This window comes from Novosphingobium mathurense (assembly GCF_900168325.1).
Classification (GTDB): Bacteria; Pseudomonadota; Alphaproteobacteria; order Sphingomonadales; family Sphingomonadaceae; genus Novosphingobium; species Novosphingobium mathurense.
On the sequence record NZ_FVZE01000009.1, the window covers coordinates 1 to 57,265 of the forward strand.

A 57,265-nucleotide genomic window follows, 5' to 3' on the forward strand; every position below is an offset into this window, starting at 1 on the left:
GGCCGACATCAAATCGGAATCCCTGGCCGGCTTCGCGTCGGAAAACATGGCCGACTTCGTATCGGAATGTCTGGCCGACTTCATCGGAATACGCAGTCGGGCAAGAGTGGTCGTTGGCAGCTACGGTCGCCATGACTTTGAAGCATCGGTTTCAATTCCGTTGGTTCAGGATCTGCTGGCTGTGAAGTTCGCCGGCTTTTCGCTGAATGATCACGGCACGTTCTACAACAAGACATTGGATCGCCGGGTCAGCCGCAAGGACTACCAGGCATTCTCTGGCGCGGTTCGGCTTACCCCGGGCGATCTTGATCTCCAGGTCACTTACGATCACGTAGTCGACAAGAGCGATCTTCCCGCGCTGATAAGCGTCTATTCTTCGCAGACGCGTACGACCAACTCCCCGGGCTTGTTGGATGGTGCTGATCGGGTCTGCAGCAACGTAAATCTGAGCGGCATCTGCGATCGCCCCGATCCGGAAGGCGTCACCACCCAGAACATTGTACCCACTGCCTACTACAAGCTCGATGCGATCACGATCAATGCAAAGGCGGACCTTGGTCCTTTGACCTTTGCCGCGGTAACTGGCTATCGCAAGAGTACAGAATGGGCCAACCAGGATCCCGATGGAACCGAGTACGACCTGTTTCGTACCTACAGGCCGCAGAAGTTCCATCAGTTCTCACAAGAGATGCGCCTGGAATCGAACTTCGACGGACCCTTCAGCTTTGTCGCCGGCATCTATTATTTCAATTCTGCTTACAGCATGCGGCAGACGAGTAAGGTGGCAATGGCCGCGGTAAATCCGGCACAGCCACTGAGCGCGGGTTTCCTCTATCCATCGTATGGCGTCCATCAGGACTATGACTCTTTGGCGCTGTTTTTGCAGGGTGACCTGAAGATTACCGATGCTCTGACGCTCACCGTGGGCGGACGGCAGACCTGGGACGACAAGCGTTTCCGCTTTGATCAATTCGCCAATGGAACGAGCATCCCTTCGACTTCAGCCCTTACAAACCAGACCTACGGGCAAGCCAAGTTCAACGAGTTCACTCCGCGTGTTGCCCTGCGTTATGAAATCACACCTGACGTCAATGTCTACGCCAGCTTCTCAAAGGGTTACAACACCGGCGGTTTCAATGGCCGTGCGGCAGACCCGGCCCTGATTGGACCTTACCAGCCTGAAACTCTCAAGGCTTACGAGGCTGGCTTCAAAGCGGAGCTGTTCGATCGCAAACTGCGGATCAATGGCGCTATTTTCCAGAATGACTTCAGCGACAAGCAGGAAGAAGTCATCACTGCCATCCCCAATCCGCCATTCACCGGTACAGCTGTAGAAAACGCGGCAAGTGCCCGTTATCGCGGCGCTGAACTCGAATTCTCAGCAATCCCGATGACTGGGCTGACGCTCAATGGATCTGTGGGTTACCTCGATGCCAAGTATCGTAACTTCATGGCTTCGCTGCGTTCAGGTACGCCCGTTGTCGACAACAGCGGCCTTAACCTCAGGCGCGCGCCGAAGTGGACGCTTTCTGGCGGGGCCGATTACGTAGTGCCCGTCGGCGCAGGCGACCTGGGCTTCAACGTCTCTGCCCGATACATCAGCAAGACTGAACAGCACATCCTCAACGATCCCTATGGCACCGTACCTGGCTACGAGAATGTCGATGCGGCAATCCGCTATGCTTTCCCAATTGGCACGATCGACACAACACTGACGGGCTTCGTCAAGAACATCACCGACAAGCGGGTGCAGACAGTATACACAACCGGCGGTCTCGGCAGCTTCATCAGCTACATCGGCCAGGGCGTTGGACGTACCTGGGGCTTGGAACTTAGCGCGCGGTTCTAATCGTGCGCAGGCGGGCCGCGCCACAGATGTTTACCTCCCTAACTGCGGCCCGCCGATTTTTATCTTCATTAACGAGCAAAGCGAATGGCACCCAGCAAACTGATTCTAGCGGCTTGTGTGGCCGCTACCGCAAGCGGAGTTCACGCTGAGCCTCGCAGTTACGATGCTTCAAGGGCAGACCAGTTCCTAAACGCTCAGGCTGAGGACATTGTCCCTGAGGAGCGAGAGTCACGGGCAGTGTACGCGCGTCATGCAGCTTATGACGCAGCCATGTTTGGGCAAGTTGCGGTTCTCACCTACAATCAGATATACGCTCAGGCCGTGGATCGCCAATCGGGTGAATTTGTCGGGTTCAATCGATTTGCGCATGACCGTAACCTTGCCACGCCAGGTTATGCGCCATTCAAGACGCCCAATGCCGATACGCTCTATTCCAATGCCTATCTGGATTTAAGCCAAGGGCCGGTGCTGCTCACCGTGCCGCCGACCAAAGGACGCTATTACACAGTCAATTTCCTCGATCTATATGGCAATGCCTCGAACATCAGTGCGCGAACTCACGGGACAAGAGGTGGACGCTTTCTGATCGCCACCACAGATTGGGGAGGCAGTGTGCCGGCTGGCGTCACACTGTTTCGCGTGACGCAGCCCTACATGTGGATCCTCATGCGTATCGAAGCGGAGAGCCCAAAGGCGGTTCCCGAGGTTCGCAAGTTGCAGGATCAATTCATCCTGGAGCCGACAACCGAGCCTTCAGGCAAAGTTTCATATCCTGCTCCTGCGACCCTGGATGATCCGGCTGGGTTTCTCAAAATCTTGAACTGGGTTGTCGAAAACGGCGGGGTACGGAACGAAGAACTGGGACACATCCATCCTTGGCGGGGGATTGGCGTTGGTGGCCCTGTGAGCGTAGATGAAGCCATGTCCGATGAGGCTGTGCAGGAGGGAGTTCGCGCCGGTTTTGGCGACGCAAAGCTCGTGATCATGCGCAATCTCGCGCAGAACGGCACTCCTACTAATGGATGGCGTGAACCGTTCGACATTGGCCGCTACGGTTTTAATTACGAATACAGGGCAACTGTGAACACGCTAGGTACCGGCGCAAACGTGCGCCTGGAAAACTTTGCCTTCACTACTTTTGAGGATGCGCAAGGCGAACCGCTTGACGGGGCAAAGCATGACTATGTTTTGCGCCTCAAGTCTGCGCCGCCCGCCGACTTCTTCTGGTCGATCACAGTGTACGACGGCCAGACCCAGGAACTGGTACCAAACGCGAAAAGCAAGTACCTCGTGGGCGGAAATACCCCAGATCTCATCACCAACAAAGATGGATCGGTGACGCTCACCTTCTCAATGTCCGCCAAGGGACCCAACGCTGTCCCGGTACCCCATGGCCTATTTTACCTGGCCTTGAGGGCGCAGGGTCCGCGGCGCGAGATGCTTGACGGCACTTGGCGCCCCAGCCCTCTGAAAAAGCTAGCCAAATGAAGGGTCCCGTTCTTCACGCTATGTCGGCAGCGCTGCTGGCTGCAGGGCTCGCACCAGGAGCATATGCTAAAGAAAGCGGCTGCGCGAAGTCTGCGGAAACTGCCCCTGAAGCGCTCGCGCAAACTGCTGAAGAACTCTATATCTGGGGATACCCGCTCGTTCAGGCGGCGCGTATCCGTCTTGTCTCGACCCAGGGATCAGTTGCCGATTCCGCCAAGCTCACGGCCCCAATCCATCACTTTGCACATGGACGGGTATTGGCGAACCCCTCCACGCACATTGGTGTAGGACCGAACAATGACACGCTCTACAGCTTGATATGGATGGACTTGAAAAAAGGGCCATTTGTTTTCGAGGCGCCTGACTTTGGGGAACGCTATTACACGTTCTCTCTCAATGCCGCGGATTCAACTTCGAGCGATTCCCTGGGACAGCGGACCCATGGAGGCAAGCTCCCCCCTTTGTTCATCCACGGGCCTGATTTTGCCGGTAGCACTCCTGCAGGCATGGTGGATGTCACCTCGCCGACCCGCTATTTCGAGCTCGCTGGACGAACGCTAACGACGGGGACCGATGCGGATTATGCCAAGGTCCATGCTCTGCAGAACGCCATGAAGCTACGCACGTATGCCGATTGGCGGCATGGTGTAAATCGAGCGCCCACGACGGCCCCACAAAGACCTCTGCACGATGGCGCACACAACATTCCTCCTGATCTGATGTTCCTGGAGGAGCTTGGACAAGTGTTACGCGACTGGTGGGCCCAACCTGACGATGTCGGGTATCTAAACGATGCAAAGAAGCTTGGGATTGATCCGGACGGCTTCAATCCTGGACGGCTCAATGGTGAAGAACGCGCGCGCATTGCAGAGGGTCTAGTCCAAGGACAAAAACTCGTTGAATGCCAGTCACGCCGGCTCGGCGTTCAAAGCCATGGCTGGACGACAAACTACCAGGGCGCGCGTTTCGGCCAGGACTATTTGCTTCGAGCAGCTGTCGCCAAGGACCAGATTTACGTCGCGGTCCCCGAAGAGGCGATCTATCCGATTGGCCGAGTTGACAGCGAGGGGCAACTACTCAACGGCAATTTCGATTATCGCATTAGGATGAGCGCAGATTCCCTGCCACCGGTCGGTGCATTCTGGTCGATCACGCTTTACGATGACAACGGCTTCATGGTCGAGAACCCGATTGATCGTTATTCGATCGGGGATCGAACGCAAGATCTCATGCACACTCAGGATGGATCCGTGGAAATTGCAATCGGGCATACTCGACCATCTGGCGCGGATCTCAACTGGCTGCCAGCGCCACAAGGACCTTTCTACCTGATGATGCGCCTCTATGTGCCTGGCAAGGCAATCCTCGATGGCACATGGACCCCGCCTCCCATAGTACGCGTTTCGAGCGCAGGAGACTAATCATGAAACGTCAATTATCTCTGCTTGCAGCGGTCGTTCTCGCCGCTGTGCCGGTCATTTCGAGTTCTGCCGACGCAAAGACGGCGCAGGCGCCCGCGCGGCCCAACGTGATTGTCATCCTCGCGGACGATTTGTCCTATTCAGATCTCGGGACATATGGCGGCGAAATTTCAACGCCAAATCTCGACGCGCTTGCCAAGCGCGGCCTTGCCTTTACCGCCTTCCATACAACGCCGATGTGCTCGCCTTCGCGCGCTGAGCTTCTCACCGGCGAGGACCAGCATCGTACGGGCTTTGGCACGATGGCCGAGTTTCTTACCGACAATCAGCGGGGGCAACCCGGATATGAGCTTCTTCTCAATGAGCGCGTCTCGACCATACCTGAACGCCTCAAGCCCTTTGGCTACAATTCCTTCATGTCGGGTAAGTGGCATCTTGGGCGTGGAGCATTGCCACCTCAGCGCGGCTTCGACAGGTCCTTCTATCTTATTCAGGGTGCCGCCAACCACTTCATAAACAAGGGCTACGCCAAGCACATGGCTACGGTCCAATACGAAGAAGATGGCAAGCCGTTTACCTTGCCGTCGGGGTTCTATTCCAGCGACTTTTATACCAGCAGGATGATTGACTACATCGAGGAAGGGCGAAAATTGGGCAAGCCTTTCTTTGGTTACCTTGCTTATACCGCGCCTCATTTCCCATTACAGGCGCCAGAGGCGCTCATTGCAAAATATGAGCCTGTCTATGCCGCAGGATGGGACGCGCTGCGCAGCAAGCGCTTCGAACGCCAGAAAGAGCTCGGCCTCGTTCCTTCGGATGCAAGCGCTCCGCCGGCCCGCGAACGGGTGCCGGCCTGGTCATCGCTTTCGCTTGAACAGCAGCGCTATCAGACAAAGATCATGGCCACTTATGCAGCCATGATCGAGGATCTCGACACCAACGTTGGACGTCTCGTCGCCTACCTGAAGAAGACGGGGCAATACGACAATACGCTCATCCTTTTTACCTCCGACAATGGCCCTGAAGCCCTCGACCTCAATCATGACTATTTTCTGCCCAATGTAACCGACTGGCTCGAGGAAAATTACGACAACTCATACGAGAGTGTCGGCAGCGCCAACTCATTCGTTTTCTTGGGAGAAGGTTGGGCCAGCGCTGTGGCTTCTGCCCACCGTTTGTTCAAGGATTACGTTACGGAGGGCGGCATTCGCGGGCCTCTCATTGTCTCGTGGCCCGCTGCGCAAAAGCGGGTCGGGTTCACAGATATGCCATCGACCTTGCTCGATATCCTACCAACTGCGGTCGATGCGGCGGACGGCGAGGCGTTAGAACAACACGCGGCCAGTCCGGCCCGGCCCGATAGTCAGGGAATTTCGCTGCTTCCTTACATCACGGGCCGAAGTGAAGTGATTGCTCGGCCTTTCGATGGCACCGGCTTTGAACTTTTCGGGAACGAGGCATTCGTGTCAGGAGACTGGAAGATCCTGAAACTGAGGGCGCCCGAAGGCGATGGCACCTGGAAGCTATACAATGTCGCCTGGGATCCCGCCGAGTCTCACGATCTCGCGGCAGAATACCCAGTGCGGTTCGCTGCTCTGAAAGCTGCATATCAAGCCTATGCCACGCACAATGGAGTTGTGTCTCCACCAGATGATTTCAGGATTGTCCCGACAGGAGGCAAGCGAGCGGAGACCTCTAACCCTACCGCAAAACCTTAAGCGCGCAGCTTAGCCTTTCATGTTAACGAAGAGGCAGTGGAGGGGACGATGGCTGTAGAATTACCCATTTGATCTGTGCCGCTAAATCCTCTCGGATGCGCATTGTTCTGAGTATCGAAAGCGTACAAGCCAAGGCTTCGGCCCGTAGCTTTGCGCAATCATAACCACGAATGGAAGACAGGATGAACCGTTTCAAAGACAAGGTTGTGGTTATTACCGGCGGCGCATCGGGCTTGGGGTTGGCAACGGCGGAACGTCTCGCGGCAGAAGGCGCCAAACTCGTTCTTGTCGACATGAACGAGGAGGCCTTGCTCAAGGCTACCACGAGCCTACCCGAAGACAGCGATGTAACTTATTTTGTTGCAGACGTTTCGCGTGAGGGCGACGTCAAGGCATACGTGCACAAGGCCATCGGAAGTTATGGTCGCATTGATGGCTTTTTCAATAACGCTGGTATTGAAGGTCGACAGAACCCAACCGAGAACTTCGGGGCCGACGAGTTTCATCGCGTTTTATCAATCAACCTTGACGGCGTGTTCTACGGGATGTCCGAGGTGCTCGCCGTGATGCGTGAGCAGGGCTACGGAGCTATTGTTAACACTGCCTCTGTTGCCGGCATTCGCGGCGTTGGCAATCAGAGCGCTTATGCAGCAAGCAAGCACGGCGTGGTTGGACTGACCCGCAACAGCGCAGTCGAGTACGGTCATTGCGGAATCCAGATCAACGCCATCGCACCCGGGGCGATCATGACAGCGATGGTTGAAGGGTCCTTGCGCCAGATGGCGGGGGACGACTGGGAGGCTGCCGGAGCACAGTTTGTTGCAAACAATCCTATGCAGCGCTTCGGTCGACCAGAAGAAGTGGCTGCGCTTGTCGCATTCTTGCTTTCAGGCGAAGCCAATTTCATCAATGGAGCCGTGATCACGATCGATGGCGGTCAGTCCTACAAGTATTGAATTCCGAGATATCTGACGGTTCGTGATAAGCGATCATTCGAACCCGCAGGAAGAGCGAGTCCCCTGGCTGTTGGTTTTTGGAGCAACTGAGCGTGCGTTGGAGAGTGTGGCATTATGAATGACCTGCAAGGCGCAATTGTCCTGGTAACCGGTTCGAATGGTGACATTGGCAAGGCCATTGTGCACCTGTTCGAGGAGCGCGGCGCAAAAGTCATTCGCTCAGATCTTGAGGCTCCATCCAGATCCAGTCCCGGCGTTGATTTCATCGCACTGGATGTGACGAACGAGGCGAGCTGGTCAAAGGCTATTTCGTCCATCGAAGAGCGGCACGGAGCACTTGATGTGCTGGTCAACAATGCCGGCATCGCCCCGATGACCCGGATGGAGGATGCCTCACTGGAACAATGGCGCCTTTGCCAGCAAGTCAATGTCGAAGGCAGCTTCCTTGGACTCAAGACTGCTGCTCCTTTGCTGGCACGCAGCGGAACGCGGCGCGACGGTGGCGCGGCAGTCGTCAACTTGTGTTCCGGTGCTTCCGACAAGCCGACGGCCTTCAGCGCGGCATATTGCGTGAGCAAGGCTGCCGCACGCATGCTGACACGCGTGGCGGCCGTTGAATTTTCTGCTCTGGCCTATCTCATTCGGGTAAATTCTGTCCATCCAGGCGTAGTCGAGTCCCGGATGATGGATGATATCCTCGCAAAGTTCTCGCAAATCAGCGGCGGAGCACCTATTGATGACCTTCGCAAGGCCGTCGCTGCAGGCAACCCAATGGGGCGCTTTGTAGATCCAGCAGAAGTTGCTGAAGCCGTAGTGTTTTTATCGTCGTCTGCAGCCAGGTTCATCCACGGCGACGCAATTCACGTCGATGGCGGGTATGCGGCCAGTTGATCAATATCAGAGAAGGCTCTGTTGCAAAGATTGACAGCAGCTGAAGGAGGTTGCTGCCTCTCGGCGAGCAATCGGCTGCAACGAAATGCTGGTTGAGCAGGTCCATGGTTTCGGCCAGGGCGGAGGGCTGAAGCGTCCCGGGTTTTCCGGAGGCTATCCGGTTTGACTCAGGCAGCCATATCGAGGGTCTAGTTGCGTTTGCAGGGATGCAGTTATGACGAGCTGAGGGCATTTTCGCTACGAACCGCAGCCGAACGTCTACTATCAGACAGGGAGGTGACAATTGCCTCTGTCGCCCATCGTCTCAGCTTTTCCGACGACCGCGCATTCCTCCGCGCTTTCAAAGGATGGACTGGTATGGCCCCGTCCACTTTCTTGAGCCGGAACAAAGTTCCGCCGATGGACTGACAAATGGCACGAGAAGCCTCACAATATGGGCAATCATCAATTGCACGCCGATATAGAGGCACGGCCTTTGGAATAGCGAACGGACCGCACCTGAGCATGGAATTTTCCTGGCTGAGTGGCAAGGATGGGTCGGACCTAGAAACTGCAGTCACACACTCATTTCGAGTGCACGAGGACCGGGAGCGGGGCGACTTGCGGCGATTGCCGTCGTATACCTCACAAGTTGTGAAGAACTGGCGCCAGGCCGCGCCATACGCATGGCGCAGGCAATATGCTTCGCCGCATGATCGTACAAAGTTGAGCTTAGCAGTCGGATTGGCATTAGCGCCTCTGGGGTTCTGAACCTGCCAATTGAAGGTCACCCGCAAGGGCTGCCATAGTGACAGTTTGCCAAGAGAAGTCGACGGGCTTTTCTGGAAAGTGACTCATTACCAGAGGGTTACAAGACATGCAGAACATGGCCGGTACAAGATGCGAACATGAGCTCGCTGGCATTGTGCTTCAGGCAAACTGTCGAAACGACAGATATAGGCCGTAAGGCAATGGAATCATTGTATCTTTGTGCGATGGCTCTAGCCAGAATCGCAGGAATCTGGCATAGACAGAGCAAGAACGAACATGGATCAAATGGAGCCTTTGTTGATGGGCAAGACCGCAACCAATGTCGGGCAGATCCTTGATCGCCTGTCCGAAGTGTCCAGCCGTCCACGCTATGCGTTTGCCGTTCTCAACCTCTTGGCAGAGCAGGCTGGCCCCGGTTCGAAGGTCGGGCCTTTCATCCAGGACGAGAATGAAGTGCTGCCGCTGCGCGCCTGGGTCGGTAAACGCCTCTCCAGGCTTTCGGGCCGCAGTCAGCGCAGGAAGAAGATCGAACAGCGTGTGCGCGAGGAACTGGCGGACAAGCTCCCCGACGATCTGTTCGAAGCGCAAAGGGTCATCGATGCCGCGGTCGAGGAACATGTGCGCGCGACCGGCGCTGACAACTTCAGTCGCGTGGTGACCGAACTTGAGCGGGCAGGGTACGTGGCGCGCTACTATGAGGGCTACCGCACCAATCATGCGAACAGAGGGGGCTTGCGCAACCTTGTTTGCGTTCTCGATGCCGATGTTTCCGCCGCGCTGCGCCGGCGAGACATGTTGGTTTGATGGGGGATCGGCAGGGCAGGGGCCTCAAGCAGACTTCCCAAAGTAGCGTGCTGTCATCTTGAATCCGATTGTCCGTGATCTCTCGCTTGCCGAGCGATACCGTCCTCGCCACTTTACTGACATAAGCTGCACGATTGCAGGCAAGCGCCAAGCTGCCGGTTTTCACGTTGATGGCTGGCGGCAAAGATGTCGGAAAATGAGCAATGCGCTCCCGTACTACTGAGCGATATCATCGAAGCCGTCGAATTTGTCAGCGCCTCATCGTTCGACGAGCATCATGCCTATATCTGTCCCCGGACCGGGCGAACCCACCTTGTTTCCGAGTCCCTGGATCTTGATGATGCAGAGGACCTGCCCGAGGACCCAGACGGTTGCGGATATATTGCGGTGCCCCATCGCCGCGATCTCGATCTCGGCAAACCCCTGGCATTGGCATTCGTCGCTGAAGAACTCCCGGAGCTGCTTGAGCGAGCCCAGGAGATTTTCCGCCGCAAGGGTGCCTTTCGGCGCTTCAAGGATCTGATCGGAGCACAAGGCAAACTGGATAGCTGGTATGCTTATGAAGAGCGCGCGATGCAGCAGGCGGTCAGAAATTGGTGCGAAGATCTCGACATACCGCTTGCCGGCGAGACGCAAGCTGCAATGCATGGTGAAACGGCCGAACCGTCCCTTCATGTGATGCCTTGTGATGCGTGCGGGGGTTGTGTGCCCACTCTCGAGATGACGCATTTTGGAAGCCGGGAGACCGGATATCGAGACCTCTGCAGCCGTTGCTACAACGAGGAAGTAGCGCGGCTGGGTGGCTTGACGTTCGAGCATGTCGCTTTCGAGCCGGTCGATCTTTTCGATGGACGCGGCAGGAGGCATCGGTTTCATTTTGTGCTGCGCCATCTCGGATCAATGCTGATGCTGGGGGCCTACGAGGTCAGGGCCAATGAGCGCATGGGATACGAGTTCGAGGTCCATGGCGGGCCTGAAGCAGACCCATTCGAACTCATGCAACGGCTCCATAAACGGATGCGCCGAGAGCTTGCGATCACTTACCTGGCCGAGACCGAGTTCGGCCTTGGCATCGCTGAAACCAAGGTCGGAGGGCAAATCACCTGCGATCCGGAAGCCGCAGATCGTCTGCCTGTTCTCGTAATCGATGGGCAAGAGGTCGATTGGGATCAATTCGGCCGCATGCTGATGACTTTCGAGGGGTGGCGGTTCCACCTTGAAATCCAGGAGCCAAGCGAAGAGGTTTGAGCGAGGGGGAAGGGGGGCAGGGCTGATGAGTCGGCAAAAGCATCAAAATCATCGAGCTGCCACTACCCCATGGCCCAGCATCGCAAGATCGATCGCAGTTCTCTGCCAATCGGTCGCCTGCGCAAGTGGCGTTATCCGTGATGCCTCCCGCCGGATCGAGCAATCGGCGTCATGATCGAGAGCGAGTTTTCCATGTTTGATCAGGACGTGCTCAGGTCCTTCGCTGGCGACAAGGCTTTCGCGCGTGGCCAGGCCTATTTCCGAGAAGGATTGGTCGAACTGCTCTCAATTGAGCCAAACAGGGTTGTGGCCCGGGTTGCCAGGACAAAGGACTATGCTGCCATCGTCCTGTGGCAAGACAGCTCATTCGACGGCGAATGTACGTGCCCGGCCTTTGCGCGCGATGGCTTCTGCAAACACATGGTGGCCGCGGTGCTGGCCGCGAACGCCGCGATCGCTTGTGGAACTGCAGACAGCGTCGGTGTGCAGACACGGATCCGCACCTATCTCAGAGGCAAGGATGTTGACGTCCTGGTCGCCATGATCACGGATGCGGCTGAACGTGATCCGGTGCTGTTTCGAAGGCTTGCCATTGCCGCCGCCGCTGAGAGCGCCCACGGCGAGAACCTGGAAGTGAGCCTGCGCGAGGCGGTGGAGGAGGCATGCGCTGCCCGCGGCTTTATCGATTATGCGCGGGCTGGAGAATGGGCCGCTGGCGTAGACGCCGTGCTCGATGCGATGACCGACCTGGCCTCCGGAGATCACGCCGCTCTGGTTGTGGACCTGGCGGATTACACCATCACCCGGATCGAGAGGGCGATCGAGAATATCGACGATTCTGACGGGTATTGCAGTGATCTGTTCGAGCGCGCGCAGCAGCTTCACTTCGAGGCCTGCCAGACCGCCCGGCCGGACCCGGTCGCGTTGGCCGGCAAGCTGTACGTGCGCGAGACCCGCGGTGCCTATGGCACCTTCCTGGGTGCAGCCGAGCAGTATGCGGATATCCTGGGTGAACAAGGGCTCGATGAGTATCGGCGCCTTGCTCGTGAAGCTTGGGACAAGCTGCCTCCCAGCATTGGACCTGTAAGGGGCAGCAGCGCTCATCGATACGAATTGTCCAGATTGGCCTCGATCCTGGATTTCTTCGCAGAGCGCGATGATGATCTGCATGCCCGGATCGCACTGCGTTCGAAGGACTTGTCGTCTCAATGGGACTATTTTCGCCTTGCCGAGTTTTGCCTGGAGCAGGGACTGGCAGACGAAGCCTTGCGCCACGCCGAAGAGGGCCTGTGGCTGTTCGAGGACGAAAGACCCGACGAGCGTCTTGTGAATCTGGCGGTCGACCTGCTACTCAAGAAAGGCAGGAGCGCAGATGCTCAGGATCAGCTTTGGCGGGCATTCAGGAAAGCACCAAATCTTGATCTCTATCGGCGCATGCGGTCGCTTGGCGGTGAAGAGGCTACGAGGCAAATCCTGGACCACTTGCGGGATGGACTGGCTAATGCCTCCGCGAATCGCTGGTATTCGCCCGCCGATCTCCTGGTTCGCATCATGATCGAGGAGGGCATGTTCGAGGCAGCCAGGACGATCGTGCGCGGCCATGGAGCATCACGAGGCGTCAAGGAAGCCCTCGCCTTGGTGAGTGAGGGGACGCACCCGCAGCAGGCACTTGCCGTCTATGCAGAGCGTGTCGAGGAACTCGTGAGCGCAGGTAACAAGCATGCGTACCAACAGGCCGCGACCATGATTGGGCGGATGAGCACGCTGCAAAGCAGTGCCGAACATGGCGAATATGTCATTGCCGTCAGGCAGCGCCATGGCCGCAAACGCAATTTCATGAAGTTGCTCGCATGAGCCCGGGCGGCATTGCGTAATCACGCAGTCCGACCGGGCATTGCCGAGCCATCCGAAAAGACATTCACCGAACTGGCTTGGCCAGTGGTCACGGGCTTGTCGCAATTGCACAAGCGCGCACACTCCTATGTGTGCGCTACGCAAATCGGTTGAGCCGTAGGCTAAGACCTGCCATGGCACAGGTCATGCCACAACTCAGCGAAACAATTCTGGGCGTTGTCGAACGTGCGCCCGAGTGGATCCGTAGGGACCTTGCAGGCAGCGATGCATTGGCGCGGGAACGAGCCGAAGAAGCACTGGCAGCGATGATTGCAGATGCGATTGCGAAGAGCAGATCGCGATAGCCAGCTCGGTTCACCGTAGCATTTCGGATAAGGTCAAAGCGGGAAGGGCAATGGATCCGGCGTTGCGCCCGCTCTCTCTCCTGGCATAGGCTGCACCGGGATCACTGATCGGGATTGCTTTGTGCGTCCCTCGAAATCAGAGGAGGTAATATGCAAAACATGGGTGGAGAGGGGGAAGCTTGTCCCTTTGAATTCAATTTCGAGGCAACGACCTTCAAGGTCGGCGATACTGTCAGTTACCGGGTAAGCGGGAGTCTTGAAGGTTTCCCTTTTGTGGGTACGCTGGTCGAAGTGCATGACGACTTCGTATTGATTGCCGGCGATTCCAACGATCCTGACACGCTTTATCGCGGTACCCGCGAGAACCGGCCGTTGGTGGACGAAGCGCAAGTCTAATCACGTATCTGGAATTTGATCATGACGACTACTCCGCAAGCATGATGTGCTGGCGGATAATGGTCCGAATCGTGATGTTGCGGTATCCATGACCGTGACCCAGAAGCCGCACACATCCGCGCTTCCGAGCAGGTCTGGAAGCGACTGTCTCCCTGCAGCGCGACAGGCCTGGCAAGGACCGTGTGAGGCCGGTCAAAGGGCTGCTTCATCTTCGGCTGGAGCAGCCCTTTTGCACGATTGGGAACGATGTTTGCGCCCATGACCAATCGTGTCGCTCGCGCAGCTTCCCTGGTGGTAGGCAGGTGAACAAAGCGTACTATCGAGCTGCGATCGGAACTCCTGCCATGCCGGCTCGGGAATTGCAGTGTGGATTCCGAAGGAAGCCGACCTGGGATGCCGATTTGATGTCGGCCAGGGATTCCGAAGAATTCCCGGTGGTTCGTTCATGCGGGCACTACCGGATAGCCTCCGCAATTTCCGGTACCATGTCAGACGTGCGCTTGGCCGTCCTCGGCGGCAACCTGGTGTCGCCGCGCATGCCTTTGTGCTCGATATCTTCAACCAGCAGTTTCATCTCGGCGATTTCCTTCACTTGCGCGCGAATAATGCCATCGGCAAGTTTACGTACGCGCGGGTCGCGTATATCGGCTTTGCGTGCATTGTTAATCGCGATCGAGTGGTGCGGGATCATCGACTTCATGAAGTCCACATCACCGATCAAAGTCTGCTGACGGTTGATCGCCAGTGTCGCAAGGCCAAGCAAGATTGCCCCGATCAGAACGACCAGCTTCGTGCCCTGACCCTCGTACATCTTCCACATGAATGCGAGCATGATGACCGCCATCACGCAGCCCATCACGACCGATGAGACGAGGCGGGTGAGGCTAAAAGTCGCATGATCTGCGTCATAGACCAACTGATACATGAGAGGGAACATGATGAGGGTCGAGACCGCGATCATGGAAAAAAAGCGTCCCCAGCCCATTTGCATCATCTGATGTTGCGACTGCTGATGATCCATGGCGGCTTCTCCCTTCGATTTTTGCTCAGCGCCATCATGGTAATGTCAGCCGACGCTTTGCGTGTGATCGGCGAATTCATGGGTTGCCAATCCGGCAATTCCAGCAGGCGTGATGGAGCCGGTCATTTGGTGTCGAGCCCAGTTCAACACCTGAAAACGCCCTGTGTAACCCAAGCAACTAATAGGCAGCCTACCAGTTCCAACGAGTTCGGGTTGAAGGAACATCACCAAAAGCGTCTAATACCAACCTGCGCATTGTCTGACTCACGGAGGATTCCCAAGGCGGTGAAAATCTGAATCAATGGGGCGGCGACTTTGGAGTGTGGCACCATGGGTTCAGCGATCGGCTTGCGGGAAGATTTTGACGGGGCGGCGTTGCGACGATTGTCGCGGACGACGAAGAGCGCGAACCAGGCGCGGCGGTTGTTGGCCTTGGCCGAGATTTACGACGGTGGCAGCCGGAGTACTGCGGCTCGGATCGGCGGAGTTGGCCTTCAGATTGTGCGCGACTGGGTGATCCGGTTCAATGCCCGTGGCCCCGACGGATTGCTGGATGGCAAAGCGCCTGGCCCGCGTTCGCGGCTGAATGATACGCAGCGCCAAGCACTGATCGATGTCGTCGAGAGCGGCCCGATCCCGGCAATCCACGGAGTGGTGCGTTGGAGGCTGATTGATCTGGCCCAGTGGCTCCATGACGAGTTTGCCGTCTCGCTCGACGAGACCACCATCAGCCGCGAGTTGAAGAAGCTGGGTTACGTCAAACTCACGGCGCGGCCTCGCCACCATGCCCAGAACGAACATGCTATGGAGGCCTTCAAAAAAGGGGCTTCGCTGCCGAGCTGGCAAAGGTCAAAGCGATCCTCCCGAAGGGAACGCCCATAGAGGTATGGTTCCAGGACGAGGCGCGTGTCGGCCAGAAGAACACAATCACACGGCGCTGGGCCAGACGCGGAACGCGGCCATCGGCACCGAAAGATCAGCGAACGAAATCAGCCTATATCTTTGGTGCGATCTGCCCGGAACTGGGCAAGGGCGCTGGGCTCATCCTGCCCTTTTGCAATACCGATACCATGTCACTGCATCTGGCCGAAATATCCCTTGCCGTCGCGCCGGGTGCTCACGCGGTTGTGCTGATGGACCAAGCTGGTTGGCACCTGACCGGCAAGCTCGATGTCCCCCACAACATCAGCATCGTCGCGCTCCCGGCCAAATGCCCCGAACTAAACCCGGTCGAGAACATCTGGCAGTTCATGCGCGACAACTGGCTCTCCAATCGCGTCTTCACATCCTACGACAACATTGTCGACCTCTGCTGTGAAGCTTGGAACAAGCTCGTCGACCAGCCTTGGCGCATCATGACCATCGGGCGCCGCAAATGGGCGCGTGGGTCATGATCAATGCAGGTTGGTATAACGCGTCGCAGGTGCTCCCTGAGGCTGCAGGGCATCAAGATGCAATCTATACATCGACGGAAACCGAACTCCTCAGCACACAGGTAGAAGCCGTGGTGGAGGCCATGTTCGATGGGATCAGCATCGCGCCCGGAGCCCTGTGCCCGATCATCGATCGTGAGATAGCGGCAGGGCGCATGAAGAGTGCAGAACGGCTTTTGACTTTGAACGCTGCTGCGTGCGCTTTGTCATCTCGTCAATTGGCGGCGGGCCGCATGTCAGCGAATTTGAATTCGTCGATGCACTGACACTGATCGGCCCGGCCGCACTTGCGTAAGTTATACGGCGTGGAGCCGTTCGACGTTCGCTCGGTCGGCGACCATCTCGATCAACTGATCATGCTCGGCAAGGATACGTTCGATTTCCTGGCGCTTTTCAAAGACGAGCTTGGCAACGCCGGCGGTCATGCCGCCTTCGTCACCGACACGGCCAAGGACCGCAGCCAGGTCTTTGAGGGTCGCCTCTTCAAGACTGGCATGAAGACCGCCTTTGGAATCGCGAAATGCAACGCACTGACTGGCCATGTAATGCCTCCTTCATGACACTGGCTACTCTGGTAGCCAGCGCAGGCACGGGGCGGATGGTATGCAAAGTCGATGCCCCGCAATCTGCAGATTGCGCCGTTCATGGCACGTCGACAATCGCAAAAGCTGCAAGTGCATGTCCTGTATCGAGGCGGTACGGGAACGAAGGCAGGAATTGACCGACTCGCGATGCTTCTACCTGCACCTACCCTCAGCCCGTGTGATGTGCGGCTGCGCGGCCTCGACCTGTAAATCGGCGGTGTGTTCTGCTAAGGTGAACTCCCACGAAGGCGAAGATGGAGACATCATCATGAAACCAACCGACGCCTATCTCCTCAGGTTCGCGGATGATGGGATCGGGCCGGGCAAGACGGTCGAGTTTTGTGCCGAGGATGCCAGCGAGGCCTTGATCATTGCGAGAGGCGAGGCTGCCAATCGCGACGTGGAGTTATGGAAGGGCGAGCGGTTCCTTTGTCATCTCAAGCATAACTCCTACGATGTCTGGGAAATCAGCTGATCCCGGGTCCTTGGGACGGGTAGGGCGGATGATTTAACCTGCGCTAGCCTTCAGCGTTGCCTTGTGGCGTCGCTGACCCGTATGACTGCATGACAGATGCGCTTCAGTTCCGTGCTGTTGCCATGCTACAGGACGGATGCATTGGTGACGGAGGTTGGCATGCGGATTCACATCGCTTTTGCTGTCGTCCTGGCCTTGCTCGGCACGCCGGTTCTGGCCCAGTCGACATTATCGACCAAGGATCGCAGTGCAGCGTTTCGCGCCGCCGGTTTTACCTTCAAGGACGGTAAATGGTCGGCTTGCGGTGATCCGGGAACGCCCAGCTATTCTCCAGGTCAGATTGAAACGGTCCGCGATCTCAATGGTGATGGCCGTCCCGAAGCTGTGATCACTGAAGGAGGCACCTATTGCTTCGGCATGACAGGCACCGGGTACACGCTTGTCAGCAAGCAGGCTGACGGCACCTGGAAGAGCGTGACCGGCGGCATCGGAATTCCCAATTTCCTTGCCACCAGGGGCGTTGGCGGTTGGCCCGATATCGAGATCGGCGGACCCGGTTTCTGCTTTCCGGTCGAGCGTTGGAACGGCAAGGCCTATGTCCTGCATCGACATCAGTATGAAGGAAAGCCGTGTCGGCCACAGATGTAGGTCAAGGATGCCCCGTTTCGGGGATCGTTTTTTCGCGAGGAGAAAAGCCTTCCCGGGAGCGGGGGGGTCGGTCTGGGTGCTACCGGAAAGACTCGGCTCGGCCTATGACCATTGAATCCGATTGGCGCCAGATGAAAATGGCGGGTCTGGCACATGTTTGTCGGGCGGCGGCGAATAAGAGCATGGCTTGTCGCAATTGCGCCGTCTTGGCACGGCTGTGGAGCTCTCCCATCAATTCGGAGGTTCAAGGAGAATAACCACATTTCTCAGGTGGCGTTGGACAATGTCGCCAATCCATGTTCCAGACCTGAGATCAGGTCGGCTTCGGCCTCCAGGCCGATCGACAATCGTAGAAGGCTGTCATTGATTCCGGCGATCGATCTGGCATCAGCTCCCATATCCGCGTGGGTCATTGTGGCCGGATGCGCGACGAGACTTTCAACACCGCCCAATGATTCCGCGAGCGTGAAGCACTGCACGTTGGCAATAAAGCGACGGACTGCCTCGACACCGCCTGTCAGTTCAAAACTCATCATCGCTCCAAAGCCGCGTTGCTGGCGTGCGGCAATTGCATGCCCGAGATGTGAAGAAAGGCCAGGGTAATGGACTGCTGTCACTGCGGGATGTTCTGCAAGGTAGGTCGCAACGGCCATGGCGTTCGCCTGCTGTGTCTGCAAGCGCGGAAATAGCGTGCGCAACCCGCGCAAGGTCAGCCAGGAATCGAATGGTGCGCCAGCGGTTCCCACCACATTGGCCCAGTGACGCAATTCCTGCGCCTCACCTGGATCGGCAGCCACGACAGCACCGCCAATGACGTCGGAGTGACCGTTGAGATATTTCGTGGTCGAGTGAACGACATAGTCGGCGCCCAAGGCAAGCGGTTGCTGGAGCGCTGGCGACAGAAAGGTATTGTCGACGGCGATGGCGGCCCCGACCTCCTTTGCCTTCGTGACGATGGCGGCGATGTCGACTATGCGCATCAGAGGGTTGCTGGGTGTTTCGATCAAGACGAGGGCCGGCGCATCATCGAGAGCTTCGCTGATTTCAGTCTCATTGGATTGGTCGACGAAGCGGACTGAACAGTGTCCCTGCCATGCGCGCGCTTTCAGCAAGCGCATGGTGCCCCCATAACAATCGTGCGGCGCGAGCACGAGATCATTTGGTCGGAGCCTTCCGATCAGCAGATCCAGCGCCGCCATGCCGCTCGATGTGATAACCGCGCCTGCGCCTCCTTCGAGAGCTGTTAGTGCTTCGGCGAGAAGATCCCTGTTGGGATTGCCCGCCCGACCGTAGTCGTACTGCCGCGCCTGATCGTATCGCGCGAACTCATAAGTGCTGGTGAGATAGAGTGGGGGCGCGACTGCGCCAAACGCCGTATCAGCCGCCACGCCTATGGAAGCGGCCAAGGTCTCAGGGCGTAGTGAAATTTTGGCTCGATCAGTCATGGGTGCAGCATCCTTTGTACAGCATCCTGGCAATACCGGTGGGCATGGTCATTGCCCCGATTTTCGGTGGCAGGGGTGTTGCAGTTTGCGCCAGCTCCACATCAGCCAAGCATCTCGAAAATATCGGTCAGCATGGGGCGCAGGCGGCGAATCTCATCGCGGTGAGCCGTTGACAAGGCATGCAGGAGATCGCGTGCCTTGTCCGTGAGCAGGAGCAGCGAGCGCCTTCGATCATCCTGTGCGACCTGGCGCATGATCAAGCCGAGCATCTCGAGGCGGTCGAGCAATCCCGATGCGCTATGCGGTTTCAGGATCAGACGATCGGCCACGTATCCCACGGTCGCCTGTTCGGGCTGGGCGGCGCGGATGGCAAGCAGGGCCTGATGCTGCTGGGGGGTCAATCCGACGTCGCCAGCCCTTGCTTCACTGAATGCGAGGAACTTTCGGATCTCGTGACGAAACGACGCCAATGCGACATAGTCGGCGTCATTGAGGGAACTGCTGCTGCTCTTGCTCATTGCCTTCCCGGGATTGAAATATATCGTAGTGCGATATAATGGCGGTTCGCAAACTGCAAGAGGCCAGATCTAGCGATGTCGCTCGCATCCCAAACTCTCGTCGACCGCCATCGGTTGGCAGATCACACTGCCGACAGGCGTATGCTGCTCCTGGCCGGGATGGCCTTGGTCGTGGGGACAGGAGGTGCACTGGGCGCATGGATGCTGATCAAACTGATCGCTCTGGCGACCAATCTTTTCTGGTTTGGCCGTTTGTCTGCCGAAGATGCCGTGATTACCGATGCTTCCGTTGGTGTCCTGGTCGTCGCCATTCCGATCATCGGTAGTGTCATTGTTGGCCTCATGGCCCGCTTTGGATCCGAAAAGATCCGCGGGCACGGTATCCCTGAGGCAATCGAAACGATCTTGTTCGGAGAGAGTCGCCTTTCCTTGAAAGTCGCTATTCTCAAACCTTTGTCGTCCGCGATTTCTATCGGCAGTGGCGGACCGTTCGGCGCCGAAGGGCCCATCATCATGACGGGTGGTGCCATCGGCTCGCTCTTTGCCCAATGCTGTCATCTGAGCGCAGCGGAACGAAAGACATTGCTCGTCGCAGGCGCGGCTGCCGGCATGACCGGCATCTTCGGTACACCGCTCGCCGCCATTCTGCTGGCTATCGAGGTGCTTCTGTTTGAATGGAAGCCACGCAGCTTCGTACCGGTCGTCGTCGCAACCATGATGTCGTATGCCTTACGGCCCTATCTTGTCGATTCCGGCCCGATGTTTGCCACGTTCATCCCATTGCCCCAATCGCCCTGGGCGCTGCCAACGTCTGGTTTGATAGGATTGATCGTGGGTCTTGAAGCCATGGTGCTGTCGACCTCGCTCTATCGGATCGAAGACCTGTTCCACAAATTGCCGGTGCACTGGATGTGGTGGCCGGCGATTGGCGCAATCACAGTTGGTCTGGGCGGCATGATCGATGCGCATGTCCTTGGCGCAGGCTATGCAAGCATCGCGGCGTTGCTTGATGGTTCGCTGTCGCTCAAAGTCGCGCTGGCGCTCCTGGTCGTGAAGGCGATCGTTTGGCTGGTCGCATTGGGCTCGGGCACGTCCGGAGGTGTATTGGCGCCGCTACTCATCCTGGGCGGGGCTGCAGGTTTTCTCGTTGGCCAATTGCTTGGAGCCGATGCCGGTTTCTGGGCTATGATTGGTATGGCAGGTATCATGAGCGGGGCGATGCGTGCCCCTCTCACAGGAGCCATTTTCGCCGCCGAACTGACGGGTCAATTCGATGCATTACCTCATACTATAATCGCTGCGGGTTCGGCTTACGCCGTTAGTGTCCTGCTTATGCGCCGTTCGATCCTTACGGAAAAGATTGCCCGGCGAGGCAGACACATCTTGCAGGAATATACGATTGATACCCTTGAACTTGGCCAGGCGGATCAATTGATGACCCGCGCCCCCCAGACCTTGCCGGGTTCTCTCACGATCGCGGAAGCTGTAGCCTTCTTTGTGAGCGAGGCTCGGTACCGCAGCTATCCGGTCATCGATGCGCACGGGCGATTGCTTGGCATGGTGTCGCGGGCCGATGCGCTTCGCTGGCAAAGCGAGGGGACGCTGGCACCAGCAACGCTTGCCGATACGGTTTCCGATGCGGCGCAGCCTGTGGCCTACCCGGACACCACCGGCGGTATCGTCGCCGACCTCATCATCGAGACTGGAATCGGGCGGATTCCTGTAGTGGAGCGACAGACTCATAAGGTGATGGGAATCGTGTCGCGCCAGGATCTGCTCAAGGCGAGGAATGCCAATCGGCTTGCCGAAATCGAACGCGAACGGTTCATCGGCGGGGCATCGAAGGCGTGAGGTTTTGTCGGAGGCAAAGGGTTCCACAAGTCTCCGCTACATCGCAGAGGGGGCATTCTTTCTGGCCTCATGCAGATATTCATTTGACCATTCGATATCGGCTCGCTTCTTGTCGGTTAACGCCTTGAGGTCGCCGTGCAGGACATCATCACGGATCCGGGGCAGCAAGTGTTCTAGCCTGCGCACCATCTGAGTTTGCTCGAGGTTAAAAAAAGTCAAGCGTTCCAAGGGCTCGGACAGGGCCATGGTCTCTTTGAAGAAGGTATCCGTTTTTTGGGAAGGATAGCCTCCCAGACTCTGGATATGCCGTCCAAGCAAGCCGCACCAACGGGCCGCGTGGTCGTGAATGCCGACCATCAAGTGGTGATATCCCGCCGTTTCCTGCAACTGGCTGCTGGCGAGCGCAATGCGTGAACACGCTCGTTCCACTTCCAGCAATCCATTGAGCACATCGAGGATTTCGTATCTTTGCGCGTACCCCATGTAGGCGTCGCTCGCCTCATCGGCGTAGCAGACGGGAGAGGCAGGCTTCTCGGTCATGGTCCTATTCAACCAGACTTGGTTATGTCCGCCAAGGATTGTTCGTTAAGGACTGCAAGAAACGCGTCTAGCGCCCGATCGAGATGGCGAGGAAGAATGCATCTGCGCGAGAGACGGCATTCACTACACCTGACCATTTCGCAGTGAGGTTCCATCGCTGCCACCACATCGCCGATGCGGATGTCATGAGCCTCGCGTGCAAGGCGAATACCTCCACCCCGGCCGCGTGTGGCATCAATGAAGCCTGCATGAGCGAGATCGTTGGCGATCTTCATCAGATGGGTGCGCGGAATATCCTGGTCACGGGCCACGTCGGCTATCGTAGCGCGCTGATCGCCTATGTCCGCAAGTCGGATCAGCAGACGTAGGGCCAAATCGGTGTGCCGGGTCAATTGCATCGCGCAACCTTCCTACATCCGAAATTGTTTGGGCCGTTTGATGCAGATCAAATGCATCTTCAGAGCCGGCGCCTAAGTGGAGTTTGAAAGTCAGCTTCTGAGGTGATCCATGTATTGCGTGCAATGTGAGCAATCGAACAAGGGGGGATGCGCGACCAAAGTCGGATCCTGTGGCAAGACCGCCGACGTCGCGGACATGCAGGATATTCTCCTGCGATTGATGCTCGGTGTCTCGGTCTACGCTGATCGCGCCGCCCGCCTTGGTGCTCGCGATCCCGAAGTGGACGCCTTCACGCCATATGCCTGGTTCACGACCCTCACCAATGTCAATTTTGATCAAAGCCGGTTCACAGTGTTGATCGCTCGCGCGCTGGACATGCGGGAAAAAGCGAAGGCTTGCGCGCAAGCAGTGGATGCTGATCTGTCAGAACTTCCCGAACCCGCCACCTGGAATCCCGGCTTGACGCAAAGCGAACTGGTGGCTGCCGCACCGTTCGCTGCAATTCAGCGTTTCATGGATCGCGATGGCCCTTCAATCGTCGGTCTGCGCAACCTTATCCTTTATGGCCTGAAAGGTACGGCAGCCTATAGCGAACATGCTCGCGTCCTTGGCAAGGAAGAGGCTACAATCCATGCCGAGTTCCATCGAATTTGCGCCTTCCTGGGCGGAGACCCGACCGACACTGAGGCCCTTCTCGCTGAAGCCTTGGCGATCGGTGCACTCAATCTCAAGGTCATGGAACTGCTGGATGGCGCGAACACCACCCGCTTTGGTCACCCCGAAGTCACCATGGTGCGCATGACCCCGATTGCCGGTAAGGCCATCCTGGTATCGGGACACGACATGGGGGACCTTGAAGCGATCCTGCAGCAGAGCGAGGGACAAGGCATCAATGTCTACACGCACGGAGAACTCCTGCCGGCAAATGCCTATCCGGTGCTCAAGAAGTACAAACACCTCGTCGGCAATTACGGCGGTGCCTGGCAGGACCAGCAAAAGGACTTCGCGGCCTTTCCGGGGGCCATCGTGATGACATCCAATTGCCTGATCAATCCAGAGATCAGAGGGTATCAGGATCGTATCTTTACGGCCGGCCCGGTAGGCTGGAATGGCCTGCCTCACATCGAGAACCACGCCTTTGCGCCAGCGATCGCGTGTGCACTGGCCCTGCCAGGTTTTGCGGAAGACGCGCCCGAAAAGCGGATTCCCGCTGGTTTTGCCCGCAACACCGTGATGGGCGTGGCCGAAACGCTGCTCGACATGATCAAGCAAGGCGACGTCAAGAACCTCTTCCTGATCGGCGGCTGCGATGGCGCACGACCGGGACGCAATTACTTCCATGACCTGGCTGTTGCCACTCCGCAGGACAGTCTAATCCTGACCTTGGGCTGCGGGAAATTCCGATTCAACAGGGAAGAGCTCGGCACCATCAATGGCATTCCACGCGTTCTGGACATGGGCCAATGCAACGATGCTTACTCGGCGATCCAGGTTGCGGTGGCCGTGGCTGGTGCCTTGGGATGCGATGTGAACGACTTGCCGCTGCATTACGGCATTAGCTGGTTCGAGCAAAAGGCGACTGCCGTCTTGTTGACCATGCTGCACCTCGGACTGAAGAAGATCCATCTCGGGCCGACACTGCCTCAGTTTCTCACTCCAGAGGTGCTGGGCATTCTGGTGGATAATTTTGACATACGCCCGACCGGCGATGTCAGGGAAGATCTTGCAAGGATGCTTGAAGCAGCCTGACACCATGTTGCTTTCCAATGGATAACGAGCTTGCGCATAGGTTCGTGAATGCAATTGGAGCGCTTCCCTCCGCGCGGCCCCTATTTCCGCGCGGAGGGACTTTTTGTTTTCCAAGTCTGTCAGAAGCTTAGGATATCCTGTTCGTCTACGTCTTGGCGTGAAGCCTATTCGGGTCGCGGCCTGGCTCTGAACTTGGCCACCATGTCGCGGATCGTGAGCGAGGTATCCACCGCCGTATAGACCCGCATCGGTCTCCCGCCCGGGTTATCTTCATAGTGCCCGTCCACGGTCAGACGCGGCGTGGGCATGAGCCTGTAGTGGCTCGACGCGGGATCGGGCTGGATCGGTGTCATCAGCGCGGTCAGCGTCACCAGCGGGCTGTCGCCAAGCACATATACCTCGCTGGACGGCCTTGAGGGGAACCCCGGAATTTTCGCCAGCGCCGCTTCCATATTATCGAGATCCCGCTTGAGATAGCGGGCCAGCGGGCTCGTCATCGCCAGTTCGTTGAGCTCGGCCATGGAGTACAGCACCTGGCGATAGACGTCGCGCGGTACCTGCCAGATCTCGATATCGGACTCGTTGAAGATGATCTGGGCGGCCGGGGCATCGACGGCGAAGTTGAATTCGGCTTCGTCGGGACCGGGAGGCGGATAGGCAAGCCCGGGATGTTCGCGTCCGCCGATCCAGACGAGTTTCAGGCGGCGGCCGATCTTCGGTTCGGCAAGCCAGGCGAGGGCGAGCTCGGTGAGGCTGGCCCCTGCTGCGAAGAACAGCGGCACCTCGGTGTCCTCGCGCATCGCTTCGTGCACGATGGCAGCGCTGGCCGGGCTGGGCTTCCAGTCGGACCGCGATGCGATCGGCAGTTCCGCCCCCGCAACGACCGGGGGCTTCAGCGCAAGCTGAATGACCTCCATCAGCTCCTGCGCCTTGGCGGCACCGGCTGCGGCCGAAGCTGGTCCGCCGAATTTGACGGGCAAGGGCGAGGAGACGACCAGCGGGATAATGGCCAACTCGCGTTCAGGGCTGACCGATGCAGGCATCGAAGCGATCGTCGAAGGACCAGAGCCAGGCTATTCGGCGCTCGGTAACGTCAGGCAGGCCGAGCATGTCGCCGTCGAGCCAGAGCTGGTTCCTCTACTCGTACAAACCTTCAATCAGGTCCCTGACCCTCGGGATAGGAGAATATGTTGCTGCCTGGCAGTAAACGGTCGCGAAAGGTTCACCAGAGTTGGGAACCGGCAGCCTGGATGGACGGCATCCTATTTCGTGATACCGTCCATCTGGGATATTCCTCAGGCAGCAAACAGTTCGTCGGCCGGACCAAAGAACTCATAATGAATGCGGTCAGATGGGACACCAGCAAGTGACAGCGTCGAGACCGCATGGCGCAGAAACGGGCGCGGTCCGCAAATATAGTAATCGGCATCGCGCACCGGTGTACTGGCAACGAGCCATTCATCTGTGATGATCCCGGCCTCGTCATAGTCGAGACCTTTGACTTCATCGTTCAATGGCGTCTGGTGAAAATCAATGACCTGAACGGCCTTGGCCTTGCCAGCCAAGGCGCGAGTGTGATCGCGCATCGCGTGTGTGTCGCGATCGTGTGTCCCATGGATATACTGCACTGGGATGTCGGCTCCGCGTTCCACAAGGGTTTCAAGCATGGCCACCATCGGGGTCAGGCCCACGCCGCCGGACAGCAGTACAATTGGACGATCAAAATGATCCCCGAGGAAAAACTCCCCAGCAGGTGCGGCCACTTTCAGGGTTGTTCCCTCCTTGGCTTCGTCATGCAACCATCCCGAGGCCAGCCCGTGTGGCTCACGTTTGACCGAAATGCGGTAGGTCTCACCATTGGGCGCAGCTGAAATCGAATAGTTGCGCTTGACCGGCGGGTGTCCGGGAATCTCGAGCCAGAATGTCAGATATTGTCCGGATTTGTGATGCATGACAGGTCCGCCATCGACTGGGCGCAGAATGAAAGAGTTGATGACACTACTTTCGCGTACGATCTCCTCGACACGAAAATCGCGCCAGCCGTTCCATCCACCGGTCGTGTCCTTCTGCTCCGTGTAGATCCGATCTTCCCTTGCGATCAGAATGTTGGCGAGGAACCAATAGGCTTCCCCCCATGCCGCGAGAATTTCGTCGGTAGCGGCATCCCCAAGAACGGCCTTGATCGCACCGAGGAGAGCCTCGGCAACATGCGGATAGTGTTCCGGCAAGATCTGCAGGCCGACGTGCTTCTGCGCGATCCGCTCCACGGCCGGTGCAAGAGCGCCAAGGTTTTCGATATTGCTGGCATAGGCGAGGATGGCGCCCGTAAGTGCGCGCGGCTGCGAACCGGCATCGCCATGATGGGACTGGTTGAAAAGATCTCGAATGTCCGGATTCTGGAACATCCTGGAATACATTTCATGCACGATATCAAGACCGTGAGCTTCCAATGCGGGGACTGTCGCCTTGACGAGGGCAACGGTTTGTTCGCTGAGCGGCTGTGACATCAATATCTCCTGCACTTGATGGGTGAAATTGTGGCTGGTGTTTTCGCAAATTAGATCGCAGGTAGCTGATTGTAGAAATCAACTTGCATCCTCATGATCCCGAGGGGGGTCACGAAATGCGGTTGCCCGGGGAGGATCAAGCCTGGTCTTTCAGGGGCGAGAACTATTTCCGACAATGGGTCGAGATAGGTCAGCTTAAGTTCGCCTTCGAGAACCCGGATGACCCCCCAAACACCCACCTTGGTGTCGTGCTTGGTGCGCAAGGCTGCGGGCAGTGTATCCTGGTCGAAGATCGGTGTGGAACGATAGGGAGAGATATCGCCCATGGTCAGGCGGCCGCGCGCGTATCGGCGGCATGCTCGGGATAGCGGGCCGGCAAGCCGACAGGTTCTAGACCTGCCAGTTGACTTGCAAAACCATGATTGATGTCGCGGTGATGGGCTTCATCAGCGCGCACCACGAGCACAACATCGCGTAGAGTCGCACTGTCCGGCAGTTTCCAGTAGCGCCGGGCGATCTCTGGGGCCGGCAAGTTCGGACTGCGCCCTTCATCGATTTCCTTGAGGTAAAGGGTATAGCTTATGACGGCTTCTTCTTCGAAGTAGCCGACGAGGCGGTGGGCGGTCCGGGCGCTCACCAGATAGAGTGCAAAGAAGCTCAGGTAGAATACCCACTGCACGGCCAGGATGACGAGGCGCTCGAACAGCGTTGGTTGAGCGACCTCGATGAAGGTCATGAGGTGCATGCGCTCGTTTTCCGCTTCTTCCATAAGGGTGCGGATCCAGCCCGCGTCATCGCACATCCGCCTGAGGCATTTGAGATGATTGATGGTAGCTCCGACCATACCGGGCACCGCGGCTACGGTTTCGAGCACGATCGCTCGGTGTCCATAACGCTTGGCGAAGAAGGTATCCGCGCAAAAGCGCAAAGCTTTTGTAAAGCCGAGAGCAAACTTGTCGCGCAGGTCGCGGGGCGAGTGATGGACCGCAAGATCGACGAAGGGGGTTTCATTCATGGAAAGGCATTCCTTTGGCGAAGGTTCGTCAAATGAGTGGGGCGCGGGGCAGGCTCGCTGTCCAGTCTGAAGAACATGGCGAGTTGCAGGCTTTCTGCGATGCGAGCCGCCTTGGCCTGCAGGGCATGAGCCGCATCTGGCTCCATCAGTTCTTGGGTGGTCTGGTTCCAAAGGCCGAGCCAGCGCTCGAATTGCTGCGGCGAGATCCGATCCCTGTGTTTCATGTGCGCTGGAACCGGCTGCCCCTTGTAGCGGCCGCTCGTCAGCATCACTGACGACCAGAAGGCAGTCAACTTATTGAGATGCTCGGACCAGTCATTGATGGCATCGTTGAAAATGGGCCCAAGTTCGGCGTCAGCGCGCACCCGGGCGTAGAATGCATCAACGAGCCGCGAGAGGCTTGTTTCGTCGAGTTTTGCGGTGCTGTCCACGACTCACTCCAATCATGCATTGAAGATGCATCTATATCTGGGATTTGAAACATGCAAGAAAAATGCATATATCGTCGCACAGACAATCGCGCGTGGCGGAGGCCCACTTGAAGCTCACTCGATTCACTGACTATGCGATGCGAACGCTCATGCATCTTGCCGCCCATCGCGAGCGCCTGTGTTCGATCGCCGAAGTGGCGCAAGCCTACGGGATTTCACAGAACCACCTCATGAAAGTGGTGAATGACCTCGTGAGAGAAGGTTACATTGAAGGTATCCGAGGGCGCGGCGGCGGGATAAGGCTCGGTATGCCTGCATCGCAGATCAACCTTGGTATCCTGGTGCGTCATACCGAAGGAGGGTTTGACCTTGTCGACTGTGGGAGTTGCATCATATCGCCGGCCTGTCGCTTGACCGGCATCCTCAAGGATGCGCTCGCCGCATTTCTCGCAGTTCTGGATCGATATACGTTGGCCGACTTGATGGCCAAACCTGAGGATTTCGATGCAATATTCGGCATCGACAGGGCGGCTCCCGCTGAGACCAGTTCTTCGCCGGATTAGGCTGAGCTTTCCAGAAGCGGGGTTCGATGTAAGGCTTTAGGGACCCCCCAAATACACGAAGGCGGTCATCGACCCAATTCGGTCCCTCAGTCGCGGAATTCCACACCCCCGGTCCAGATGTTCCGCTTTTCACTCCCACTTGGGTGAACGGAATGGCCGGTGATGGAATGGCAGCGTCAGCTTCTCAGCAGTCGAGCAAGCCACGCATCTCGGGTATCAAGGCAAGCCCGGGCAATGTCGCTTTGCGGAGCGATGTCATAAAAGCCATGGAATGCTCCGCCCCAGACATGGAGTTCGCAGTTGCCGCCCGCTGCCCAGATAGCTTGCGCGAAGGCGACGGCTTCATCCCGGAACACCTCTTCGGCGCCGACGTCGATGAAGGTCGGCGGCAAGTTTGAAAGGTCGGTTGCACGCGCGGGCGCCATGGCGGCATCGACGTCGTTCCCGCCGCGGCGCTCGCCCAGAATGGCATCCCATGCTGTCCGGTTGCTCACGCGGTCCCAAACGCCCACGCCGTCCTGCCTCAAGGTCGAAGCGGTGACATCCCTGTCGTCGAGCATGGGACATTGTAGTAATTGTCCGCGCAGGCGCGGGCCGTCACGGTCCCGTGCGAGCAATGCGACTCCGGCCGCGAGCCCACCGCCGCCACTTCCGCCGAAAATCACCGGCGGCGACGTATCCATTCCGATCTTCCCGGCAGCGGAACTCATCCAGCACAATGCCTCGTAACAATCCTCCACGCCGATCGGCGCGGGATGCTCCGGGGCCAGGCGATATTCAACTGTCACGCACACCGCGTCGTGCTGCAGCGCCCAGTCCACGGCAGGTCGCATACCGGCAAAGCGGTTGCCCATGATCATTCCGCCGCCATGGATGCAGAGGATACCAGGGCCGGGCCTGTTGGCCCCACGTCGACGGATCACGGACACCTCGATCTCGCCGCCTTGATGGCCCGGGATCACGTGGTCGCTACAATCGACGGGCGCATCCCCGATCAGGTCCTCGGGGGCTACTGTGCTCATCAGACGAAAGCGGCCGAGATCCTCAACTGTCAATCCGCGAGGAACGTAACCCTCCAGTGCAGGAAGGAGGGCGGCAAGCTGGCTGTCGAATTCCGGTTCATACGTCATGGGACGCAATTATAACTGCGCGCAATCGAAGGGAACCGGCAAGTGGCGATCTTGATCCGGATTTCAGCCCAGTTGCGGCCAGTCATGATATGGTTCGCGAGGGGGCGAGCATATCAGGAGCCTGTTCCAGCCCTGCGAATTGCTTCTCGGTAGCCGACAGCGATCGACCCGACCCGGTCGTTCCCATCAACCATCATGAAGGACCGTTCACGCCAAAACCTGCCGTTGGTGTGGCTCTCAGCACCCGGACAGAAGCCGCGAACATCTCGGCCATACACTCGCTCAAATGAAGCCGCCGGAGCTGCCGTTTATTCATTGCTGAGCCAAAGACGATAGCCATCTCGACATTCCTCCTATTTACCGACTGGTTTGGGCAAAGCTTCGTCAAGCGGGGCAGGTGCGATTGCACCCACCCCGCCGAGGATTTGCCCGATGATTGAGCTTAGGCCACCTTGTCTTCGGTCAGCTGCGGCGTGTCGTCATTGACGTGTTCGCGGCTTCCGATGGCGATCTTGCGCGGCTTGAGCGATTCCGGGACGATCCGCTGGAGCGAGATCGTCAACATGCCGTGCTCATAGTCCGCACCGCGCACTTCGACATAGTCGGCCAGCTGGAACCGGCGCTCGAACGCGCGGGCAGCGATACCCCGATGAACGAAATCCACACCGTCTTCGTCCCTCTCAGTCTTCTGACCGGAGATGATGAGCTGGTTCTGCTGTGCAGTGATGTCGATTTCGTCCGGACGGAAGCCAGCAACCGCCAGAGTGATCCGGTAGCTGTCCTCGCCAGTGCGAACGATGTCGAAGGGTGGGTAGCTATCCTGCGTCTCGGCGCGGAAGCTGTTCTCGAGCGCATCGAAGAGCCGATCGAAGCCGACCGTCGAGCGGCGATAGGGGGTCAAATCAAATGCAGTTCTCATTTCCAAATCCTCCTTGTTGAGCAATCTGGGCATGAGAGGCGCCGTGAACCAAGAGCCGACGCCCTCTGTCCAACCGGACCCGTTATGGCATCCGGTACTGATTAAGTTGGGAAACGCGCAATTGGTTTCAAGACTGGCCAAAAATTTTTTGTTTGTTTGTTTTCAATGTTTTGAAAAAGAAAACCAGGCGCACCGAGAGAGGTGTGCCTGGCCTTCTTCCAGGAGAGACTTTGATAGGATGCAATCCGTTTACGCGGTCAGCCGATCGCTGTTCGCGTGATCGGAAGCCCAGCTTTGCATCTGGTCCTTGAGCGCAAGTTTGAGCTTCTTCAGGCGGGCAATCAGAACTTCGTCAGGCCGGGGTCGTTTGCTTTCCATCCGGATTTCGTCCTCCAGCCGCGCATGTTCGCGTGAAAGATACTCCATATACCTGTTGGTCATCATCTCCTCCTCTCTCATTCGACCGATTTTCCGATGTTGCCGCGTTTGGAGCCAGCCTTGCTCGGCAGCTGCCCAGGCGGCACTGCCGCCAGCGGTGCGCTTGAGGATGGGAGAGCGCAGCGTGAGACCGCGCTCTCCACACCCTGTTAGAAATCCATCGCCGGCATCGGTGCGGGCGTGTCTTCCTTGGGCAGTTCGGCCACCAGCGCCTCGGTGGTGATCAGCAGCGAGGCGACCGAAGCCGCATCCTGCAGTGCGGTGCGCACCACCTTCGCCGGATCGATGACACCCGACTTCACCAGGTCTTCATATTCGCCGGTCGCGGCGTTGAAGCCGTGGTTGTAGTCGTCGCCTTCGAGCAGCTTGCCGACGATATAGGCACCGTCCTCACCCGCGTTCTCGGCAATCTGGCGAGCCGGGGCGCGCAGCGCGCGACGCACGATGTCGATACCCGACTGCTGGTCGTCATTGGCGGCCTTGAGGCCCTCCAGCGACTTGAGCGCCCGGAGTAGTGCGATACCGCCGCCCGGCAGAATGCCTTCCTCGACTGCCGCACGGGTTGCATGCAGCGCATCATCGACACGGTCCTTGCGCTCCTTGACCTCGACTTCGGTGGCACCGCCGACGCGGATGACGGCTACGCCGCCAGCCAGCTTGGCCACGCGTTCCTGCAGCTTTTCACGGTCGTAGTCGCTGGTCGTGGTGTCGATCTGGGCGCGGATCTGACTGACCCGAGCGTCGATGTCGGCCTTGTTACCGGCACCATCGACGATGGTGGTGTTGTCCTTGTCGATGATGACCTTCTTGGCCCGGCCGAGCATGCCGATCGTGACATTTTCCAGCTTGGTGCCGAGTTCCTCGCTGACCACATTGCCGGCGGTGAGGATGGCAATATCCTCCAGCATGGCCTTGCGGCGATCGCCGAAGCCGGGTGCCTTGACCGCCGCGATCTTGAGGCCGCCACGCAGCTTGTTGACCACCAGGGTTGCCAGGGCTTCGCCCTCGACATCCTCAGCGATGATGAGCAACGGCTTGCCCGACTGCACGACCTGTTCGAGCAGCGGGATCATGGCCTGCAGGTTCGACAGCTTCTTCTCGTGAATGAGGATATAGGGGTCCTCCAGCTCGACCTTCAGCTTTTCGGCATTGGTCACGAAATAGGGCGAGAGATAGCCGCGGTCGAACTGCATGCCCTCGACCGACTCCAGCTCGGTTTCGAGGCTCTTGGCTTCCTCGACCGTGATCACGCCTTCGTTGCCGACCTTCTCCATGGCTTCGGCGAGGATGCGGCCGACGGTTTCATCGCCATTGGCGGAGATGGTGGCAACCTGCGCAATCTCGCTGTTGGCCGACACCTTCCTGGCATGGCTTTCGAGGTCCTTGACCACGGTGCCGACGGCGAGGTCGATACCGCGCTTCAGGTCCATCGGGTTCATGCCGGCGGCAACTGCCTTGGCACCTTCGCGCACAATGGCCTGGGCCAGAACGGTGGCCGTGGTGGTGCCATCACCCGCCTTGTCGTTCTGCTTGCTGGCGACTTCGCGCAGCATCTGTGCGCCCATATTTTCGAACTTGTCCTTGAGTTCGATTTCCTTGGCGACAGTCACGCCGTCCTTGGTGATGCGCGGCGCGCCGAAGCTCTTCTCGATCACCACGTTGCGGCCCTTGGGGCCCAGAGTAACCTTGACCGCATTCGCAAGCGTATCCACGCCGCGGAGCATGCGATCACGCGCTTCCGACGCAAATTTTACTTCCTTCGCAGCCATCTGGCCTGCTCCTTTCTATGCTTCTTTCGGTTGAACAGAAGTTTCAACGTATTGTGCTTACGCCGCCTTCTTGAGCTCAGCGGTGGTTTCGATGATGCCGAGGATGTCGCTCTCCTTCATGATGAGCAGGTCCTCGCCATCGATCCGCACTTCAGTGCCGGACCACTTGCCGAACAGGATGCGGTCGCCCGCCCTGACGGCGAGTTCCACCAGCCTCCCGGCATCATCACGCGCACCCGGGCCAACGGCGACGACTTCGCCTTCCATCGGCTTTTCCTTGGCGGTGTCAGGGATGATAATACCGCCGGCCGTTTTTTCTTCGGCCTCGATACGGCGAACCAGCACGCGATCGTGCAAAGGTCGGAAATGCATGCATAACCTCCATTACAAAGCGAAATGACTTACAGCGCCTCCCCCGGATGATCGGCAGGAGGCATTTGGCGATCTAGTTTTGCTGGAGACGGCTTCAAGAGGTCCAAGCCAGATTTTTTGGCACTCGCCGATTGCGACTGCCAATGGGTTTTTCCGGACGCGTTATCAGAGTCTTGACGGTCTAAAATCGACTCACAAAATATGCCGAGCGGAGCAATCTGCAGTGAGTAACCAGCGGCAAGGCAGAAAGGAGGATGTTCCTATGTCGCAACCATTCGCACGCTACCTGCATCCATTCGATGTAGCGCATCATCCCGCGCTTGAGCCCGAAGTGAAGCGAGCCATCCTGGCGTCCTGGGCATCCGACCGGCATGCTGTCGAAAACCAGCCGGCGATGCGCCAGCCCCCCGAACTCAAAGGTCCGGTTTCCGTTGACGACGTATTCGCCGCATTGCGCTCGCTCGACGGCCCGGACAGCCAGCCCACGTTGCAATGACCGATCGCGCGTTTCTGGTTCAGCTGGACGGATACGGACTGACGACGGCAGAAATCTGCTATTTCATGCCGGATCACCCCTCGCTCCTGCAGATTTATGCCTGGCAGGAATACGATGCAGCACCGGATTTTCCGGTGCTGTTCGATTTCCTCGCGCATTGGCGGCGCGAGATCGAGGGGGAGATAAGGTCAGTCCGAATCGCCCATGAGAAAGTGATCCGGCCAGCGAGCTGGCGTTCGGCGGACGGCGTGATCTCGTGGGAGTAGCAGAGCCGGGTGATTGAGCTTGCAGGCCCGTATTCATGCTAGTTGCAGTCATACCGCCACCCTGCGTGGCCCGAGGTCAAATGTCGGCTTCTGGCAGGAGCTGACCTTCATCCTACGGCATAGGAAAGGCAGGAAAGTCCCACTGGGCGACATCCCGCGTGCCACGATAGGTCTGCCGGACCTCGCCAAATCGCCGTTAAACCGTAGCTCCGGGGGGACGCATTCTATCCCCGGTGTTGCGCACGCCTTTCGGCTCGCGACGTAAGAATCCTTGACTTGGCGACCTCCGGCCTTGGATATGCTGTCATCTCGTTAGCGTGTCAGGGGAGGGCCCCGGCCTCAGGAAGTCCTTTTGACTTGGCTGGCACGGCCTGCGTCATAGGCCGCCAGCCATTTGGTTCGAACAAGATCGTAGAGGCTAGCAGGCAACATACCGTAAGCCACGTTGCCATCCTTGTCGCCGGACACAGGTCGTAGATCGGGGCCCGGCCACTGGAATCGGTTGGCTTCGGACAAGACAATCCATGAGCGTGCGTCATCTAGACCGAGGCGTGCTTTGGTGCGCGCCGGAATCTCGACTGCCATGCGGTTATCCGCTGGTGGCGTATGTGTGATCGGGAGCGCCGTCACTATCTGCTGGCCGTCCTTGGTTGAGGTGGTGAGTAGGACAGCGCACGGCCGATCCTTCCTGCCATCTTCGACGCCAGCTTTAGCTTCATGGCTCCAGAGAAAGGAATAACGAATTACAAGGCCTGGAACAGGGATTGGAAGCGGCATTAATGATCCCGGGTCTCGTCATCAAACTGCGCGGCCTCGGAAGGTATACGTGCTGCGGCAACGGCGGCGCGGTCTTCTTCGGTGAAATCGCTGAGAGTCATGACCTCGCGATCGCGGCTCTTGAGCCGCAGATACTCGGCATGCGACATAAGGACCAGACTGTCATGGCCGTGATGGGTGATGGTGAGCGGGGATTCGAGTGCTTGGCGGCTGATGCGGCCGAACGACTTCGAGGCTTCGACGGAACTGACAGAATGGTTCATAACGATTCTCCTGCACGGAAAATACGGATTTTACGGAGAAAAAGCAAGGACTGGCTCCGAGGGAGATCGATCACATGCAGAGACAGGCCGGCCTTTGGATCCGTGAGCCTTTCCTTATCATACTGGGCACCGGGTAAATTCCTGAAGCTCAGGGAACCAGAGGACACGGATTTCAGCGGGATTTTGGGTGTGATATTGCTTGGAGCGCGAACCTGTCATCGGGAAGCTGGGGTTTGAAGAATTCCCCGAAGGCCGGCATCTGCGATGCTGACCTGAGCCCGGCAAACTGGTCCGATTTATGTGAGAATTTCCCGGTTAGGTTTGGCCAGTGCCAGCCAGGAGATTCGTGGCATGAAGAAGTCCAGGTTCAGTGAGCAGCAGATCGCCTTCATACTGAAGCAGGCGGAGGACGGGACAACGGTCGAGGAGGTCTGCCGGAAGGCGGGGATCTCGATCCAGACGTATTACCGATGGCGCAGCAAATACGGCGGACTGATGCCGTCGGAGATGAAGCGCCTGAAGCAGCTCGAGGAAGAGAACAGCCGGCTCAAACGCCTGGTGGCGAACCTCAGGCTCGACAAGGAAATGCTGCAGGACGTCATCAAGCGAAAAATGTAAGGCCTGATCGGGCCCGTGAGTTGGTCGGCTACATGCAGGCCAGCTACGGTGTCTCCGAACGGCGGGCGTGCGATGTGTTCCCGACCAACAGGGCAACCGTTCGCTACAAGTCCCGCCGTCCCGATCAGGCCAGTCTCGAAATGCGGATCAAGGACCTTGCCGCGACGCGGGTGCGCTATGGTTATCGGCGCATCCATGTCCTGCTGCGGAGGGAAGGATGGCGGGTCAACCACAAGAAGACCCGGCGGATTTACCGGGAGCTGGGCCTGCAACTGCGCAACAAGACACCCAAGCGCAAGGTGAAGGCCAAGCTGCGCGAGGACAGGGTTCCGGCAACTGCGCCCAATGAATGCTGGTCGATGGACTTCCTGTCCGACCAGTTGTTCGATGGGCGCAAGATCCGGGTGTTGTCGATCGTCGATAACTACACCCGACTGTCACCGGCACTCGATGTCCGCTTCAGTTACCGGGGGAGCGACGTCGTCGAAACCCTCGAGCGGATCGCGATCCAGTATGGTCGGCCGCAGCGCATCAGGGTCGATCAGGGACCCGAGTTCATCTCGAAGGATCTCGACCTGTGGGCTTACCAGCACGATGTCGTGCTCGACTTCAGCAGGCCTGGCAAACCTACCGACAACGCGTTCGCTGAATCATTCAACGGCCGGATCAGGGCGGAGTGTCTCAATGCCAACTGGTTCTTGAGCTTGGCGGATGCCCGGCATAAATGTGAAGCTTGGCGGCACGATTACAACAATGTCCGCCCTCATAGCTCCCTTGGCAACCAAACCCCAGTGGAGCGTGCTTTTGCATCAGGGCAGGCTAGCCTGCCCTGATGCAAAAAGAGCCGGTCTTTCTCGCAATGGCCGGACCAGAAAAGGGGCCAGGCTCAGTGATTACATTCCAACTCACCGAAAGCGGACTTATTTTGGGGTTGCATTTCCATCGCCCAATTCGAGGCAGTTTGGACTGAACGGTATGTCCGGCTTCATCCGGATCTTGGATAATTGGATCATACCGGGATGCAGCAACCTCCCGATCAGGCGAACCGTCCAAGCGTTGCCTTTGAGACCGGTTTTACCGGGTAAAGGCATTTGGACGACGCTGTGGATAATCAGACCAATATTTCTCCCTCGTTTGCAGAGTTGCTGCGCGTATTTGCGCGCATCGGCTGTCTGAGTTTCGGCGGTCCGGCAGGGCAGATCGCCTTGAGGTCGCGTCCGTCAATGTGGTGTAAAAATGGGTGTGGCCAGCGGGCTGCATTTTCAGGCGGCCTTGGGTGTAATCTGTAGCGGTTGCATCTCCTCGTTCATTGTAACCGCTGATCCTACCCCACGTATCCGTGTACTGCACTGAGGACTAAATCCGCACGAGACGATGAGGAAATCGGCAGCCCTTCCGGCGTAACCCCCGTTTCCTGCTTACTCCGAGGGCGGGCCATCTTCACCGCACGAACATACGGTCTAGTGGCTATTCACTGATCGGGTGGGCAAGCCTAAAGTAATAGCCTCGGTAAATCGCCTCATCATACTTCCTATTCCGTCATAGCGCTTCGGCTTCGGCTTCGAAAAGTCCAATTAGCCAACGAAGCCCTGTGTCACTTTGTCGCAGCTTGTGCCACTGCATCACCTCCCGAACGACCGGTCCCTCAATTGGCAGAGGGTGCGTCTTGATCGGGTAGGTTGCCGAGAACAACTGGGCGTGCCGACGGTGCATGGTGGCCACGCGGTTCGTGCCGACGACCGCCGCAGGCAACGCAGAAAAGCTCGGGACCCTCAGGGCTATGTCTCGTTCTACACCGCGTGTATCGAAGTGCATCTCGGTTATCGTCGGCATTTGCTCCTGTCCGAATACGGCGACGGCGTGACGTGCCGACAAGAATTCCTCGCGCGATATCCCCTCCGCGAATTCTCCCTTGTTCCAGCAGATAACCGAATCCTCATCGGAAAAAAGCACCTGGCTCGGGTGATCATCGATCATGTAATTGGAGACGGTCACCATCACGTCGACATCCCCTTCCAGGAATTGGCGGATGCGTTGCGGTCCGGGCGGACTCACATCAAATGCGGCGTGGGGTGAAAGAACTTCTGCCTTTGCCAGGACCTTGGAAACGAGGACATCATAGGCATAGTCTGATGCCACAATCCTGAACCGGCGTTGCGATGAGGACGGATCGTAATCATCTGTGTGCGTGATGCGGAACCGGACCAGGTTGAGCATTTCCTTGATTGCGGGGGCCAGTTCCTGCCCCTTGGCGGTCGGCATCATCTTGCGGCCGATCTGGACCAGCAGCTCGTCCCCGAAATAGTCCCGCAGCCGTGAAAGTGCGGCGCTGACCGAAGGCTGGCTGAGATTCAGCCGCCGCGCGGCCTCGGTCACGCTCAATGTATCGAGCAGGACATCGAGCGCGACGAGCAGATTCAGATCAAGTCTCTCGAAACGCACTGCAGTACCAATCCATAGGCTTTGTCTATGCCATCTATTTTATCAATTCATTTTCCTGAATCAACTGGGTCTGCGAAAGAAAGCGCAGAAGCCAAGGCTCTCGCAAAGGCGGAGCCATGCGTAAGGGGAGAGGAATCTTGAAGCGAGCGTTGTTCATCGCCACCGTTGCCTACGCGGCGCTGGCCGCAAGCAAAGTCCAGGCTCAAGATGCGGGCCAGACTGCCCAGGCCGCAGAGGAGCACCCGGAAGGGATCGGTGAAATCATCGTCACCGCGCAGCGCAAGGAACAGAGCCTGCAGAAGACCGGCGTCGCGATCGACGCGGTCAGCGCCAATGCCCTTGTTTCACAGGGTGTTACCAACGCTGCTGACCTGACTCGCGCAGTGCCTGCCATTTCGATCACCAACGGCGGTGGACAGGTCACGTCAATTTTCCTGCGCGGGGTCGGCAACATTACCAACAACGCCTATTTCGACGCGGCAATTTCGCCGAACTATGACGGGGTCGTACTCGGCCGCCCGACTGGCGCATTCTCGTCAGCATTCTATGATATTGCACGAGTTGAAGTGCTCAAGGGTCCGCAAGGAATTCTCTACGGTCGAAACGCCACCGGCGGCGCGATCAACATCATTCCGAACCGCCCCAAGCTCGCCGACCGCGCGATGGGCTTCTCGCTTGCCTATGGCAACTATGACGCGATCGACGTGCAGGGTTATCTCAACCTTCCGGTCACCGAAAACAGCGCACTGCGCCTTGCGGCTGTGCGGCAGAAGCACGACGGCTACAATCGCGACGGATCCGACGATCAGGACCGCTGGGGTGTCCGCGGGCAGTTCCTGATCGAGCCGACCGACAATCTCAGCCTGCGGGTGGCGGGTGACTACACCAAGGTCGAGGGAGTCGGGGCCGGCGGCAGCTATACAGGCAAGCTCAGCGGGATCGTGCTCACGCCCGCGACGTTCGACGAATACGAAGGCCTCAACACGGCTGCGGCCAACACCTATCGCCAGACACAGCTGGCCGCGCCCGGGTTTGGCTTTCTGCAGCCGATGAAGCAGCAGCAGTCGATCGACTATACCTATTGGGGTGTCCACGCCGAAGCGAAACTGACGACCGGGATCGGCGAGTTCACCCTCATCCCGGCATATCGCAACACCAAGGGCGGTTCGGTTTTCTATGGCCCAGCATTTGCCGGGGCACTGAACAACGAGGAATACGGCCAATTCAGCACGGAACTGCGGCTGGCTGGCAAGACCGGTATGCTCGATTACGTGCTCGGCGGCTTCTATTTCGACGAAAAAATCCAAGGTAACAACAGCTTCAACCAGGAATTCGTTCTGCCATTGCAGGACTACAAGGCGAACACGACCAGCTGGGCCGCCTTTGGTCAGCTGACCGCCAATCTGACCGATCGCTTCCGCCTGATTGGAGGGTTGCGCTATACCGACGACAAGAAGACGATGGATGGCAACCAGGCGGCTTTCGTCGTGCTGTGCGGTGCCGCCGATGGGATCCCGAACACGCCGGGCACCACACCATCTTCATTCGCGGTTGGCTGTGCTGGCGCGCCAGGGGGCAGGACCAACCTACCGCACTTCCCGAGCCTTTTGCAGCCGCAGGACGCTTACAACTTCCTGGTCAGCAACGGTTACATCTCGGGCACCACGCCCTATGCGGCCGGAACCCAGGTTTACCCCGTGATCGGCTACACTGCGCCTCCGGGTCAGGGCTCGGTCGTGCGCAAGACCGAGCTGGCCGTCAATGACAGCCGGAGCTTCAACCGCGTCACCTGGCGCGCGGCAGCAGAATTCGACGTGACGCCGCAGAACCTGCTCTATGCCTCGGTCGAAACCGGTTATCGAGCAGGTGGCCTGCAGATCGGCGGCAGCCGCCCGGACTACAACCCAGAATACATCACCGCCTATACCGTCGGATCGAAGAATCGCTTCTTCGACAACCGTCTGCAGGTCAACCTCGAAGCATTCTACTGGAAATACCGTGACCAGCAGATAACTTACTTCAGCTTCAGCCCGAATTCCGGGACGGTTTCGAACACGAACGAGAACGTGGGGCGCTCAACGATCAAGGGCTTCGACATCGACGTGGTGGCCAAGCCGACCCGGACCACGACCGTGTCGGCCAAGGTCCAGTATCTCGACACCCGTTACCAGGGACTGATCCTGCAGACTCTTGCCCCGCGCGACAATTTCAACTGCCCGCGCACGGTGACGAGCAACAACACGCCCACCGGACCGGTCATTCAGTTCGACTGCTCGGGTAGGCCGCTGCTCCAGTCGCCGAAGTGGACGCTCAACCTGGGTGCAGAACAGATCGTGCATCTGGGCGGCAATCTCGAACTGGTGGGAACCGTCAACACCGCGTGGCGCGACAATGCCTGGACCAACTTCAACTATCTCGATTTCATGCAGGTGCCGGCCTACTGGTCGACCAGCGCGACCGTGGCCCTGCGCGACAACGACGGTAGCTGGTCTTTGAGCGCATACGTCACCAACATCGAGAACAACCGGCACCTGTTCCAGGGACAGGCTTCTCCGTTGGGTTTCGCCATCAACAACTACACTGCACCGCGGACCTACGGCCTGCGTCTCTCCGCTGACTTCTAAGCTGCGCCAGAAAGGCTCAAAACATGCGTCTCAAGGGACTTCATCACGTTCGCTTTCAGGTTCGAGACCTCGACTTGCAGGAACGGTTCTGCGCCGATTTCGGCCTGGTCACGGCCGAACGCACAGACGAGCGTCTGGTCATGCGCACGCGCGGCGGGGACGAATGCGCCTACGTCGCGGTCAAAGGGGACAGCGACAAGTTCCTCGGCATGGCATTCGAGGTAGAGGACACCGCCTATCTCGAGGAAGCGGTTACCCGGCTCGGTGCGAGTGCTCCGACCGATCTCGCCTTGCCCGGGGGCGGCAAGGCGGTGACCTTCGCTGATCCGTTTGGCAACGAGGTCACATTGATCCATGGGGCGTCGCGCCGCGCACCTGAGGAATTCTATCCCGAACTGGTCCATAACACCCCGTTCGAGAAGAATCGCTTCGGCCGCAACCAGACCTCGCGGGAAGTCGGGCCGGCCAAGCTCTGGCGGATCGGCCACATGGCGCTGTTCGTCAAGAGCTTCGCAGAAGCCCATGCCTGGTATACCGAAAATCTTGGGATGATCGGCAGTGACATCTACCACATCCCGGGCCAACCCCAGGTCAAGATCGTCGGCTTTCTCCGGCTCGATCGCGGCGACGAATATGTCGATCACCACGTTCTGGCGTTGATGCAGGATGAGCGCGGCGGGTGCCACCACATCTCGTTCGAAACCCAGGACTTCGAGGCCCAGCAACGGACCCACCGCTACCTTGGCAAGCAGGCCTACGAACCGATCTGGGGCGTGGGCCGCCACCCGCACGGCAGTCATGTGTTCGACGTCTGGCGGGCGCCCGATGGTGCCCGGTTCGAAACTTTCTCGGACACCGACCTGTTCCGGATCGAGGACGGCACCAAAGTCCACGACATTTCGACGATCGACATGGATGTCTGGTCCGAAGACGAACCCACTCGCTACTTCGTCTGACCGTTATTGCAGGACCTCAACATGACCGAATTTAACTCCGCTACCGGGCTTGCAACAGGCTCATTCGGGATCGGCACCTATGGCGTCGCGGGGGGCAAGGCCTTTCCGGGCCTCGTACTCCCCGACGGCACCGTGCTCGACCTCTCGTCGCGTTGGTACGACACCCATGCGATCTTCGACGATTGGGAGCGCGCCTTCGAAGATCTGGTCGATCTCGCAGCGCGCCGCGAAGGCCCGAGCCACGAATTCGCTGCGCTCCACGCCTATCCGTGCGTCTCGCATCCCAACATGCTGTTTGCCGGGTCGAACTACCGTCAGCACGTCGCCGAGATGATGACGCACAACAAGTTCAATCAACAAAACCGCAAGTCCGGTGAGAGCGACGAGGAATTCTTCCAGCGCAACCTCGCCGAGGTCGATCGCCGCGCTCGCGAGGGCATGCCGTTCTTCTGGACCGGGCTTCACTCGTCACTTTGCGGCGCGAACGACGACATCCCACTGCCGTTGATCGGCGAGCACCCGGATTGGGAAATGGAACTGGGTGTGATCGTCGGCAAAACGGGCCGTTACGTGAAGCCGGAAGAGGCGAATGACCTGATCGCCGGCTATGTCGCGATTAACGACATCGGAACGGTCGACGAGTTCCGCCGCACCGACGTCCGCTTCCAATACGACTGGATCAGCAAGCACCAGCCCAATTTCAAGGTGCTGGGGCCGTTCATCGTGCCCAAGCAGTTCGTGAAGTTTGAGGACATCCGGATCGAGCTCAAACTCAGCGGTCAGGTCATGCAGGACTGGCCGGTGACCGATATGATCTTCAAGCCCGAACAGATCCTGTCCTACGCCTCCGAGCGCATTCGCCTCGCTCCAGGCGACCTGCTATCGACCGGCTCGCCTCCGGGCAACGGTGCGTTTCATGGCAACCGCTGGATGCGGCCCGGCGACGTGATGGAAGCTGAGCTGACCTTCCTCGGCCGCCAGCGCAACAATATTGTCGCCGAGGAAACCGGCGGTCGCACATGGACCTACGGACCTCTGCCGGTAAAGGACGCCTGAGGTTTCACCATGGGAACAGGTCACAATCATTCTGCCCATCAGCCGATTGTGGTGCGCCAGCGCGGCAAGCACCTCGTCGTCGACATCCACGCTCACCTCAACGTGGTAGCGGCAGAAGAGGCGGTCCGGCAGGCCATTCCAGACCTGCCGCGCGGCCTGCCATTCTCCTGCCCGGCATCCGACGCCGTTAACGGGCGAATGTTTGCGCAGATCGGCTCGCGGCTGAACGGGGTGGCCGAGCGGATCGAGGATATGGATCGACTCGGGGTGGATGTTCAGTCGCTCAGCCCCAATCCCGGGCAGTATTACTATTTCGCGCCGCCCGAGCTTGGTCGTGAGCTTGCCCGGACCATTAACGACGGCATCGCCGAGGCTGTGGCAGCCGTACCGGATCGTCTGGTCGGGCTTGGCACGGTCCCGCTGCAGGACGTGGACTTGGCAATCACGGAAATGCGCCGGGTCGTGCACGACTGCGGAATGCGCGGGATCGAAATCGGGACTAACGTCGGCGGGCGCGACTTTTCGGACCCCGCCTTCCGTCCGTTTTTCGCTGCTGCCGAGGAACTCGGCATCCTGCTGTTCATGCACCCTCTGGGCTTCACCCAGGGCGAGCGGCTGTCAGATCACTACCTGAACAACCTGATCGGCAACCCGCTTGAGTCAACGATTGCACTCAGCCATCTGATCTTTGGCGGCGTATTGGACTCCCATCCGGGCCTGAAGCTTTGCGTCGCCCACGGCGGCGGATACGTGCCTGCCTACAGCGGACGGATGGATCACGCCTTCCGCGCCCGCGAAGATTGTCGCCAGCTCATCGCGCGCGAACCGTCCAGCTATCTCAAGCAGATCTGGTTCGACTCGCTGGTGTTCGACCGTGGGCAGCTCAATCACCTGATCGCCACCTATGGTGCGGACCACGTATGCCTTGGCAGTGATTATCCATTTGACATGGCCGAGCCGGACCCGGTGGGATTTGTGAGCCAGCTCGATAACGATAAACGGGCGCGCGTGCTCGGCCTGAACGCTGCCGAACTGCTGAGCCTGACAACCGGAGAGGACAATTGATGCCCATTCGCCCAATCTCTCGCGCGGCGCTTGCTGCGGCAGTCCTGCTCGCCGGACTTGGCACTGTCGGCACGGCTGCGGGCCAGGCTGGTGCGCCGCCTGCAAGCAAGTTCGTGACCCTGGGCACCCACGGTGGCCCTGTATCCAATCCGACCCGATCGCAACCTGCCAATGCGCTGATCGTGGGTAATGATGTCTACATCGTCGATGTTGGCGACGGAGCCGTGCAGCAGATGGCCAAGTCCGGAATACGTCTCGGCCAGATCAAAGCCGTCTTTATCTCGCACCTGCACTTCGACCACACCGGCGGTCTCGGCGCCTTGCTTGGGCTACGGTTGCAGACCAATGTGCCCGGCAAGCTCACCATCTATGGCCCGCCGGGAACCCGGGAACTCGTCGCCGGACTGGTCAGCTCCGAGCGCCCGGCTAGCGTCGCTGGCTACGGCATTCCGGGGCAGGGTTATGGAAATCCGGCCGACAAGGTCGAGGTCATCGAAATTGCCGATGGTCAGTCGCTTCAAGTCGGGAGCATGACGGTCAAGGTGCGCCAGAACACGCACTACAGCTTTCCGGCCGGGAGCGAGATGGACCAGCATTACAAGTCGGTCTCGTTCCGCTTCAACCTGCCTGACCGCTCGATCGTGGTGACTGGCGACACCGGCCCGAGTGGAGCCGTTGCAGAGCTTGCCAAGGGCGCCGATCTGCTGGTTTCCGAGATGATCGACGAGGAGGCCACCGTCGCCGCCGTGCGTCGCAACTCTCCGAACATGCCGCCAGCGCAGGTTGCCAATGTCGTCGAGCACTTGACCTCGCACCACCTGACCCCAAGCGACGTCGGCAAGCTCGCTGCTACCTCGGGAGTAAAGTCTGTGGTCGTCACTCACCTTGCCGGTGACAATCCGACCAGCGCTGATCTCCTGCGTTACCTCAAGGACATCAAGACCCAGTACGCCGGGCCGGTCATCGTTGCCAGCGATCTCGACCGCTTCTAAGGAGAGCGATCCGTGTATCCATTCGCCACACCAAGCTCGATCGTCCGCAACCGCTGGTACATCGCTGCTTTTTCCAACGAAATCACCCGTGAGCCGATCGAGCGCAAACTGCTTGGCCTGCCGGTAGCGCTCTACCGCAAGGAAAGCGGCGAGCCGGTTGCGATGTATGGTCTGTGCCCGCACCGTTATTACCCGCTCGCCCTTGGCAAGCTGCAGGGCGACGCGCTCGTCTGCGGTTACCACGGCTTCGTGTTCCAGGCCGACGGCAAGTGCAGCGAGATCCCGTCGCAAGGGACGGGTGCTGGATTCTGCCAGCCGACCTACCAGATCGTCGAGAAGGGGCCGCTGTGCTGGATCTGGATGGGCGATGCCGACGAGTGTGACTCCGCACTTATCCCGCCCTATGCTGACTTCGGCCTGGGCGAGCCGGGCTGGCGTTATAGCTCGGCCAATTACTTCCACCTCAAGGGACGTAGCCAGTTGCTGGTCGACAACCTGATGGATCTGACGCATCTGCCCTATGTCCACCATCACATTGGCGGCGGCGAGGCGATGAAGAACCCCTCGATCACCGAAGAGGAGCGTGGTGCAATCTACCGCGTCTCCCGGACCGGAAAAGTGCCTTACACTCCGTTCCACGAACTGGTGTTCGGACCAGAGGCGAAGTTTGAAGGGTTCTCGGATTTTCTCTCGCTCACCGATTTCTATGGTCCGGAGTTCATCCGAACGAGTCTGCCGATTACCACTGCAGTCAACGGACAGGACAGTGTGCCCGAAGCGCTCGGTGCACTTTATATCCTGCACGGGATCACGCCGGAGACCGAGACAACAACCCACTATTTTGGCTTTTCCATGCGCAACTTCCGCCTCGACAGCGAAGAACTCGACGCATTCCAGCACACATCGGACTGCAAAATCCGCCAGCAGGATGTTGACGCGATAGACGCCGTGGAACGCGAGCTCGACGAAGCTGCCGCGCGTCAGCGCGAACTGCTTGTTCGCTCGGATGCCCCTGCGGTCAAGGTTCGCCGCCGGATCGCCGCAATGTTGGAAGCCGAACAGGTTCTCGCAAATTAGTCTGAGGGGCCCCCATGCGCGAAGACCGATTTGTCCGCTACGCCCCTCAAATCCTGGGCATACTGCGGATCATGACAGCCTTGCTCTACATGCAGCATGGACTCCAGAAGCTGTTCAAGTTCCCTGACGCGGGCCACCATCCAGAGCCATTCCAGATTCTGACGCTTGCCGGCATCGCAGGCATTCTTGAAACTTTTGGCGGCTTGTCAGTGCTCTTGGGCCTGTTCATGCGACCGGTCGCCTTCGTGCTCTGCGGACAAATGGCAGTAGCGTATTTTCTCGTCCACCTTGGCAACAATCTCGGCCGACCCAATGGCATCTTCCCGGTGGTGAACGGCGGCGATCTCGCGATCCTGTTCTGCTTCGTCTTCCTCTACCTGTTCATCGCCGGTCCGGGCGCGTTCAGCATCGATGGACGGCTCTCAGCGAAAAAGGGAGAAAAATCGTGAGCGCCAGCTTCTCGGCTCGTGGCGTGTTTGTCACTCCAAATGGCTCGAAATACCTCCAGCAACTCTGCAAGCACTGGGCCTACAACCTATCAGTCACCTTCGATGAGCACCGGGGCGAAATCGTCTTTCCGCGCGAAGGCCGGGGCGGAAATTGGCCGGCAGATGCCAAAGTCGTGCTTGAACTTACGGAAACGGGCCTCGCCTGCAAGATCGAAGCCAGTGCCGAAGGGCAACTCGAAGGCCTGAAAGGGGCGCTCGCCCGCACCTCGACCGGTTCGCGTTCCGTGAAGCACCTGTGCCAGTTGAATGGGAGACGGCAGCATGATGCATGACCAATATATCCGGCGTGAGACGTTGGTCAGCATGACGATCAATGGCGTGTTATCGCTGCTGTTCTTCCTGCTCGTTTTTGGCATTGCTCCCTCGGTGGCCGTCTGGGGCATCGGCAATTGGGTGTTCGACTACCTGCCGCAGAGCTTCATGATCACCCTGATGAGCACACTCGTCCCCGGGGCGCTTACCGCGAAGCGCCTCAAGGCCGGTGTGCTGACACCGTCCGGGAGTGCGTCCCGCCTTCCGCGCCCGCTCTTGTTGCGCGCCCTCCTGATGGCCGTGGTCGCAGCATTGCTCGGGACGACCCTGGTCGCGGCACTCGCTGGTGCAGTCGGTATCGTGACGCTTGGCTGGACCTCGGCACTGGTCATCAAGGTGCTCTACGGCGTCGCACTCGGCGCGGTGGTCACGCCGATCGGGCTGCGGGCAGCACTCACCAACGCCTGAGGATTCCACATGACCCGCCGATTTGTCGATCTCTCGATCACCCTGTGCAACGACGTGGTATCCGACCCGCCGTTTCTCAAACCCGAAATCACTTATCAGACCCACAGCGAAACCATGCCGGAATTGGCGCATTTCTTTCCCGGCGTTACTGCCGAGCAGACGCCAGATTCTGCCGGTTTCGCAGCAGCTGAATGGGTCAGGCTCACTACGCATAGTGGCACCCATCTTGATGCCCCGTGGCATTTCCACCCCACCCAGGATGGCGGCGCACCCGCGCTGACGATCGATCAGATCCCGCTCGAGTGGTGCTTTCAGCCCGGTGTGAAGCTGGATTTCCGCCATTTCGCCGATGGCTATGTGGTTACCGCGCAGGACGTGGAGAACGAACTCCAGAGGATCGGTCACGAGCTTCAACCGCTCGATATCGTGCTGGTGAACACGGCGGCCGGCAAGGCGCTGGGAGATCCCGAATATGTGAGTCGCGGTTGCGGAATGGGCTACGAGGCAACAATGTACCTCACAAGCCGCGGGGTGCGGGTCACCGGTACCGACGCCTGGTCATGGGATGCGCCGTTCGTCCACACAGCGGCAAAGGTCAAAGAGAGCGGCGATGCCTCGCTGATTTGGGAAGGTCACAAGGCGGGCCGCGACATCGGCTATTGCCATCTCGAAAAGCTGCACAACCTTGAGATCCTGCCCCCCACCGGTTTCACGGTCAGCTGCTTTCCGCACAAGATCAAGGGTGCATCGGCCGGGTGGACTAGGGCCGTCGCCATTTTCGAGGACTGAGTGACATGCGTCTTGTAACCTTGGATAATGGCACCGCCGACGGGCAACTCTTGGTAGTTTCCGCCGATGGCACCCGTGGCCTGACCACTCACATTCCGAGCCTTCTTGCCGCAATCGAACATTGGGAGATGGCGGAAAGCACCTTGCGCGACCTCAGCATGCGCCTCGGTGCAGGCGAAGGTGAGCCGCTTGATCATACAAAGCTTCGCGCGCCGCTTCCCCGGTCCTGGCAGTGGCTCGATGGTTCTGCATTTGGGACGCATGGCGAGCTTATGCAGATCGCATTCAATCTCCCGCCGATCGAGACTGACCGCCCGTTGATGTACCAGGGGCTGTCGGATCGATTTCTAGGGCCACGCGAGCCCGCTCCCTTCCCCAGCGAAGCCGACGGGATCGATTTCGAAGGCGAGTTTGGCGTAATCGTCGATGCCGTGCCGATGGGGACAGGCCCGGCAGAGGCGATGCAGCACATCCGTCTCGTCGTCCAAATCAATGACTGGTCGTTGCGCGCCATTGCGCCGGTGGAGATGAAAACCGGTTTCGGGTGGGTTCAAGCAAAGCCCGCGTGCGCGATGGCGCCCTTTGCCGTCACCCCGGATGAATTGGGCGAGGCTTGGCGAGACGGACGGGTTTGTATGGATCTTCACGTGTCCTGGAATGGTCGGCCTTTTGGGCATGCCACAGGTGCGGCGATGGACTTCGGCTTTCACGAACTTGTCGCCCATGCAGCACGCACCCGCAATCTCGTGGCCGGAACGATCATTGGATCAGGAACTATTTCGAACAGCAACTATGCCGAAGTTGGGTCCAGTTGTATCTCGGAACGGCGCGCGATTGAAATCATAGCGGGCGGAAATCCGGAAACACCATTCATGAGCTTTGGTGACATGGTCCGGATGGAAGGGACATTGCCTGATGGTAACTATCCGTTTGGCGTCATCGAACAGCAGGTCGTGCAAGCAGCCTCAGCCAACTAACATTACAGTTGTGATTTAATCTTCAAGTGCGCCGCTTGGGCGGCAGCCTGATGCGCGCGTCGCCATACAGACCATGCGATGTAATGTGCAGGTCTGATCTGGCGCTGACTGAGCCGACTGGCGATGTGTCTAATCTCTTGGACTGACCAGCGGATCAGGGGCCTGCAGAGGCCATTCGTACTGGCACCAGATTACACAGTCGAGCTACCGCAGCTACTGCCGCACCAAATTCGGGAACGTCGGCGTCGCCGGCAAAAGCCATGCCGCGCACGAACCGCTCATATTCCCTGGTATACTCAGGATCAGTTGCCAGCTTCTCACGCATCGCCGCAAGACGGTCCCGCGGTGCCATATTGGCAACGCCGCCGCCGCCCCTGTGGCTGTCTTCCGCAAGGATCGTCTTTAATAGCGTAGGAAATTCAGGATGCTCCATCGCCAGCGGTTCCAATGCCGCCAAGTCGTGCAAATGGCGGACGATAGTGGGATCATCATCCTCATGCGCACGGTCGCGCAACAGCATTCGCCACGAGAAAGCACTCAACTTATCGGCCGCTGTCTCGACAGGATCGATGCAGGCAATATCGGGTACCTCTGGCGCAGACCGCGCATATTGCCCGGCAAGCGAGGTAATGGCTTTGTGTTGGACCGCAAGCCGGGGCGACTTGGCCGAGACCTGAGCGAGAATATGCGGCCGCAATGAACTATGCGGCTGCATGACAGTCGGATAAGTCATCTCAAGCTCGATGAAGCGATGCTCGTCGCGTGAGATGCATGAGGTGACATTGAAGCCCAACTCCGTCCAGGTATCTACTATCGCATCGCGAAACGCCTTGAGCACTTGCCTGCGCTGGTTTCGGCTTCGCGCCATGAAGCCGTCCGATAGGAGAAGCTTGAAGTCGATATCCTCCGAGAAACGGCTGATGAGACCATAGGCTTTGAGCAGCGAGGTGCCGCCCGAGAAGACTGGGGTAAAATTCTCCGTCGCAAGACCGGACAACCGTTCTATTGCCTGGACGACGAACCAATCCTTCTCGACAAAAGCTTCATCGACGGCGAGCGCACCTGCGACGCGGCCCAATAGGGCATCATCGGGCGCGTTCGAGAACGACATAATTTCCGTTATATCCTATCTTGCGGCGAATCCGGTCCTCGACCGTGATTGTTCGGCCTGTTGGTACCTGCGTCGACCGGCCACGATTATAGGCATCTTCAAAGGAGGACGGCGCCACCTTCTTGCCAAGGCGACCCAGTGCCTCAGTTGCGAGCTTCTTGATGCCGACGATTGGAACCGGCTTGCCGGTAAATGGGGAAACCTCGGCCTTGGCATAAAGTCCGTAACCTATCTGGACGAGCTGCCCGTTCTTGGCCTGCTGACGCAGGGCCCTGCCGATGGCGTCATAGCTGCCCAGCGGCGCGAAATCACGGCGCAGGAAGACATTGCGCTTTGACCGGCTGACCTTTCTTGCAATGGCATCGGCAATCGTCCCGGTGATGGGAGCTCGCTTGCCCGTCGTCGCCTTGCGATACTGGCCGCGCGCCACCCGTTCGACACGCTTGTCTTTTATTAGCTGGCGAAGCGTACGGCCGACAGAATCATAATCGGCATCGAGCTGGAGTTCCCTCCTGTTCAATATCTGGCCCGCATCGAGCCTCTCGAGAATCTGATCAGCTAGTGATGTCATATGATAACCAAAATACGACTTTTACGGCATCGTATATAGCCATTTCCGATAAAATCTCAAGGGTTGTAGCTGAGCGGAGGGCGGTCAGGCGAGATTGGGGCCCGAATGCGGCAATCTGGCTTCACCCGGGGCTGCTGATCTCATCGCGCAGGACATTCTTGTTGCCCACTTATTGGCACGGCCGCGGGCGCCGGGTACCGGATCCCTTTGGGCGAACAGCGAAGTGGTGAGCCCGGCTTCCTGTCGTTTGCGACCAGGCTACGGTGAAGACGGCCGCATCGATTAATGGTAGAAGCGTTTCTGTCGTGCTTGGTCTTGTCGGCGTGGTCATGATGGATGTGGGTTTGCGATGAACCCCTGCGGGGAGAGCATGAGGATAGGGTGGCCGTGCCATCCTGATGGCACGGATTTCAACGGCTCCGAATCATCAAAACATAAATACCATCAATATGATATGGTCAATAATTTACATAATGTATATTATCTTCTCAAAATATTGTAAGCGGTGGATTCTATTTCGAAGTGCGAAATCCGAGCATTTTGGGGCCTTGGCCCCCTATCGAGGAAATCGCATGGCACCTCCCTATCGACAGCTTTGCCTGGATGAGCGCGAAACGATTTATCGCATGAACGAAGCGGGTATGCCTGTGAGCGCGATTGCGGAAAGGCTCGGTCGACATCGCTCGACAATCTATCGCGAGTTGCGTCGCAATTACTTCTACGACGAAGACGCCTGGTTTCGCGGTTATTTTCCCAAAGTTGCCCATCGCATTGCCCGAGAACGTCGTGCGCCCGGCCGCAAACTCCTGCGCCATCCTTTACTCGCAGCTTACGTAATAGAAGGCCTACAACGCTGTTGGTCTCCGGAGCAGATCGCCGGCAGGCTGCGCCTCGAAGCGCCTTTTTCCCAGCGCGTCAGCCACGAGACCATCTATCGATACGTCTATGGCGCCGAGGGAAAGCGGCAGGACCTTTACCGACATTTGCCCTGGGCGCGCCGTTGTCGCCGCCCACGCCGCGCACGCAAGCCGCGCGGGTTACAGATTCCGGCTGCCAACGGGATCAAGCAGCGCCCTGCCGAAATTGCCAATCGCCAGGACTTTGGCCACTGGGAAGGAGATCTCATGGCCTTCCGCCAAATCTACGGAAAGGCCAATCTGGCCTGCCTCGTGGAACGCAAGAGCCGATTCGCCATAGTCTGGCGCAATCCGAACCGCGGTTCGGCGGGCATCATGGCGGGCATTTGCCAGCACCTTGCCCCCTTCCCCCATGCCTTGCGACAAAGCGTCACGTTTGATCGGGGGACTGAATTCGCCGGGTTCCGCGCGCTCCAATCCGAATTGAAGATGTGCAGCTATTTCTGCGACCCAAAGGCCCCATGGCAAAAAGGTGGCGTCGAGAATTTCAACGGCCGGTTGCGCCGCTTCCTACCTTCGGACACCGATATTGCCGCGATGGAAGTGCCTCAGATCGAAGCCATCTGCCACCAGCTCAACAGCACTCCACGCAAGTGTCTTGGCTATCGCACATCCAGAGAGGTCCTCATGCAGCAAGTCGCCCTCACCTCAATGCCTATGAATCAGCTGGAGCATCGAACAAACGTCGCACTTCAAATGGAACTCAAAAGGCCTCTTCAGTTTCTGCCATTTCCAATTGAGGGATCATTAAATGGAAGAATGCTGTGGCGGTAAGATAAGCCAGCGAAGACACAACGAACATTGGCCAGTAACCAAATCCTGTTGTGAGGGACCAACCAGCGAATTCGATCATTGCTAGACCAGTTATGTTACCTGCTACTGAGCTCATTGCAGTGACTGTTCCGACGCGCTTGAGCGGCACAATATCGGTCGTAAGCCCGAAAACGTTGGTGACAAAACCGTTGTGCGCAAACAATGCAAGTCCAATCACTACTGCCGCGGTCCAGGCACTAGCCATCTGCAAAGCCAGTGGGACCGGTAGGATAAGAACGGCAAACAAAGTCATCGAAAGCTTGCGAGCGGCATTCATACTTAACCCGCGCCGAATTAGAGTTGGAAACAACATGCCGCTGACAAGTGCACCCATTGCCGCCATGGCATAAGACAAAGCGACCGGCCCTCCAATCTCGGCCTGGCCAAGGTGAAAGACCTTGCTGAACAAGTCAGGGATCCAGAACAGCATAAACCACCAAACCATGTCTGCTAGCGCCTTGGTCCAAACAATTGCCCATGTCTTGCGGTCTGACAGCAGCTCTTTCCACACCGCCTCGCCGGCTTCCGGATGTTCGGCCTGATGAGCAACGGTTTTTAGACTACGCGTCGAAGCGAACCAAGCCACCACCCACACCAGCCCGAGACTACCAGTAAACAAGAATGCGGCCTGCCAGCCGAACCATACGGCGATCAGCGGAATTGCAAGTGGCGTCAGGATTGCACCCAGGCTTGGCGCCGAAGCGATGACCCCAAGCCCAATAGAACGCTCCCGCAACGGAAGATATTGCGCCGTGGCCTTAACAGTTGCTGGTCCCGCAACAGACTCGCCTACCGAGAGGGTGACGCGTGCAACGACAAACTGACTGACGCTCGACGCAAATGCATGCGCCATCCCTGCCAGGCTCCAGATCGCCACTGCAACACCATAGGCGCGGCGGACACCAAAGCGATCAACAAGAACACCTGAGAAGAAAACGCTGATCGCCATCGCAAGGCTGAATGCCGATCCAAGATGCGCGAAGTCTTCGTCGCTCCACCCAAATGTCGTTTCAAGTGTAGGTTTTAGGAGTGCAAGCACCTGCCTGTCGACGTAGGCTAACACCGTCCCGAAAAATATAAGTACAATGAGCCCATAACGGGTTCGCCGACTGTGCTTTATTCCAGCATTCATCTGCATCTCCAAGGCCATCAGCCCTACCGTTTTGCGCAATGTTCACAAACAGCGACGCTTTCCGCGTGACCGGCCTGCCTCGTCAGCTGGTCTGATTTGAAACCTCAATGGAAAGCGCCCATTTTTTTCGAAGCAAAAAGAAACATGCGGCGATACCGGAAATCAAGAACACGGCAATGAGGATCATGGGACCTGAGTAACTACCGGTTTCCTGAAGCAGCCAGCCTGTCAATATCGCACCTGCGACCCCAGCAAGAGAGGCAAAGATGTTTTGTACGCTAGCGATCAGCCCCACGCACTCCTTCGGGATCAGCGTCATGCGACAAAGCGCCAGGTAGTTCGCCGATGCCAGGCCCAGTCCCGACAACGAGAACAGGGCGCAGAAGATGGCCAAATCACGGGATGCCGTCATGAAGCCGAACACCTCTGTCAGTGCCACAAAAAAACCGGCCATAACGAATCCCTTGCGAACCGCGACCGGATCGCGACCCCGTTTAATGAGGGCATCGGCAATCCAGCCCGACGGCAATGCGACCGCCGTGATACCGATGAAGCTGAAGAACTGCACGTATCCCATTTCGGTGAGAGTCAATTTCCAATTTTCAACCAGATAAATTGGCGTCCACGTCATGCAGTAGTAGAGAAAATATGCATAGGCCCAGTCCACGACAATTGTCCCAAGAACCACTGGGTTCATGAAGATCCTCGACAATGGAACGCGACCCACATTCTCCTTCTTCTCCATCGCCGATTTTTGGGCAGAACCGTCGGGCGTGCAATAAAATAGCCAGGGAGGTAGGATGAAGAGAAGACCGCCAACTGCGAGAAGAAAATAGAGCACCTGCCAGGAATCAAAGTTGACGATGAACCATGCCGCGACTGGCGCGCCGATCGCCGGACCGAGCTTTGTCCCGGCAAGATAGACTGCAACGGCCAGTCCCATCTGCCTTTCTTCGAAACTGTTGCGCATCCACCGAAAGTTGGCCGGTACGACAATAGCTTCGCCGAAACCTGCCAGGAGCAGCGCCATAGCGAGTTGGAAGACGGACATACTCACGCCACAGGCAACGCAAGCAACAGACCAAATGACTAGACAGATCGCGTATGGATATTTCACTCCGAACCGGTCGACGACAAGTCCCATAGGGATCTGGAAGGCTGCCATGGACCAGAAAAACACGGAATTGAGAAGGCCGCGATCAAGGTTGGTAAGGTGGAAATTTTGAACGAATATCGGATAGGCCATGACGCTTGTGAGGTTGATGCGTGCCATGAACGCAAAAACGCCTCGTAAGCTCAAAACAAGTAGCAGGCTCCAAATAACGAACTGGCTATTGCGGTCCTTTGCTGGGCTTAGGGACTGCGCCTTAGGTTGCTCCCACTCACCCTTCACAGGATTTCTATCCTTCATTATTATCATCTGCACAGCACTTCACCGATCGTTCTGCTCGCGGTGATGCAGGTCCATTACTTCCCCCGCGGCGATGTTGCAAAGCCGGCGGGTCCAAATGCACCCGCCGACTCCGAGAGAGTTGTATACTATTAGAACTTCACCTGGGCTCGCGCACCAAATGTGGCAGGAGCGGCAAAAATGTAGGTGTTCGTTCCAATAAACGAGCCCGTGCTGACGCCAGCAAGATAGACAGTGTTGGTTACGTTACGGCCATAGAGCTGCACGCTCCAGTTCCCGTCGGGAGAGTCATAGGTCAAGCTCACGTCAAGCGTCCCATATGGACGTTGCCGATCGGTCGAGGCATTGAAGAACGTAAAGTAAGATTCCGTGCGGTAGACAGCATCGACACGAGGCGTGACCGTACCACCATTCGCCATCTCGAACTTATGCTCATAACCGCCTGCCAGAGCCCAGACAGGGGCTTGGATAAGACGATTCCCTGACTGCTGGACATTCGCACTGCCGACCCGGACCGCAAAGTCCTTGTACTTGGCATCGAGCCAGTTGACTGAGAGGTCGAGCTTGTCATTCGCCGTCGCATTCCAATCAAGCTGAGCTTCAATGCCGTTGACCCGAGAGGAGCCAGCATTCAAGACTTCCGTCCCAGCTGCGGTCAGCGTGCTGACTTGCTGATCCGTGTAATCATAGTGAAACGCCGTCAAGTTCAACTGCATAGAGTTGTTTAGGAAGCGATTCTTGGACCCGATTTCATAAGCGACAACGGATTCTGGTCCATATTGATTGATCGAAGTGAAGCCGCCCGACTTGTAACCCTTGTCGATCTTTGCGTAGATCAGACTGCGCGGCGCAATCTGATAATCGATGCCCGCGTGATAAGTTACAGAAGAGTCGTTCGAAATACCATCGCCGGGACTAAAGGTGAGCGTCGGCTGCGAGGTATAGGTTGCCGTGAGTGACGGACCAGTCCAGGCACCTCCGGTCCGCGACTTCTCATCTTTCGACCATCTCAGACCACCGCTTACCTTCAACTTGTCAGTCAGTTCATAATTTACCTGACCGAACACGGCCTTCGAGTTCACATGCACATCGAATTCGAAGTTGCGAAGAACATAGGGAAGTTGATAATTGAGACTGTGGACGTTGACATCCTGAGTATAAAGGAAGCCGCCGATCTGCCAACTGAGGGGTCCCGACCCAGTAGAAGCGAGTCTGAATTCGTGGCTCAAATCTTCCGAGGTCTCGCCTCGCCTGAATGCATAAAATCCTCTGGAAGTGCTATTATTGGCGGTCCCGTCATTGTCATTAAGATGGGTCGCATCAAGATAGACATAACCAAACAGATAGGTCGCCTTGATCGGTCCGAAATCGTAATCAATTTGAGTCGAAACATTGCGGCGCGTTACATTAAGATCGCCGACCGTATTTAAGGGAAATGCTTTTGCCTGAGACCAACTTGTCGGCGGGTTTGCGATTGTCGTCGACTGACCAAATGCCACAGGACCGACCCCGCCTTGGTGGACTAGTGTACCTGAGACCAACCAGCTCAACTGATCATTTGGCTTGTAAAGGGCCTGAAAACGAAATGCCTTAGTGTTTTCATCGTCACCGCGCAAACTCGCGCGGTTTGACGGATCGCCAACCCCGGGGATGGTGGTAGCAACGTCACCCGTAGAAGGAATCGAATTGTTTCGGTAGCCCTTGTGCGACCGAGTCATGAAAGAGGCGCGAAGGGCCAGCGTATCGCTGACGGGGAAATTGACAGCACCTTCGGTGTTGATCGTTTGATAGTTGCCGACGGTAACTGCGGCGTTGCCATTGAAATCCGACGTCGGCTTATTCGTGACGACATTGATGACACCGCCGGTCGCATTGCGACCGTACAGTGTGCCTTGCGGGCCGCGAAGAACTTCAATGCGATCGACATCAAAAAAGGCAGCATTCATACCGGTCGGGCGCTGTAGAAATATACCGTCGATGTTGACAGCAACAGCCGGATCACCAATTTCTGTGGTGTCACGGCCCGAAACACCGCGAACTGTAATAATGGTCGCGGTGGTGGACGTTGCCATCTGAAGTCCGGGATTAATCGATTGAAGCGCGCTGATGTCACTTACGTTGCGCTTGCCGAGCGTATCCGCGCTGAGCACGTCGATG

At 58.0% G+C, this 57,265-nt stretch carries 56 protein-coding genes and 1 pseudogene (1 of these 57 cut by a window edge); 33 read left to right on the forward strand and 24 right to left on the reverse strand.

What is annotated here, in order from left to right:
• From B5483_RS19205 to B5483_RS19260, 11 genes are all read left to right on the forward strand, one after another.
• The coding region (locus B5483_RS19205; protein ID WP_079731585.1) for a TonB-dependent receptor at positions 1-1,849 on the forward strand (1,849 nt) is incomplete at its 5' end.
• Positions 1,850-2,170: 321 nt separating this feature from the next.
• A complete protein-coding gene (locus B5483_RS19210; protein ID WP_176168126.1) occupies positions 2,171-3,337 on the forward strand; it encodes a DUF1254 domain-containing protein in 1,167 nt (388 codons plus the stop codon).
• The gene (locus tag B5483_RS19215; RefSeq protein ID WP_079731587.1) at positions 3,334-4,758 is read left to right on the forward strand and encodes a DUF1254 domain-containing protein; all 1,425 of its coding nucleotides are present in this window, start codon (positions 3,334-3,336) and stop codon (positions 4,756-4,758) included. Before B5483_RS19210 ends, B5483_RS19215 begins: the two co-directional genes overlap by 4 nt.
• 2 nt (positions 4,759-4,760) lie before the next feature.
• On the forward strand, positions 4,761-6,476 hold the full coding sequence (locus tag B5483_RS19220) for an arylsulfatase (RefSeq protein ID WP_176168127.1): 1,716 nt from the start codon (positions 4,761-4,763) through the stop codon (positions 6,474-6,476).
• 182 nt (positions 6,477-6,658) lie between these two features.
• Positions 6,659-7,432: a glucose 1-dehydrogenase gene (locus tag B5483_RS19225; RefSeq protein WP_079731673.1), complete on the forward strand. Its 774-nt coding sequence runs from the start codon at positions 6,659-6,661 to the stop codon at positions 7,430-7,432.
• Positions 7,433-7,546: 114 nt separating this feature from the next.
• Entirely contained in the window at positions 7,547-8,323 is a 777-nt protein-coding gene (locus B5483_RS19230) for an SDR family NAD(P)-dependent oxidoreductase (protein WP_079731589.1), read from the forward strand.
• 198 nt (positions 8,324-8,521) lie between these two features.
• Complete coding sequence (locus B5483_RS23780) at positions 8,522-8,731, forward strand: helix-turn-helix domain-containing protein (RefSeq protein WP_176168128.1); 210 nt, start codon at positions 8,522-8,524, stop codon at positions 8,729-8,731.
• A gap of 642 nt (positions 8,732-9,373) precedes the next feature.
• On the forward strand, positions 9,374-9,877 hold the full coding sequence (locus B5483_RS19240; RefSeq protein WP_079731591.1) for a hypothetical protein: 504 nt from the start codon (positions 9,374-9,376) through the stop codon (positions 9,875-9,877).
• 186 nt (positions 9,878-10,063) lie between these two features.
• A complete protein-coding gene (locus B5483_RS22955) occupies positions 10,064-11,125 on the forward strand; it encodes a DUF7686 domain-containing protein (RefSeq protein WP_139384071.1) in 1,062 nt (353 codons plus the stop codon).
• Positions 11,126-11,296: 171 nt separating this feature from the next.
• A complete protein-coding gene (locus tag B5483_RS19255; protein WP_079731593.1) occupies positions 11,297-12,979 on the forward strand; it encodes an SWIM zinc finger family protein in 1,683 nt (560 codons plus the stop codon).
• Between the two features lie 494 nt (positions 12,980-13,473).
• Positions 13,474-13,719: a hypothetical protein gene (locus tag B5483_RS19260; protein WP_079731594.1), complete on the forward strand. Its 246-nt coding sequence runs from the start codon at positions 13,474-13,476 to the stop codon at positions 13,717-13,719.
• A 454-nt stretch (positions 13,720-14,173) separates the two neighbouring features.
• On the opposite strand, the gene B5483_RS19265 is transcribed toward B5483_RS19260, so the two are convergent.
• Positions 14,174-14,740, reverse strand: coding sequence for a DUF305 domain-containing protein (locus B5483_RS19265; protein ID WP_079731595.1), 567 nt, complete (start codon positions 14,738-14,740; stop codon positions 14,174-14,176).
• A gap of 330 nt (positions 14,741-15,070) precedes the next feature.
• Between B5483_RS19265 and B5483_RS19270 the strand changes: the two genes are divergently transcribed.
• Positions 15,071-16,134, forward strand: a protein-coding gene (locus B5483_RS19270) for an IS630 family transposase (RefSeq protein ID WP_139384072.1) whose coding sequence is annotated in 2 segments (ribosomal slippage) — positions 15,071-15,562 and positions 15,565-16,134 — 1,062 coding nt in all. Because the reading frame shifts where the segments join, the coding sequence is not laid out codon by codon here.
• Positions 16,131-16,439, forward strand: coding sequence for a hypothetical protein (locus B5483_RS19275; protein WP_139384073.1), 309 nt, complete (start codon positions 16,131-16,133; stop codon positions 16,437-16,439). The genes B5483_RS19270 and B5483_RS19275 overlap by 4 nt, the downstream gene beginning before the upstream one ends.
• A 30-nt stretch (positions 16,440-16,469) precedes the next feature.
• On the opposite strand, the gene B5483_RS19280 is transcribed toward B5483_RS19275, so the two are convergent.
• The gene (locus B5483_RS19280; RefSeq protein WP_079731597.1) at positions 16,470-16,715 is read right to left on the reverse strand and encodes a hypothetical protein; all 246 of its coding nucleotides are present in this window, start codon (positions 16,713-16,715) and stop codon (positions 16,470-16,472) included.
• Between the two features lie 310 nt (positions 16,716-17,025).
• On the opposite strand from B5483_RS19280, the gene B5483_RS19285 reads away from it, so the two are divergent.
• Together B5483_RS19285 and B5483_RS19290 are read left to right on the forward strand one after the other, a co-directional pair.
• Positions 17,026-17,232, forward strand: coding sequence for a hypothetical protein (locus B5483_RS19285; RefSeq protein WP_079731674.1), 207 nt, complete (start codon positions 17,026-17,028; stop codon positions 17,230-17,232).
• A 159-nt stretch (positions 17,233-17,391) separates the two neighbouring features.
• A complete protein-coding gene (locus B5483_RS19290; RefSeq protein WP_079731675.1) occupies positions 17,392-17,880 on the forward strand; it encodes a hypothetical protein in 489 nt (162 codons plus the stop codon).
• A 266-nt stretch (positions 17,881-18,146) separates the two neighbouring features.
• Here the strand turns inward: B5483_RS19290 and metB are convergent, their stop codons facing one another.
• Together metB and B5483_RS19300 are read right to left on the reverse strand one after the other, a co-directional pair.
• Positions 18,147-19,325 carry a cystathionine gamma-synthase gene (gene metB / locus B5483_RS19295; RefSeq protein WP_079731598.1) on the reverse strand — a complete coding sequence of 393 codons (1,179 nt, stop codon included), beginning with the start codon at positions 19,323-19,325 and terminating at the stop codon, positions 18,147-18,149.
• A 101-nt stretch (positions 19,326-19,426) separates the two neighbouring features.
• Positions 19,427-19,843, reverse strand: coding sequence for a MarR family winged helix-turn-helix transcriptional regulator (locus B5483_RS19300; RefSeq protein ID WP_079731599.1), 417 nt, complete (start codon positions 19,841-19,843; stop codon positions 19,427-19,429).
• 75 nt (positions 19,844-19,918) lie between these two features.
• On the opposite strand from B5483_RS19300, the gene B5483_RS19305 reads away from it, so the two are divergent.
• Positions 19,919-21,694, forward strand: coding sequence for a chloride channel protein (locus tag B5483_RS19305; RefSeq protein ID WP_079731600.1), 1,776 nt, complete (start codon positions 19,919-19,921; stop codon positions 21,692-21,694).
• 36 nt (positions 21,695-21,730) lie between these two features.
• On the opposite strand, the gene B5483_RS19310 is transcribed toward B5483_RS19305, so the two are convergent.
• Together B5483_RS19310 and B5483_RS19315 are read right to left on the reverse strand one after the other, a co-directional pair.
• Positions 21,731-22,234 carry a DUF6306 domain-containing protein gene (locus tag B5483_RS19310; RefSeq protein ID WP_079731601.1) on the reverse strand — a complete coding sequence of 168 codons (504 nt, stop codon included), beginning with the start codon at positions 22,232-22,234 and terminating at the stop codon, positions 21,731-21,733.
• A gap of 8 nt (positions 22,235-22,242) precedes the next feature.
• Positions 22,243-22,632: an RrF2 family transcriptional regulator gene (locus B5483_RS19315; RefSeq protein WP_079731602.1), complete on the reverse strand. Its 390-nt coding sequence runs from the start codon at positions 22,630-22,632 to the stop codon at positions 22,243-22,245.
• Between the two features lie 109 nt (positions 22,633-22,741).
• On the opposite strand from B5483_RS19315, the gene hcp reads away from it, so the two are divergent.
• A complete protein-coding gene (hcp, locus tag B5483_RS19320) occupies positions 22,742-24,382 on the forward strand; it encodes a hydroxylamine reductase (protein ID WP_079731603.1) in 1,641 nt (546 codons plus the stop codon).
• A gap of 164 nt (positions 24,383-24,546) precedes the next feature.
• Here the strand turns inward: hcp and B5483_RS19325 are convergent, their stop codons facing one another.
• The 5 genes from B5483_RS19325 to B5483_RS19345 all read right to left on the reverse strand — a co-directional run bounded on the left by B5483_RS19325 (position 24,547) and on the right by B5483_RS19345 (position 28,335).
• Positions 24,547-25,425 (reverse strand): nucleoside hydrolase, encoded by an 879-nt coding sequence (locus B5483_RS19325; protein WP_079731604.1) that lies wholly within the window; start codon positions 25,423-25,425, stop codon positions 24,547-24,549.
• Positions 25,426-25,677: 252 nt separating this feature from the next.
• The gene (gene hmpA, locus B5483_RS19330) at positions 25,678-26,889 is read right to left on the reverse strand and encodes an NO-inducible flavohemoprotein (protein ID WP_079731605.1); all 1,212 of its coding nucleotides are present in this window, start codon (positions 26,887-26,889) and stop codon (positions 25,678-25,680) included.
• Positions 26,890-26,939: 50 nt separating this feature from the next.
• On the reverse strand, positions 26,940-27,215 hold the full coding sequence (locus B5483_RS19335; RefSeq protein WP_054948437.1) for a TehB family protein: 276 nt from the start codon (positions 27,213-27,215) through the stop codon (positions 26,940-26,942).
• Between the two features lie 2 nt (positions 27,216-27,217).
• A complete protein-coding gene (locus B5483_RS19340; protein WP_079731606.1) occupies positions 27,218-27,904 on the reverse strand; it encodes an alternative oxidase in 687 nt (228 codons plus the stop codon).
• The gene (locus B5483_RS19345; protein ID WP_079731607.1) at positions 27,901-28,335 is read right to left on the reverse strand and encodes a group III truncated hemoglobin; all 435 of its coding nucleotides are present in this window, start codon (positions 28,333-28,335) and stop codon (positions 27,901-27,903) included. Before B5483_RS19345 ends, B5483_RS19340 begins: the two co-directional genes overlap by 4 nt.
• 107 nt (positions 28,336-28,442) lie before the next feature.
• On the opposite strand from B5483_RS19345, the gene B5483_RS19350 reads away from it, so the two are divergent.
• A complete protein-coding gene (locus tag B5483_RS19350; RefSeq protein ID WP_079731676.1) occupies positions 28,443-28,898 on the forward strand; it encodes an Rrf2 family transcriptional regulator in 456 nt (151 codons plus the stop codon).
• A gap of 176 nt (positions 28,899-29,074) precedes the next feature.
• Here B5483_RS19350 and B5483_RS19355 read toward each other — a convergent pair whose 3' ends face one another.
• The 5 genes from B5483_RS19355 to groES all read right to left on the reverse strand — a co-directional run bounded on the left by B5483_RS19355 (position 29,075) and on the right by groES (position 33,526).
• The gene (locus tag B5483_RS19355) at positions 29,075-29,920 is read right to left on the reverse strand and encodes an alpha/beta hydrolase (protein WP_217698226.1); all 846 of its coding nucleotides are present in this window, start codon (positions 29,918-29,920) and stop codon (positions 29,075-29,077) included.
• Between the two features lie 550 nt (positions 29,921-30,470).
• On the reverse strand, positions 30,471-30,947 hold the full coding sequence (locus tag B5483_RS19360; RefSeq protein ID WP_217698227.1) for an Hsp20 family protein: 477 nt from the start codon (positions 30,945-30,947) through the stop codon (positions 30,471-30,473).
• Between the two features lie 249 nt (positions 30,948-31,196).
• Positions 31,197-31,388, reverse strand: coding sequence for a DUF465 domain-containing protein (locus tag B5483_RS19365; protein ID WP_054948341.1), 192 nt, complete (start codon positions 31,386-31,388; stop codon positions 31,197-31,199).
• A 146-nt stretch (positions 31,389-31,534) separates the two neighbouring features.
• Positions 31,535-33,154: a chaperonin GroEL gene (groL, locus tag B5483_RS19370; protein WP_079731610.1), complete on the reverse strand. Its 1,620-nt coding sequence runs from the start codon at positions 33,152-33,154 to the stop codon at positions 31,535-31,537.
• 57 nt (positions 33,155-33,211) lie between these two features.
• Entirely contained in the window at positions 33,212-33,526 is a 315-nt protein-coding gene (gene groES / locus B5483_RS19375) for a co-chaperone GroES (protein ID WP_079731611.1), read from the reverse strand.
• Between the two features lie 262 nt (positions 33,527-33,788).
• Here groES and B5483_RS19380 point away from each other — a divergent pair, with 262 nt between their 5' ends.
• Complete coding sequence (locus B5483_RS19380; protein ID WP_047820079.1) at positions 33,789-34,022, forward strand: hypothetical protein; 234 nt, start codon at positions 33,789-33,791, stop codon at positions 34,020-34,022.
• Positions 34,019-34,288 carry an usg protein gene (locus B5483_RS19385; protein WP_054948338.1) on the forward strand — a complete coding sequence of 90 codons (270 nt, stop codon included), beginning with the start codon at positions 34,019-34,021 and terminating at the stop codon, positions 34,286-34,288. The genes B5483_RS19380 and B5483_RS19385 overlap by 4 nt, the downstream gene beginning before the upstream one ends.
• Positions 34,289-34,627: 339 nt before the next feature.
• Here the strand turns inward: B5483_RS19385 and B5483_RS23565 are convergent, their stop codons facing one another.
• A complete protein-coding gene (locus B5483_RS23565; RefSeq protein ID WP_245829402.1) occupies positions 34,628-34,873 on the reverse strand; it encodes a hypothetical protein in 246 nt (81 codons plus the stop codon).
• 191 nt (positions 34,874-35,064) lie between these two features.
• Positions 35,065-35,328: a type II toxin-antitoxin system Phd/YefM family antitoxin gene (locus B5483_RS19395; protein WP_079731613.1), complete on the reverse strand. Its 264-nt coding sequence runs from the start codon at positions 35,326-35,328 to the stop codon at positions 35,065-35,067.
• A 351-nt stretch (positions 35,329-35,679) separates the two neighbouring features.
• On the opposite strand from B5483_RS19395, the gene B5483_RS19400 reads away from it, so the two are divergent.
• A protein-coding gene (locus B5483_RS19400; RefSeq protein WP_139384083.1) for an IS3 family transposase occupies positions 35,680-36,779 on the forward strand; the annotation gives its coding sequence in 2 pieces (ribosomal slippage) (positions 35,680-35,941 and positions 35,941-36,779; 1,101 coding nt in all).
• 706 nt (positions 36,780-37,485) lie between these two features.
• On the opposite strand, the gene B5483_RS19410 is transcribed toward B5483_RS19400, so the two are convergent.
• Complete coding sequence (locus B5483_RS19410) at positions 37,486-38,388, reverse strand: LysR family transcriptional regulator (protein WP_079731615.1); 903 nt, start codon at positions 38,386-38,388, stop codon at positions 37,486-37,488.
• Positions 38,389-38,525: 137 nt separating this feature from the next.
• Between B5483_RS19410 and B5483_RS19415 the strand changes: the two genes are divergently transcribed.
• Genes B5483_RS19415 through B5483_RS19465 form a run of 11 tightly spaced genes read left to right on the forward strand, consistent with a single transcriptional unit; the run spans position 38,526 to position 49,153 of the window.
• Positions 38,526-41,012 (forward strand): TonB-dependent receptor, encoded by a 2,487-nt coding sequence (locus tag B5483_RS19415; protein WP_245829403.1) that lies wholly within the window; start codon positions 38,526-38,528, stop codon positions 41,010-41,012.
• 23 nt (positions 41,013-41,035) lie between these two features.
• The gene (locus B5483_RS19420) at positions 41,036-41,968 is read left to right on the forward strand and encodes a VOC family protein (protein WP_079731617.1); all 933 of its coding nucleotides are present in this window, start codon (positions 41,036-41,038) and stop codon (positions 41,966-41,968) included.
• Between the two features lie 21 nt (positions 41,969-41,989).
• On the forward strand, positions 41,990-43,024 hold the full coding sequence (locus B5483_RS19425; RefSeq protein WP_079731618.1) for a fumarylacetoacetate hydrolase family protein: 1,035 nt from the start codon (positions 41,990-41,992) through the stop codon (positions 43,022-43,024).
• Between the two features lie 9 nt (positions 43,025-43,033).
• Positions 43,034-44,089 carry an amidohydrolase family protein gene (locus B5483_RS19430; protein ID WP_079731619.1) on the forward strand — a complete coding sequence of 352 codons (1,056 nt, stop codon included), beginning with the start codon at positions 43,034-43,036 and terminating at the stop codon, positions 44,087-44,089.
• A complete protein-coding gene (locus B5483_RS19435) occupies positions 44,089-45,081 on the forward strand; it encodes an MBL fold metallo-hydrolase (RefSeq protein ID WP_245829404.1) in 993 nt (330 codons plus the stop codon). The genes B5483_RS19430 and B5483_RS19435 overlap by 1 nt, the downstream gene beginning before the upstream one ends.
• 12 nt (positions 45,082-45,093) lie before the next feature.
• Complete coding sequence (locus B5483_RS19440; RefSeq protein ID WP_079731620.1) at positions 45,094-46,158, forward strand: aromatic ring-hydroxylating oxygenase subunit alpha; 1,065 nt, start codon at positions 45,094-45,096, stop codon at positions 46,156-46,158.
• Between the two features lie 14 nt (positions 46,159-46,172).
• Positions 46,173-46,607, forward strand: a complete 435-nt coding sequence (locus B5483_RS19445; protein ID WP_079731621.1) for a DoxX family protein — start codon at positions 46,173-46,175, stop codon at positions 46,605-46,607.
• Positions 46,604-46,939: a DUF2218 domain-containing protein gene (locus B5483_RS19450; RefSeq protein ID WP_342743696.1), complete on the forward strand. Its 336-nt coding sequence runs from the start codon at positions 46,604-46,606 to the stop codon at positions 46,937-46,939. The genes B5483_RS19445 and B5483_RS19450 overlap by 4 nt, the downstream gene beginning before the upstream one ends.
• Positions 46,929-47,387, forward strand: a complete 459-nt coding sequence (locus tag B5483_RS19455; protein ID WP_079731622.1) for a hypothetical protein — start codon at positions 46,929-46,931, stop codon at positions 47,385-47,387. Before B5483_RS19450 ends, B5483_RS19455 begins: the two co-directional genes overlap by 11 nt.
• A 9-nt stretch (positions 47,388-47,396) precedes the next feature.
• The gene (locus B5483_RS19460) at positions 47,397-48,176 is read left to right on the forward strand and encodes a cyclase family protein (protein WP_079731623.1); all 780 of its coding nucleotides are present in this window, start codon (positions 47,397-47,399) and stop codon (positions 48,174-48,176) included.
• 5 nt (positions 48,177-48,181) lie between these two features.
• Entirely contained in the window at positions 48,182-49,153 is a 972-nt protein-coding gene (locus tag B5483_RS19465; RefSeq protein ID WP_079731624.1) for a fumarylacetoacetate hydrolase family protein, read from the forward strand.
• A gap of 154 nt (positions 49,154-49,307) precedes the next feature.
• Here B5483_RS19465 and B5483_RS19470 read toward each other — a convergent pair whose 3' ends face one another.
• Both B5483_RS19470 and B5483_RS19475 read right to left on the reverse strand, forming a co-directional pair.
• Positions 49,308-50,264, reverse strand: a complete 957-nt coding sequence (locus tag B5483_RS19470; protein ID WP_176168130.1) for a nucleotidyl transferase AbiEii/AbiGii toxin family protein — start codon at positions 50,262-50,264, stop codon at positions 49,308-49,310.
• On the reverse strand, positions 50,239-50,835 hold the full coding sequence (locus B5483_RS19475) for a hypothetical protein (protein WP_079731626.1): 597 nt from the start codon (positions 50,833-50,835) through the stop codon (positions 50,239-50,241). Before B5483_RS19475 ends, B5483_RS19470 begins: the two co-directional genes overlap by 26 nt.
• Before the next feature lie 572 nt (positions 50,836-51,407).
• Between B5483_RS19475 and B5483_RS19480 the strand changes: the two are divergent.
• A pseudogene (locus tag B5483_RS19480) lies at positions 51,408-52,382 on the forward strand (IS30 family transposase); the annotation flags it as partial.
• A gap of 73 nt (positions 52,383-52,455) precedes the next feature.
• Here B5483_RS19480 and B5483_RS19485 read toward each other — a convergent pair.
• The 3 genes from B5483_RS19485 to B5483_RS19495 form a co-directional block, all read right to left on the reverse strand.
• Positions 52,456-53,715 carry an MFS transporter gene (locus B5483_RS19485; RefSeq protein ID WP_245829406.1) on the reverse strand — a complete coding sequence of 420 codons (1,260 nt, stop codon included), beginning with the start codon at positions 53,713-53,715 and terminating at the stop codon, positions 52,456-52,458.
• 64 nt (positions 53,716-53,779) lie between these two features.
• On the reverse strand, positions 53,780-54,970 hold the full coding sequence (locus B5483_RS19490) for an MFS transporter (RefSeq protein ID WP_176168131.1): 1,191 nt from the start codon (positions 54,968-54,970) through the stop codon (positions 53,780-53,782).
• Between the two features lie 269 nt (positions 54,971-55,239).
• Positions 55,240-57,265, reverse strand: partial view of a TonB-dependent receptor gene (locus B5483_RS19495; protein WP_079731628.1) — the 3' portion only. The gene runs 161 nt beyond the window's last position; 2,026 of the gene's 2,187 nt are visible here — the last part of the coding sequence; the start codon falls outside the window, past its right edge; it ends in the stop codon at positions 55,240-55,242.

What these genes read in the sequence shown, in the direction of transcription:
- hmpA (WP_079731605.1), bottom strand. Translation starts at nt 26,889, where the DNA reads ATGTCACAGCCGCTCAGCGAACAAACCGTTGCCCTCGTCAAGGCGACA.
- hcp (WP_079731603.1), top strand. Translation starts at nt 22,742, where the DNA reads ATGTATTGCGTGCAATGTGAGCAATCGAACAAGGGGGGATGCGCGACC.
- B5483_RS19460 (WP_079731623.1), top strand. Translation starts at nt 47,397, where the DNA reads ATGACCCGCCGATTTGTCGATCTCTCGATCACCCTGTGCAACGACGTG.
- B5483_RS19280 (WP_079731597.1), bottom strand. Translation starts at nt 16,715, where the DNA reads ATGGCCAGTCAGTGCGTTGCATTTCGCGATTCCAAAGGCGGTCTTCAT.
- groES (WP_079731611.1), bottom strand. Translation starts at nt 33,526, where the DNA reads ATGCATTTCCGACCTTTGCACGATCGCGTGCTGGTTCGCCGTATCGAG.
- B5483_RS19340 (WP_079731606.1), bottom strand. Translation starts at nt 27,904, where the DNA reads ATGAATGAAACCCCCTTCGTCGATCTTGCGGTCCATCACTCGCCCCGC.
- B5483_RS19380 (WP_047820079.1), top strand. Translation starts at nt 33,789, where the DNA reads ATGTCGCAACCATTCGCACGCTACCTGCATCCATTCGATGTAGCGCAT.
- B5483_RS19265 (WP_079731595.1), bottom strand. Translation starts at nt 14,740, where the DNA reads ATGGATCATCAGCAGTCGCAACATCAGATGATGCAAATGGGCTGGGGA.
- groL (WP_079731610.1), bottom strand. Translation starts at nt 33,154, where the DNA reads ATGGCTGCGAAGGAAGTAAAATTTGCGTCGGAAGCGCGTGATCGCATG.
- B5483_RS19445 (WP_079731621.1), top strand. Translation starts at nt 46,173, where the DNA reads ATGCGCGAAGACCGATTTGTCCGCTACGCCCCTCAAATCCTGGGCATA.
- B5483_RS19290 (WP_079731675.1), top strand. Translation starts at nt 17,392, where the DNA reads ATGCGGATTCACATCGCTTTTGCTGTCGTCCTGGCCTTGCTCGGCACG.
- B5483_RS19355 (WP_217698226.1), bottom strand. Translation starts at nt 29,920, where the DNA reads ATGAGCACAGTAGCCCCCGAGGACCTGATCGGGGATGCGCCCGTCGAT.
- B5483_RS19315 (WP_079731602.1), bottom strand. Translation starts at nt 22,632, where the DNA reads ATGCAATTGACCCGGCACACCGATTTGGCCCTACGTCTGCTGATCCGA.
- B5483_RS19255 (WP_079731593.1), top strand. Translation starts at nt 11,297, where the DNA reads ATGATCGAGAGCGAGTTTTCCATGTTTGATCAGGACGTGCTCAGGTCC.
- B5483_RS19385 (WP_054948338.1), top strand. Translation starts at nt 34,019, where the DNA reads ATGACCGATCGCGCGTTTCTGGTTCAGCTGGACGGATACGGACTGACG.
- B5483_RS19425 (WP_079731618.1), top strand. Translation starts at nt 41,990, where the DNA reads ATGACCGAATTTAACTCCGCTACCGGGCTTGCAACAGGCTCATTCGGG.
- B5483_RS23565 (WP_245829402.1), bottom strand. Translation starts at nt 34,873, where the DNA reads ATGGCAGTCGAGATTCCGGCGCGCACCAAAGCACGCCTCGGTCTAGAT.
- B5483_RS19490 (WP_176168131.1), bottom strand. Translation starts at nt 54,970, where the DNA reads ATGGCACGCATCAACCTCACAAGCGTCATGGCCTATCCGATATTCGTT.
- B5483_RS19430 (WP_079731619.1), top strand. Translation starts at nt 43,034, where the DNA reads ATGGGAACAGGTCACAATCATTCTGCCCATCAGCCGATTGTGGTGCGC.
- B5483_RS19300 (WP_079731599.1), bottom strand. Translation starts at nt 19,843, where the DNA reads ATGAGCAAGAGCAGCAGCAGTTCCCTCAATGACGCCGACTATGTCGCA.
- B5483_RS19360 (WP_217698227.1), bottom strand. Translation starts at nt 30,947, where the DNA reads ATGAGAACTGCATTTGATTTGACCCCCTATCGCCGCTCGACGGTCGGC.
- metB (WP_079731598.1), bottom strand. Translation starts at nt 19,325, where the DNA reads ATGACTGATCGAGCCAAAATTTCACTACGCCCTGAGACCTTGGCCGCT.
- B5483_RS19475 (WP_079731626.1), bottom strand. Translation starts at nt 50,835, where the DNA reads ATGACATCACTAGCTGATCAGATTCTCGAGAGGCTCGATGCGGGCCAG.
- B5483_RS19305 (WP_079731600.1), top strand. Translation starts at nt 19,919, where the DNA reads ATGTCGCTCGCATCCCAAACTCTCGTCGACCGCCATCGGTTGGCAGAT.
- B5483_RS22955 (WP_139384071.1), top strand. Translation starts at nt 10,064, where the DNA reads ATGTCGGAAAATGAGCAATGCGCTCCCGTACTACTGAGCGATATCATC.
- B5483_RS19395 (WP_079731613.1), bottom strand. Translation starts at nt 35,328, where the DNA reads ATGAACCATTCTGTCAGTTCCGTCGAAGCCTCGAAGTCGTTCGGCCGC.
- B5483_RS19420 (WP_079731617.1), top strand. Translation starts at nt 41,036, where the DNA reads ATGCGTCTCAAGGGACTTCATCACGTTCGCTTTCAGGTTCGAGACCTC.
- B5483_RS19465 (WP_079731624.1), top strand. Translation starts at nt 48,182, where the DNA reads ATGCGTCTTGTAACCTTGGATAATGGCACCGCCGACGGGCAACTCTTG.
- B5483_RS19275 (WP_139384073.1), top strand. Translation starts at nt 16,131, where the DNA reads ATGATCAATGCAGGTTGGTATAACGCGTCGCAGGTGCTCCCTGAGGCT.
- B5483_RS19485 (WP_245829406.1), bottom strand. Translation starts at nt 53,715, where the DNA reads ATGGCCTTGGAGATGCAGATGAATGCTGGAATAAAGCACAGTCGGCGA.
- B5483_RS19470 (WP_176168130.1), bottom strand. Translation starts at nt 50,264, where the DNA reads ATGTCGTTCTCGAACGCGCCCGATGATGCCCTATTGGGCCGCGTCGCA.
- B5483_RS19225 (WP_079731673.1), top strand. Translation starts at nt 6,659, where the DNA reads ATGAACCGTTTCAAAGACAAGGTTGTGGTTATTACCGGCGGCGCATCG.
- B5483_RS19365 (WP_054948341.1), bottom strand. Translation starts at nt 31,388, where the DNA reads ATGACCAACAGGTATATGGAGTATCTTTCACGCGAACATGCGCGGCTG.
- B5483_RS19335 (WP_054948437.1), bottom strand. Translation starts at nt 27,215, where the DNA reads ATGGGCGATATCTCTCCCTATCGTTCCACACCGATCTTCGACCAGGAT.
- B5483_RS19285 (WP_079731674.1), top strand. Translation starts at nt 17,026, where the DNA reads ATGAAACCAACCGACGCCTATCTCCTCAGGTTCGCGGATGATGGGATC.
- B5483_RS19310 (WP_079731601.1), bottom strand. Translation starts at nt 22,234, where the DNA reads ATGACCGAGAAGCCTGCCTCTCCCGTCTGCTACGCCGATGAGGCGAGC.
- B5483_RS19240 (WP_079731591.1), top strand. Translation starts at nt 9,374, where the DNA reads ATGGGCAAGACCGCAACCAATGTCGGGCAGATCCTTGATCGCCTGTCC.
- B5483_RS19215 (WP_079731587.1), top strand. Translation starts at nt 3,334, where the DNA reads ATGAAGGGTCCCGTTCTTCACGCTATGTCGGCAGCGCTGCTGGCTGCA.
- B5483_RS19455 (WP_079731622.1), top strand. Translation starts at nt 46,929, where the DNA reads ATGATGCATGACCAATATATCCGGCGTGAGACGTTGGTCAGCATGACG.
- B5483_RS19325 (WP_079731604.1), bottom strand. Translation starts at nt 25,425, where the DNA reads ATGCCTGCATCGGTCAGCCCTGAACGCGAGTTGGCCATTATCCCGCTG.
- B5483_RS19230 (WP_079731589.1), top strand. Translation starts at nt 7,547, where the DNA reads ATGAATGACCTGCAAGGCGCAATTGTCCTGGTAACCGGTTCGAATGGT.
- B5483_RS19435 (WP_245829404.1), top strand. Translation starts at nt 44,089, where the DNA reads ATGCCCATTCGCCCAATCTCTCGCGCGGCGCTTGCTGCGGCAGTCCTG.
- B5483_RS19260 (WP_079731594.1), top strand. Translation starts at nt 13,474, where the DNA reads ATGCAAAACATGGGTGGAGAGGGGGAAGCTTGTCCCTTTGAATTCAAT.
- B5483_RS19220 (WP_176168127.1), top strand. Translation starts at nt 4,761, where the DNA reads ATGAAACGTCAATTATCTCTGCTTGCAGCGGTCGTTCTCGCCGCTGTG.